This window comes from Armatimonadota bacterium, assembly GCA_023511795.1.
Taxonomy (GTDB): domain Bacteria; phylum Armatimonadota; class UBA5829; order DTJY01; family DTJY01; genus JAIMAU01.
The window spans coordinates 115343-173013 of sequence record JAIMAU010000005.1 but is presented as its reverse complement, the minus strand read 5'-3'; the positions used below and the strand labels follow the sequence as shown (position 1 = coordinate 173013).

Below are 57671 nucleotides of genomic sequence, written 5' to 3'. Positions count from 1 at the left end.
ATCTGAGTGGCAGTGTTGCTTATTATGGTGAACTGGTTTCCTAAGCGGTCAACGAGAATATGGCCTGCCCATTCATTGGGAACCCAGTTCTTTGTTGTATCTTGAAGATAGCCAGTGCCTACTGCTGTGGCTGTCCCGTAATCACTCTTGTAGTCTCGAATATCATCGCGGTTGGCGTCGTTGGCTGGATTCCAGCCAGGAATTACCTTTTTGCCAGTTGATAAAGAAACCGTGACGTCATTTGCATAATGGCACCAGAAGTCTTCTGCATTCTTACCATTATTCCGTGCCCAAGTTTCTTGCTTTTGGCGCTCGAATGCAGCCCATTCATTGACATATGTATCTCGCCAGATTTGATACTTCAAGCATAGTTTTCCCGGGCGCTCAGTTTTTACCTTACTAAATCGTTCTGGACTAAGCGCCGAGTCAAAGTGTTGAGCATCCAGCACAGCAACCGCATCTGTTGGCTGGAGGTATTCAATTGCATTTGTGTTAATCCAAGGATAATCTGATGTTTTGACAGGTGCAGTCACGCATTCTACAGCGCAAGCGATGAGAATGATAACAAACGCTAATTTTAATACGTGTACCTTACTGTGCCCCAAAGTTCATAAAACCCCTTTCTTTTCGTTGGCCTGTTGGCCAAATTGTTAATTTTTAATGTCTCTTGTTCTTCGAATAGAAAAGAATTTTTGCTTCTGATTTGTAATCGTCTTTAGAGCATTGCTTCTACCTCCTCCACTATATGTTTAGCAGTTTGTTCCCATGTAAAAAGCTTACTGACCCTTTCTCTGCCTCGCTCGCCCATCGTGGCGAGGAGCTCACGTGAGCCAAGTAGTTTCAGGATTGCCTCCGCAAGGGCCTGCTGATCTCCAGGCGGCACAACAAATCCTGTTCGTCCGTTTTCTATAATCTCGGGCATCGCATCGCAGGTCGTGCCAATACATGGGAGCTTGGAAGCCATGGCTTCCAAGAAGACAAAACCGAATGGTTCACAAATGCTAGGCATTACAAACAGAGAAGCTTTATGGTAAAGACCTATTAATTGCTTTCTATCAGTAATTTGGCCCAAACATTTTACCCCAGGTTGCTCGTTGATTTGTGGGCCGACTATGATGAGTTGGGCATCTGGACGCTCTTCTCGCACAAGTGCGAAGGCATCAAGCAACGTCGGGCCACCTTTTCGCGCAAAGTCATAACCGACAAACAAGATTGTTCTGCAGTCATAGCCATTAGTGCGCTCTTGGATAGACGAGAAGTTAATGCCTGCTCTCACAGTTCTTGTTTTCGATTCAGACACCCCATAATCGATAATGATGGACCTGCGAGTGTAGTCGCTTAGAGTGAGAACCCTACCAGCTTGCTGATAGAGTTTTGTCTCAAGTTCATACCAACGATTAGCAGATTTTATGTCCTTGAACTCTGCCCACGGGGGATACTCCCTCGAAGCAAGTGCTGTAGTGAAATCATTGTAAGTTGCGTAAGGGATATCAGCGCGGCCTGGCGAGAAAAGCCCGCCGATTTGCAGTATTGCATCTGGCCGTTTTGGAAGGTTCGAAATTCCCTGCGCCGCTAGCCGGCTGCGGGCTTTGAAAACTTGATAGCTTTTGAATGCCTGGTTCAAAGCCCGCGAATAGCGGCGCTTCCACACGGCCAGTCGTGGATGGAACGTTTTCAGCTTGAGTGTTAAGTCAGTAAGCTTAGGAAACGGTACATCCACAATATCCAAATCCACGCGACGCGATAGCTCGCGTATGAGATGCGGATTTGCTCCCGAATATGCAATGTTTAATAAGCAAAGTCTAAGCCGCATGTTGAAACAACCCCGGGCGCGAAGTTTTTGGCAAATCATTCCAAACACTTTCAATGCGTTCTGCCGATGCCTTCCAGCTGTACTGTTCAGCGACAAACTTTCTTGCTTCTTGCATTTTTTCGTTTGGAGTTGGCGATTTCAACAAATGAATTACTCGTTCGGCGAATTCCCTAGGGTTATCTTCTATTGCCACCCAAGGCTCGATGCCTTTTAGTCCTTCAGCACCCACGGTTGTAGAGACCACAGGTGTGCATGTGGCAAGCGCCTCTAAGATTTTTAACCTGCTACCTCCTCCGATTCGAAGAGGAACAACGCATACGGAGGCGCGGCATAGATTGGGCCGCACATCTTTGACGGTGCCGGTTACTTCGATACTTTTATCAAGCCTGGCTACTTTAAGAATGCTCTTTGGTGGCTTTCGACCTACAATTGAGAATGTTACCTTGGGTACTTTAGCTTTCACGATGGGCCAGATTTCTTTCAAGAAATAAAGTACGGCATCTTGGTTTGGCCGCCAGTCCATTGCTCCAATATAAGCGATGTTTAAAGGGTCTCGCTCGGAGAATCTTGGGTGGAAATATTCGGTATCTACCCCATTAGGCACCACTACCGAGTCGAGTCCATACCAATCCGCTATTAATCGCCGGTCATCATTGGAAACAACCAAAACCCTGGCAAAATCTCGGTATGTCTCCGCTTCGTATTTAAAAATCTTTCGATATTGGTCAAACATAAAAAACCGTTTTAATGGATTAACCGATGTTTCAGCATATCTCAGCCAGATTTGAGCTTCGACGTTTTGTGTGCCGATGCAATCAGGACTGCCTGCTGCTTGTAGAGCTGTTCGTGCTAATGGCGTTGACTCGCAGTGGATTATGTCGTACTTTTCGCGGCTTAGTTGGTCGCGAATTGCTTTTGCCAAAAGATCGGATGTGTATTTCCTTACTGTTAATGGGTCGCTATGAAACGGTGCGGATAGGAGATTGAAATAAAAAGAAGCCATTGTATTGCTATTAGGTTCTGGGACTGTTATCAATTTCCGACAAATCGACTGTATAAACGCTTGTGGAGGAGTTTCCTCTGGCTCGAAAGTTACTAACGTAATCCAGTGCTTCTCCGAAAGCCGTCGAAGCAAGTTGTATGTCCGCAGTTTTCCGCCGTTATCGAGTGGAAACGGCATTCGTGTTGTTATCACCATGATTTTCATTTTTAGTAAATCAATCACGCAGCAAGCAGTTCTTCTATTGGTGAATCCCCAGTGCAAGAAAGATAAACTTCCTCTAGCAGAGGCACGTTTCTCTTAAAGGAAAATTTTTCCTCGATGAGTTGCCTTCCATGTGCGCCCATTGCTATTGCGACTTCAGCATGTGTAAGAATGTCTATAATGGCGTTAGCTATTTCCATAGGTTGCTTGGAGCGAACAAGCAGACCATTGTATCCTGGAATCACTACCTCGCCGACTCCTCCAACGTTGGATGCGACGACTGGCCTGCCAATCGCGCATGCTTCCAAGAGTGCAATGGGCAGGCCTTCGGTAAGTGAGGGAAGAACAAAAACATCGCATTCCCTTAGGTAGTCAAGCGGTCTGTTAGTATGACCTATGAACCTGACTGACGATACAATACCCAGGGCTTGTGCTTGCCTCAACAAGTTAGGCATTTCTGGGCCGTCGCCTACTAATACGAGCTGGGCATTTTTTAAGTGCTCCACGACATAACGCCAAGCATTCAGAAGAAAGCGATGTCCTTTCTCGATGCTTAGTCTTCCAACGCTACAAACTATATAACTTTTCGATTTCCCACCACCGTTTGAAGCTACTGGTAATATCTCTTCGGGGTCGATGGAATTGTATACTCGGTTGAGCTTTCTATCGGATAATCCATATCGACGCAGTCGAGTCCTGAGTGCATCTGAGACACAAACGATTTTGTGCATTGTTCTTAGGACAATCCGGTCAAGGAACTCGTATAAACGCACCTTATTGGTATTGCCAGCATATCCATGCACGGTTGCCCCTAGCGGAATGTTGAGGCCTCTAGTGGCAAGGAAAGCGTAAACGTTTGCCCTATAGTCTTGTGGGCAAAGCATGTCTATCTTGTGTTCTTCTATTATTTGCTTCAGCGCATAAACGCCTTTGTTGTCAAAAGCTCGTTCAGTCGGAATCAAGCAAGTTTTAAGCCCAAAGCTGCCGGCAACTTCAAGTAGGGGATTTTTCCAGCCCAACGTATCGCTGAATGTACAGATTATTGGACAAAACAGCTTGGGGTTAAGCCGTCGAGCAAATCCAATAATCTGGCGCTCTGGGCCTCCATAAGATTTCGTACTTCGAATCATCAGAAGCCGCACGGCGCTCATGTTGATATTCCTTCAAGCGGGCGCTTTGATGGCTGCCAAACTGATATGCGCTCACCACGAGCATATTTCCAACATGCTACAAGAGCGGAGAAATGCGTGTGTATTAAGAAATATGGGATGCGAACAATTGCTAGTTTGGCGGCGAGTCCCTCAGATATGGCGCCAAGAAACGCCAGCGCGTAAAAAATGAGTTGAATCCCTAATGCAACCTTGTACAAATCAGATATTCCATAAATGAACGCATTCGCGCTCAGCAAAGATACCAGAAATATCGCGCCACTCCAGCGCAGAATTTTATGACTCAAAAGCTCGAGAGAAAAAAGTCCAGAGCGAATTGGGTTCAGCAGGGGAAGCATGTATGGCAGGCAAGCGACTCCAAGCAGAACGGTACGGAATTTTCTTTGAAATTCCTCACGCTGGGTGCGAACTGCGCCTATATTGGCATGAGCAAGGGGGTCGCTTATCGTTCTGTACCCCCGCTTGACTGTCTCAAGAACAGATAGTAAGTCTGTTGCAGCATGAGGTATGAATATTGGGCAGAGTTCCCTGCGAATTGCATAAAATGAACCGCAAACACACGTGCAAGAACCAATCCTGCTTTCTAGCCGTCTCAGCCACATCAAATACTTCATGTATGTACCTTCGCTCGCACCGCTTCCTTGTGCAAGGACGTGATTCTCAGCAGAGACACATCCAACGGTTGGATCTGCAAAGTTTGATACAAGCTCTTCCAAACAATTTGGCTCAGCTATTGCGCCAATATCCGTAAATACTAGTATCTCACCTTTTGCAAACCGAACTGCATGGTTCAAGGCTATGGATTTACCTACCCATTCATTTATCACCAGGCATCGCACGCCAGCTTCTTCAAACTCAGCAGCAATCTCTGCAGTGCGATCCGTTGACCCATCAGATACTAAGATGATCTCTAACCGGTCTTTAGGATAATGCAATGATAGGGTATTTGCAAGTTTCAATCTAACGCCTGCTTGCTCATTATGAGCAGCTATTATGAGGCTTAATTTTGGATGTATTCGCTTGCGATATACAGGTTTTCTGCGGAAACAGCCTATAATTATTAGCGAAAATGGGTAGCCGACGTAGGTGTAGAAAAGCAATGCAAAACTGATCCAGAAAATCGCTTCCATATTTTCCTACCTCTTTTGTATGGAACATTAAAAATACTACCCGTCGGGCCCCCAGTTTTCGTTTTGATATGCTTTATTGTTGTACCCTGCCAAACTTTAAATAAAGGCTATAATATGCATTTTTCATTGCCCCAAGACTGAAGTTGTTTAAAACTTTTTTTCTGCCCTCAACCCCCATGCTTTTAGCCAAGGTTGGGTTTCGGAGAATAACTTCAATTTTCTCTGCAAGGCGATGATAATCGCCTTGCGGAACGAGAAACCCCGTAATGCCCTCATCAATTAGCTCTGCCATTCCTCCTACGTTGCTTGCAACGACTGGCAATCCTGCCGCCATAGCTTCAATAACGCTTACCGGGAGGCCTTCAACTTTGCTTGCCAGCACGAATAAATCGAGAGATTTAAGTACGTTTGGAATATCTTCTCTGAATCCAAGAAAATGCACATTTCTGCTTACGCCTAAATATTCACATAGCCTCATTAGTGCTTGTGCAGATTTATCTACACCATCGCCAACCATCATAAAATGGGTCTTGGGAACTTTTTTTATCACCATTGCTGCTGCTCTAATTGCCACCTCATGGTCTTTTGCCGGTCGGAGGTTTGCTACCATGCCCATTAGGTGGGAGTCATCCGCAATGCAAAGTTCTTGTCGGAACTTATGCTTGGAATCCCCCATAAATTGTGAGACATCTACTCCGTTGTATATGCATATAATCTTGTTTGCCGGCACACCTGCGCTATTAAGCTTAAGTGCGACTGCTTTTGACACGGCTACAACTTGAGAAACGCATCGGCTTAAAAGTGCGTTGATAAGTTTCCGTTTCCATGTTTCCAACTCATACGCTACTGAATGAATGGTGAGAATTATTGGCTTGCGTGACATTAAACTAGCCAATGTAGACGGTAGGTTTGCATCAAACATATGGCTGTGGACAATGTCTGGGCGGAAGGTTTTGATTATTTTTGCGATCTCGAATATCTGCCATTTTCTGTCTTGTGTGGCCAACGTAAAAGCCTTAATATCTGATTCTTTGAGCTTTTGGAATAAGTAGGGGTCGCTGCCTGAACTCGCCACGGCAACATCTGAGCCGTTTTCTTTAAGTGATTTAGCAAGCGAAAGTACTATTTGCTCTGCTCCGCCTGCGCCGGAGGTGGGAACGACTTGAAGTATTCTCATACTGGTTCACCTCCGGTTTTTAGTTGCCTTGAGTTTATTATGTTTGCCATGCTTACGGTAAGCGCAGCGAGATAATATGGATGAGAGTAAAGTAATGCAGATAGGAATGTAGCACTAGCCAGATACCCAGTCATGCCCAGCATAAATCCTGCGGCCATTCGGCGTTCCCAATTGGTGGCTGGTGCAGCTGTGCGAGATAAGTATATTTTTAGGCAATCAAGGTACGTCAGGCTTACCAGCAAGCCGAAGAATATACATCCTACGATTCCCAATTCTGCGATGCATTCAAAATATATACTGTGGGGTGCACGCCAAATTCCGGGTGCGCCTGGAGGACGATATATCCTTCCGTATGCTGTCTCGAAATTCCCTGGTCCAACGCCAAAGAAGGGACGATCATGAAACATTGCCCGTGCTGCTTTCCAAGCGTAAAGGCGGTTTTGAGCCGATTCGTCCTGTTGGTAGTGGGAAATTGAGATAATACGTTCTTTATAGGAATCAGGTGATACGTACCATGCTATAACTAAAAGCGCTGAAAGTGTTAAAAACGCGATTGTCCGCCGCTTGGCAAGCAAGCTCATTCCTAAGAGGACGCATAAGAGTCCTACAAATCCACCCCGGGAGAATGTGGAGATGATTCCTGCTATGAGAGCAACAAAGGTAGTTCCAGCTAATGTCTTTTCAAGTATTTTCTCAGATGATTGAAACAAAGAGCCTGCTATTGGGAGTATAACAAGCATTGCCATCGCTAGGTCGTTGCGGTCGCCCAGGAAGCCTTCTCCCGGCCCCGTTGCGAAGTCACCCGTCCGTTGGTACATAAATACAGACCGGCCTGCAAGATAGAAGCCTAGCAAGACCATAACCCAAGTGAACTGCTTTAAGCGGTAAGTAGTGGTTATCAAATTTGTCATAATTAAAAAGACTATCCAAATCTTCGCTGCGTCGATAGTTACTTGAAGCGCTTGGGATTTCCAAATCGCTGTGATTATTGATACCAGCATGGTTGATATAAAGCCCGCCAGCATCCAGCTTTGTTTGCTCCATACTATCTCTTGCGAGCGATCTTTTGACTTTGCGATAACCAGTCCAATCATTGTTAGTACCGCTACAATAAGTGCGGGCCGCCAGCTGGCAATGCTTGGCATTACGTCACCAGGACGCATATATTCAACGAGCAGATAAAGTATCAATCCTGCGAAAGGAAAAGTTAGGGTAATCCATGCGCATGCAATTGCTGCTGATATTCGCATTAATGCTCCTGGGCGGGCAAATACAAGGAGAAGCCCCGCTAATGCCGAAACTAAACCGAGAATCACCAGGCTGCGAGGAGTTTTCAAAGGTTGTGCTTTTAGTTCAGATATTGCTGGTGAACCGACAATGCTTTTCATCCTGCTACCTTTTAAGTAATGTCCTTAGTGCTAAAACCTACGGTACTTTTTCTTATATATATCAAGCCTGTTTGTCTTCGTCTTTTGGTATGATTGCCGCAGTATCTTTTGTGCCTTGACTGCTGCTAATAGCAAGTCTTGATTTTCCTTGGCTAGGAGACGAGTAATAATAATCATGAAAGCAAATACTGTCTGTTAAATGTGGGGAAACTGCGTTTAGAACCACTCCAATGATATTAGCATTTGCCTTATTCAGTAAGTGTTTAAGCTGTAGCTCATTGCCCCTTGGGGGTTGATTCGCACGAATTACAACTATTACTCCATCGACTAGTGAGGAAATGGTAATTGCGTCTGCGAAGACCATTGCGCTTGGAGAATCGAACAGTACAAAATCGCTCATAGCTTTAAGCTCGTCCATGATTTCGACAAATCTTCGTGACCTGAGTAATTTCCAAGGGTTATCTGGATTTGTTCCCGATGGAACAAGTTTCAAATTTGGAATGTGGGTTTGGTGCAAAGCTTCTGAAATTGGCATACCATTAGACAATGCGTCACTCAGGCCAGGTTTGTTGGCGACCGTAAATACACGATGAAGCTGGGGCCGGCGGAAGTCTGCATCGACAAGTATCACTTGCTTGCCTGCTTGCGCAAGAGTAATCGCGAGATTGCAAATTGTTACAGTCCCGCCTTGATGAGGTTTTGCGGTGGCAATCATTATGCTTTTGATTCCATCTTGTTCTGCCGAGAGGAGTAAATCTGTTCCTAGGAACCGATAAGACTCCGCGTAAGGTGAAACCGGGTTTAAATCCGTAAGCCTTGGCGCATCAATCGCCGAAACTGCGGGTTCAAGTGTTGGAATGACTCCTACAACTGGCAAGTCAACTAGCGAGCGTGCGTCTTCTACGGTACGGATGGATACGTCCAGCTTTTCGGTTAATAGAGAGTAACCTGCGCCAATGGCGATGCCGAACAAAATCGAGGCAATAATAAGTTGAATTTTATCAGGTCCCTTTCGAATTGGTCCGCTTGCTTTTTCAGCACGGTCAATTATTTGGATTGCACCGGTTTCAGTTGTAAGACTTTCGTCAATTCTTGCTTGATTCCAACGGGCAAGAATCGAGCTGTAAGCTTCCTGTGCTGTCTTGCTTTCCAGTGCTCGTCTACTAAGTTCAACATCAGTGCTAGGGTATTTTGAGAGTTGTTTTTCTCGCTCGCGAATAGCACGGTCTAAAGCAGCGATCCTAGCTTGTCCTGCTGCCTGCTTAGCCTCGAGATCTCTTTTCTGTGATTGAAGTGCTTCATATTCAGGATTTGTAGTGACTACAATTCTTTGCGTCATTTGGTTCGAAGTGCGATTTAGTTCGTCGCGGGCACGTGCCAAAGTTGTCTCAAGCTGAATAATCTTTGGATGTTTAGGAGTATAACGGCTTCTAAGAAGTGCAAGGTCTTTCTCCATTTGGGAAATTCGTGCTTTTAAATCTGCGGTTGCACTACCCTCGGAAGTCATTTCAACTGTGGTCTTAGAACTACTCATCTGGGCAATTTGTCTGGACACGGCCGCTAGGTTCCCAGTAACTTCCGATAGCTGTGCCATAGCAGAGTCTCGTTGTGATTTAAGATCTGCTAAGACTTTCAAATCAGCTTCAATTTGAGTGTTTAGATTTGCAATGCGAGCGTGCCCTCGAAAACTTCGCAGTCGTTCGTCTGCGAGATTGAGCTTGCGGCGTGCTTCCTGCACTTGTTCTTCAAGGAACTTACGGTTTTCTGTGGCTTCTTTATGGCTGACTTTGTCGTAGAAATCACAGAAACTTTCTGCCAGCGCATTGGCGACTATGACAGCCTTTTCAGGCTCATCCATTAGGACTTTTAGTTTAAGCAAATTTGTCTGTCGACCGTCTTGGTTGTCAATAACTCGATTTACTGTAAGTTTGCTTTGAAGCTCAGATGGAGAAATTTTTAGATTCAGCTTTTTGCAGGCAATGGCACATATTGTGCGGCTTTGAGCCATTGCTGCCAAGGTTGATACACGTTCATCGCGTTGCTCGTCACTTAAAGGGGCAATAGCGGTTCCAATTGTAGTAGGGTGCATCAATACTCTTTCAGATGGCATCATAGTGGCGGTTGCTTCATAGTAAATAGGTAAAAGGGAGTATCCGAATAGGGCTACTCCAACCGTGATAGCGGTAGATAAAATGATAGCCCATTTGTGCTTCATTAGGATGCGGTAAACTGTCCAGATATCCATTGATTATTCCTCCACTGCTGGAAAGAAACCATAATGAGGGGAACGGTCGCTTGGCAAGCGCACATTGGTGCTGACTGCTCTAGTCGTATGTGGTATAATTGAAATTGCTGGCGACCGATGACCGTACTCATGGACATTCGTCGTTAGCAGGGCTGATGAGTGGGCGGACTCGTCAGCCCATTTTAAATGTTTAAATTAGTTTCTTTGCTCGTGTGTGTTTTTACCCATTAGGATATGCTATAAACTACTTTTTTAATTTGCAGATAATTCATTTTAACTATTGTTTCTGGAGCGCTGTCTATGTAGCCCATTTATTATTGCTTGATGTGCTTATGATCGCTTGGGGTAGCTCAAAGGGTTGTGGTGGGCTTTTGTCATCGTTTTTCTAAAACACTCGGTGGGAGAGGGGTTACGCTTACATGGAGGAAATACTTGCTGTTATAGGTGGAAGCCAGGCATACACTTTAATTAAATCTGGGCGCATCTTTGGTGAGAGGTTTGGTTCTGTTCGAACGCCGTTTGGAGATTCTCAACCAATTTATAAAATCTTTGCTGGAGACGCCTATTACCTGTTTCTATCAAGACATGGTGAAGAAGGCTACCGAATCTCGGCGTCGTTTGTAAATTATTGTGCAAACATATGGGCTTTGAAAGAGTTGGGAGCCACTAGGGTTATAGCGTGGTCGGGCCCTGGGGCAATAAATGTGAATTTAAGATTGGGGCAATTTGTGCTTCCTGATGATATTATAGATGAAACAAAGCGGCGCATCTATACGTTTTTTGAGGGAATGGGAGTAGGTTTTGTGCGGCAGAATCCTGTATTTTGTCCAAATTTGCAAAACATAGCTCTCAAAGCGATGGTTAAACTAGGGCTTGATGTTCGCCTTGGCGGTACGTATGTCTGCACAGAGGGACCTCGATTGGAGACTCCAGCTGAAATCAAGAAGTTCAAGGCTTTTGGCGCCGATATGGTGGGAATGACTCTTGTGCCTGAAGTCTTTTTAGCCAAAGAACTCGAAATGTGCTATGCGCCTATTTGCTACATAACGAACTACGCGGAAGGGGTTAGAGAAGCAAAGTTTTCGCCTGGTGAACTATTTGAAGGATTGATATCGGAGGAGGAGAAAAGCTTAGTTGAAAGTGCAGTTGACAGGTTTCCTGAGATCATTTCTGCAATAGCTGGCATACTTGCGGGGGAAGAACGCAGTTGCGGCTGTGCACACCTTATGGATCGCTATAAACAACGTGGTGATTTAGGCCCTGATTGGCATACGTGGGTTAAGCAGCCAAAATAACGCTCATGTGGTGTATTAGTGTATTTATAGAATTGGGGCTTGCAAACTCGTGATAAAACATCGTGATGCTATCTGGCTTTGTTTCCGCTTTGCTACTTGCATTTCAGGGCCGAATCTCCTATACTCTAGTTTGTTTCGGATAACCGTTGTAAGGAGGATGACGCACTGTTGAAGACCTACAAAATAGCAGTTATCCCTGGCGATGGCACAGGGCCCGAAGTCGTCCGCGAGGGATTAAAAGTTCTAAAGTCTGTATCGGAGGTTGCAGGGTTTCAATACGAAACGACGGAATATGACTGGGGCGGTGATAGGTATCTCAGAACTGGTGAGGTGCTTCCTGAGAATGCAATCGAGGAAATGAGGAAGTATGACGCAATTTACCTGGGTGCAATAGGCCATCCTGATGTTAAGCCTGGAATTCTAGAGAAAGGCATCTTACTGGCGCTAAGATTTGGCCTTGACCAATATATTAACCTTAGGCCGGTCAAACTTTATCCGGGGGTAGATACACCGCTGAAGGATAAGAAGCCAGAGGACATTGATTATGTTGTAGTTCGCGAAAACACAGAGGGTCTTTATGCTGGGGCAGGTGGCGTTTTGAAAAAGGGCACCCCAGACGAAGTCGCTGTTCAGGAATCAATTAATACAAGGAAGGGCGTTGAGCGGTGCATCCGGTATGCCTTTGAATACTGTCGGAAGCGCAATAAAGCGAAGCGGCTAACGTTAGTTGGAAAAACGAATGTATTGACGTATGCATTTGACCTGTGGGAGAGAACTTTCTACGAAGTAGGGGAAGAGTACCCCGATATAACCACGGATTATGCGCACGTGGATGCAACCACTATGTGGATGATCAAGAATCCGGAGTGGTTCGACGTAATTGTTACTGATAATATGTTCGGCGACATAATCACCGACCTTGGCGCAATGACGCAGGGCGGAATGGGAATTGCCGCCGGGGGAAATATTAACCCAGAAGGCGTTTCAATGTTCGAGCCGATTGGGGGCTCGGCTCCAAAATACACAGGAAAGAATGTAATCAATCCACTTGCGGCAATAGGTGCGCTCCAGATGATGTTGGAGAACCTTGGTGAACAGAAGGCTGCCGAGTTAGTAGACAAAGCCATTGCAAAAGTTACCGGTGAAAAACTCAAATCATTGGCAGCAGGAAAGATGGGTTACACGACAAGTGAAGTTGGTGATATGGTGGCGCAATTTGTTAAGGAGGTATAACCTCTCTTTTGCGAAAATAAACTAAAGCAAGTTTGGAATATTGGGGCTTGCTAAATAAAGCCCTTTCCACAATAGTAAAGCCGAAGTGTACACTTCGGCTTTATTTTTTTCTAATTAGTATTGCCGCTCATTTCTTTACTAGAACAGTGCTGTTGAGCCAAAAGTTTTATTGCAAAATGGAGGAATTATCTTATATGAGATAGTATTTTATTGCAACACGATATTTTAAAAGCAAATAGGAGTGAGATTATAATGGGCTTTCATATTGGTTGTCAGACAATTACATGGGGAGAAAATCAGCGTGAGCGGTTCTCACAGGTCTTTGACGATGTCATAGCGGCAGGATATGAAGGGGTAGAAATAGGATTTCGTCACGTGCGGGGGAAAGCGGCAAATGAACTGAGGAAAATGCTTGATGATCGAGGGCTTGGTTTGGCTGCCATACACATTGGTGGCAGTCTTCTTGACCCAGCTCAGGCAGATTCGGAACGTCGCATTATAGATGAGGTACTCGATTACCTTCATGCTGTGGGATGCTCGTTAATTATTTATTCAGGTCTTCGATATGTATCTGACAGGCAATTCGACCGTGACTTTGATGTCCTAAATCAGACCGCTGAAAAGTGTCGGTCGCAAGGTGTTCGATTCCTTTATCATAATCACAACTGGGAGTTTGCGGATGACGGTCGTGTGATTCAAGCCCTTCTAAATAAAAGTAGTGATGCACTGGGATTCTGTCCAGACATTGGATGGGTGATGAAAGGTGGATGGAACATCCTCGAATTCCTTAATCGGACTAAGGGAAGGATTGGCGCAGTTCATTTCAAAGACTTTGCCACTAGAAGCTCAGGATGCGACACAGTAATATTGGGTACGGGCATTGCTCCTCTAGCAGAGGCCGCAGATTGGATTAAAAAGAATACACAAGATTTATGGATTATAGCTGAGCAAGACCGTGCGGATATCCCTTCTGGTGAGGCAGCTAAAAGCAATGCGGCATATTTAAAGGGCATTTTCGGTGAGGAGTGAGTTATGGAAATAAAAGTATGCATCGTAGGATGTGGGCAAATGGGAAATCAACATGCAGCTGGGTGGGTGAGCCGCGACGATGTAAGAGTTGTTTCCGTTTGCGACCCAATCGAGGAGAGGAGAAATTCGCTTGCTCAAAAGACTGGTGCTGTTGCCTATGAGGATAATGAAGACGCAATTCTTCATGAAGGCGTAAATATTGTTTCAATCTGCACGCCGGTATGCTTCCACTCGGAAATTGCATGCTTTGCTGCAAAATTCGGTAGACACATTCTTTGCGAGAAGCCACTTGCTTTGACGCTCGGACAGGCGGATGAAATGATCCGCATTGCAAAAAAGAACAATGTGTTTTTATCTACTTCTTTTCAATATCGTGGATTGGCAAAGAATATTCGATACAAAGAAATTTTTCAGCGGGGCGCATTTGGTGGGCCTATTTTTGCTCGATTTGAAGATATTCGCGAAGTCCGGCCTAAGATTGCGATGCATAGGTGCTCAATGAACGGCGGACCAGTGATAGATATGGCCGGTCATTTTTTTCGATTTGATGCGGTGGATTACGGGAGAGGAACCGGTTAGTGTTTTTGCACGCGGACATATCTTTGGTAAAGGCAAAGAGCGCTTGTTGGGGATTGATGACCTAGCAATAGATGCGGCTGACATTATTGTAGAGATGAGCGGTGGTCATGTGGTGAATGTCCGTGTAAACTGGGGAATGCCAGAAGGATTCCCTAGTTTGGGGAATGAGCTTTTGGTTGGTCCAAATCTTGCCGTGCGTCCGGTGGGCAGTAAGCTAGAAATAATTTCGGGCTCAGAAAGGAATACCTACGACCTGCCCCCCAACTCCCCAGGTTCAACTGTGCGCATAAATGACATGGTAGATGCAGTACGTAAGGGCAGAGAGCCTGAAGTCACCGGTGAGGACGGCCGGATTGCTCTTGCCGTGAGCATTGCGGCTCTTAATTCTATCAAAACCGGCGAGGTAGTTAAGCTATCTAGCCTTTAGGTTCTTGTCAATTTATTGTACTGCCTGTATTTTCTTTAATTTTTCTTTTCTATATCCTCAGCAGTCCGAACGCGAAGCAGCGGTTTGAAGACGCCGTCATCGAGTTCGAGAGATGAGATTCCGGTGACAACAACGAAATCGTCTTCAGCGATTAGGCTGCTAACATTAATTCCTGACGCTATTGCCTTTATTGGAGACGCGGTGGAGCCGTCATTTATTAGGAACTCTTGTTCGCCAACGGATTCAACCCTGCCGCAGATAGTCACTAGCAGCCCAATGTTATTGAGGGCGACTGCCCCTGTTACGCCGGGCGTTTCGGCGTTGAACCAATCGCCGCCAAGAGCATTGCCAATCATAAAGAGTGGTTTGGGAATGCGGTTTGGATCGGGCGCAGCTTCCACTATTGTCGCTGCGTCCACTATTGCCCGCTCGCCTGACGCATTTGTTCCTAGCGTGCCACCGACTGTCACAAGGGCTCCCGGATTCGGGCCAGAGCCGAGAACAAGAATGCCGGATGATCGGTCAGCTTCTTCGATATAGAAGCCGTTTGCAAATGTTGCGGTCACTATCTTGTTTGTTAGCGCTACAGGCGTAGCATTGGCCAATCCCTTGGCGAATGCAATTGTGGGAGACTCAGCAACAACTTGAATTCCATCAGATGACCCTATGTTACTCCAGTTGCCTGCCGAATCTCTCGCTTTGACAGAGATATAATATGTAGTGCCAATATTTAGGCCAGGACTGGGAATGGTGATGATGGCTTCATCGCTTGCACCAGCCGAAGTCCAATTAACGATGCTGGTATCGCCTGGCGAAGTACCAACAGCATACATATATTCAGCTATGCCGGAGTGAGCATCAGTGGCCCTCCAGGTTGCATGGAGCTTCGTCCTTGATCCACTATATTGTCCATCATCTTCAACGATGGGTGTGTTTGGAGGATTGGAGTCATATTTAAAGGTGAAAAGGGTTTTCCATTCATCAGCAGTATTTCCAGCAAAGTCCTTTGCGCGAATCCTGAGATAATAGGTGCCGGTATCAACGGCAGGTGGGTCGAAGGATGCTTCGCTGACTATGGTGTCGGATGTTCCAAGTTCGGAAGTGCCGAAATAGACGAAATAGACGGCTATGCCAGAATCGCTATCCTCTGCACCGGTCCATGTGAACGTTGGGTCAGCAATCGTTGATTGCCATATTCCATTTTGTGAGCCGTGTGTTTCCGAAGCTGATGTTGGATTAGATGGCGGATTATCGTCAAACATGAACGGTCCAAGGTCGAGTGTACCATTTGCCACCCCCTCGCCGTTGAAGCCTTTTATGTGCAAGTAGTAACTGCCAGGTGTTGGCGCTGTGAGAATTAGGTTGCCGGAATTCCATATTGCTTCAGAGCCGGTCCACGTATGGGTAGGACTAGTGTCCCAGGCATATCTATATTCGCTTACAGTCCCTTGACCAAACCCTCCAACAGCTGTAAAGCTAAATGTTGGCGTATTATACCATGTTCCAATTGTCCGGTTGCACACGACATTGGCAGATGTTGGCGGGTTGGAAAGAGTCCATCGTGTCGCTGGCCCTGAAGAAACGCTGTTTAACGTGCCGTTATATGCCTTCGCATATCGTGTGTATGGAGTATTTGGAGATAGGCTACCTTCTGTGATATTGACTGTTCCGCCAGTGCCATTTTGAACAGGTGCTGATGCTTTAACTGTCTGTGCTGAATCGACTATCAAGAATCCTGTTTCGTTATTCGAATTATCAGTCAATACCCATCTTATTGAATTGGTAGAAAGGGCGACTGGGGTGCCCATAGTTGGAGCATATGGAGCTGATGCATACATGGCGCAGTCATCAAACCATCCTTCTTGGTTTACACGGTAGTGGTATCCATATGCGACCATTGTCAAGCCATATGTTTGAGTGTCTAATGTCCGGTCCGTGGTGCAGACCAAGGTGTCGTCGATATAATATTTGACATCGCTGCTGCCAGTATACGGCAGGAATTCAATTGTGAACTTATGCCAGCCGACCGTTCGTGTTTTGCAGGCGGCTCCTGGCCAATACCAGCCTGTGCATCCCGTTCCGCACACCTTGTAGTATCCAGCGCTGTATGTGCTGAACGAGCCCGGCGAAGCAGAGTATGTCCCTAGGTAATAAATCGCTTTGATTCCGCCGGAGTTATCGTGGCATCGTATTTCAAGGCCCTGGCGGCTGTTATTGCTTGCCGAGGTATCATAAAACCAACTTTCGAATTTTGCTGCTTGGAAAGGCGGGTTGAAGGTGTGCCCTAGCAGACAGCCTTGATTAGGATCGCTGGAGCTTAGTGTTTTTATCGAACCGCTGCCGGGGAATGTACCGTGGTTAACACTTCCATCCCAAACAGGAGGGTATGGTCCAGGCATTGGGCTTTGGACGATAGCTGTCCAAAGATTCGGATCAATTGTTGCAAAACCGTCTTGGAAAATTGCAACCGTGCCGGGTTGAGTTGATGCGACAGCGGTGTTTGATGGACCAGAAACATTGTTGGCGTTGTCATATGCCTTAACGTAATAGGTATATGTTGTATTTTGCGTTAAGCCATTATCTTGGTATGTGGTGGCTGATGTTCTGCCAACCTCTGCATTGTTGCGGAAGATTATATATCCTGCTAGCCCAGCTCCGCCAGAGTCTGTTGAAGCATTCCATGATAGGTTGATTTGGGACGGAGATATACTGGTTGCTGTCAGCCCTGTTGGGGCGGAGGGCGGAGTGGTATCCGTTGAGACTAAGTAGAAGTCTTTAGTGGTTGTTTGACCAGCAGTCACAGTGGCTGTATCGCTTGCGGGGTTGAAGCCAGACTTCGAAACATTTAATGTGTATGTTGCAGGGTCAAGATCATTGAAGGTATATACGCCCGAACTGTTGGTGGTAGTTGATGGCCCTCCAGATATGGCAACAGTTGCACCTGAAATTGGCTGCCCATTTGCGGCGTTACGGACTGTGCCTGTTAGGTTACCTTTTGCTGGGGTTACAGTAATTGTCCATGTAATCTCCGGGCCAAACCAAGTTATACCTTCTCGAACTAGCTGGAATTTTTCAACGTATGTACCTGGGGTTGTCGGTGCTTTTAATATAAATGTGAAACGCCCGATATTACCCTGAGTTACCTCCCATTGATCTACATCGGTCGGACGATTGCAAGAAGGCCAGTTGCTTGGGTTGTAGAAGGGGCTACTTCGGTCTCGGGGACTCGATGTTCCCAAGTAGGTTTCGTTGTGATGCCATGCGCCTGTGCCGGTGTTTACGAACTCGACCCAGGCAATTGCAGTGCTGCCTGCAGTCATAGTAGATGGGTAAGACTGCGCGTGGAAGCTGGCACCCCAGGTTGGTACGCCTTGCACTACGCTAATGTAATAATTCCAGTCCCAGCCGTTGCCTGGATCAGTATGCGTGCCGCAACAACACCGAGTGACGTCGATATGGCCAAGAATTCCCGGTCCGACTGTTCGTTTTTCTTTAGGAATGCCCCAATCATTGCAAATATCGCGGGAAAGCAAGCCTGATGCGTCATAAAGACTTTTTGGATGGCTTGGTGATGCCGCATAGCCTTCGTGTTCGATTCCAATAGATCGCGAATTGTAGCAGCTTACGTGCCACGCTTTGTAGTCTTCGTCGACGCATTGCCAGACTGTGCCAGCTTCTGAAACCACATAGTGAGCGGAAACTTGGGCGTTGCAATTCCTAAACCATGAAAGACAACCTGCTGCAGTTCCTTCGATGGTATGCACAACGATGGTGTCTTTTGCGGTATAGTACGCGGAGTAATTGCAACTTGCGGCTGGGTACCATATGGCGGGTGGATAATCGCTCGAGCCAACAATTGGCGGGACATCGCCAGCTAATTCTGGTGCTGGTGCAGCTTCACCTATGTTCGTTATCCGAACCGCTTCTCTAGGTATGAGCGAATTTAGGTCAACTGCACCGATGTCTTGAGGAGGGAAGTAGAATCGCTCTCCAGACGAGTTAGTCCAATCCAACCCACTTTGAAGCTTCTGGAATATTTCCATCGCAAACAAGCGGCTGAATTCTTCTTCCAAGCCGGCGTACTCAATTACTGGTCCTAACCAGGCTTCCAAGCCTTTGCTTTTATCGATCCCTTGTTTTTTTGCATAGTGGGCTAATACTACCGCTGCTGCGTTAATATTTTCTTTGGGGTCTATTTTTAGCTTTTCCTTTGGAGTCTTGGTGAGTTCTTCTCCCTCAGCGAGTGATTTTCCGCCTGTTTTGTTTTCGCGGAGGGCCATTACTCCGTAACCTCCCTCGATAGTTGGAGCATCTCCGCGGTTTTCGAATGCACTGCCGAAGTATCCTAGGGTCAGCAACAAAGGCAAGGGGACATCATGGCGTGCAGCTGCTTCTTCGAATAGCGGCATCAGTGGCTGCTGCCAACGACCGCCTCTTTGTGTTGCCATTCTATCGAAATCAGGATGGCCCTTGGAGTCATCGTCAAATTTTGGAGAGCCAATGCACGCTAGGGGAACGGCTAATATAAGCAGGATAGTGAGTGCATGCAGTCCCAGGCGTTTCATAAATAAGCACCCCCCACAAGATTAATTACAGGAGTTCTGCCAATTTTGGGTTGCTATGGGGTAGATAGGTATCAAGCTGGCAAGGACTCTATTTATATTTTATCTATTATACTTTCGACTTATCAGCTTGTGAATAATTTTTTGCTTAAATCAGGTATTATTACTAGTTGCGGATGTCTTTTGCCTGTAGGTATTCTTGCATTGCTGGGTCGAGCGATTCAAACGGCGGCAAAGGTGGAGCTTTAAACTTCTTATCTTGAAAAGCAGAGATAATTTTAAGATATAAGTATGGGTCCGCCCATGTGAGCGCTGGCTCCACAACCGTGGACTCTGGCCATTCATTCCACGACGTAATCTCTATAAAGTCAGCGCCTGCCTCCAAAGCCGCTTGCCAGAAATCTTTGAGCGTCTGTCCATTTTGCCTTGGCATTACGTAGGATTCTTTAGCTATTTTTCGGTTATCATGACCTGGATGAACTGGGAGCATAACTTTCTTGCCAGCGTTGTGAATCATTTCAGCATATTTCTTGTAAACAGGTGCAATTTCTTTGTATTCGTGCATGCGCCAGGTTGAGAACATTGCATATCCCATGATGCAGTCGATTTGTGGAATTGCCAGCCAGTCGTTTGGTGTAAAAAGTTCGAAGCCATTCTCTCCCATGCGACCGCGCATTTTGTCTACTATCCAGTAAACTGGGCCAACTTCTTTCTCCACGTGCTCTATTAATTCTCTTCCTTGCGCCGCAGTGAGCTTCCCTTCCCAAAGCTGATATATTGCCCAGACTGGCTTGTTGTCAATATGAAACCAGGCAGGGCTGTTTTTGAATTGTTTAAGATATTGTGCTGTCCACTTCTTGATAGTTTCGAAATCATCGACGAATTGAGGCGTTTCATCAAAAAGGAAAATTTTGAAATTTTCTTCCTCTGCAATCGGTAAAATTGTTTTAACGAAAACGTCATGTGTCCATCCGGATGGTTTTTGCCAGGTTGCTGGTCCCCACCAATCCACCATGAATGCGTCGATTCCTGCGGCTTTGGCAAGACGAATGTGCCAGCGAACAATATCCTTGTTCATGCTATCATAAGGACCGACAAGCGGGTAAACAGCAGAGCATATCTCGCGGATTGCCGGCGGAAATAAAAGTATATTCGGATCGCTAGCTCTGGGGAGTATCTCACTTGGCTTGTTGCATGCCCAATGACCCCACTGACCACCTGCGCCCCATGGGGTTGTGTACCAGGTGTAGTAGTTCGCTACAACTATCGGTCGCCTAGGCTTCGCTTTGGTGGTCGCAGAGACTTGCGCATGGCTCAGAGTAAGGGCTAAGTAAAGAATCATTACTAGTATCACGAATAGATTCCTCATAGTTATTTCTCTCTTTTCGCTAAAGCAGAACTCTTTTCCTGCTTTTTCCTGAACGGCGTCCTTGAAATGAATTCGGTTTTCAGTCTTTCATATAAACTTTAATTTTACTTTCAAGAACTACACAGGTTCTCTAAAATCATCTTCGCAGCTTCTTTATTAGGAATTGGCGAGGTGCCAAATATATCGGGGTCAGTATGAATTGGTGGGCGGAGAATTGGGATGCCAACGCACGAAGGACAACCTTCTTCACATTCGCACCCATTAATTACTTCCAGGCAGGAATACATTAAATCTTCTATTGTTTTGTATCCTTTCTCGGCGAATCCAAGTCCTCCAGGATATCGGTCGTAGATGAAAATTGTCGGTGACCCGGTATTCGAGCTGTCCACTATACCGCCAATGTCTTGCTTGTCACACATGGCAAAAAGGGGTAGGACGTGCACAGCAAGATTTCGTATTCCAACAAGGCCCTCAATTGGTTTAAGTCCCCTGGTTTGAATTTCATCAAGCAACTCTTTTGGCGGTATTATCCAAAGCGCCATTGTCTCCAAGTGCTGGGGAGGCAGGTTTACTTTACCGTATCCAATGCTGTCGAGACTGTAGAACTTAATCTTTTTGAAGCCGGTCGTTGCCCAAGTAACAGTTGCTGGGCCATAATATACCAAGCATTTGGACCATTCCTTTTTAAGAGGAAAGGAATCAAGTGATTCACTTGCGGGTGCGGGAGATTTGTCTTCAGGCGTCTTTGGGCGGCTTGCCAGATTGTTTATTCTAATGCTGGAATCGAGAATTGCTTGAGTATAGTAGTCAACTTCAGCGCGACGCACATAGGCGACCTTGCCTTGCAAATCTAGCTCATCCACCAAATATGTTTCACCCTCATGCATATATACTGCTTCGGGGTAAACAATTTCTGGAGCGCTAATCGAGTCTACTTCGCCAATAACGCGAGGTTGTTCAGGGATTTTGGCTAGGCTCGAACCCATGCTGGACGTTGCGAATTCTATATCTTCCAATCTTTTGCCTTTAATTTCGACAGGTAGCTCTACAATGGTGAAGGTGTTTTCGGATATTGTGCGCAGATTTACGTCTTTTGCAGGAAATTCGGTACTGGAGTAATACCAAGCACCATCAATCTTCTTTAGATTTCCTTCTTCTTCGATAGCTTCAGCAATCGCATGCATTTGGGTGCCAAAATAGAGCGAATCATTTTGCTTGAGCGGTAGTTCAAAAGCGGCACATCTTAGATGATCGGCAAGAATATAAGGATTTTGCGGGTCAATTATGGCGCTTTCGGGCGATTGACCAAAGAAGTAATCTGTGTGCTTTACAAGATATTGGTCTATTGGATCGTTGTAAGCGATAAATATAGCAAGCGATTCTTCTGAACCGCGACCTGCTCGTCCTGCTTGTTGCCATGTGCTGGCAATCGTTCCTGGAAAGCCGACAATTATTGAAGCATCCAGGCTACCGATATCTATGCCAAGCTCCAGGGCATTTGTGCTCGTTACCCCCAATAGTTCGCCGGAAAATAATTGCTGTTCAATCTTGCGGCGTTCCTCGGGCAGGTAACCGCCTCGGTAGGGCCTAACCTTGTCTGCGAGTTCGGGCTTTTTTCGCTTCAAAGAATCTCGCACATATCTGTGCATTAATTCGGCGACAATGCGTGCTCTGCCAAATGCAATTGTTTGAATGCCGCTTTTAATAAGCTCTGTCATTAAAAGTTGTGCTTCAACGTTGGAACTTCGTCGTTCCATTGACCCCACGTCAATTACTGGTGGGTTCCAAAATACAAATAGCTTTTCTCCCCGGGGCGAGCCATCATTGTCAATAAGTACCATTGAGACGCCCGTAAGTTTCTGCGCAAGTTCTGTTGGATTAGCGATTGTCGCCGAACAGCATATGAATTGAGGTTTTGAGCCATAAAAATCACAAACTCGATTTAGCCGCCTGATAACATTGGCGACATTCGAACCAAATACACCGCGATATGCGTGTATTTCGTCGATGATTATGTAACGTAGGTCGGCAAAAAAACGATTCCATCTTGTGTGATATGGAAGGATTCCTTGGTGAAGCATGTCGGGGTTCGTGAGGATGATGCTTGCATCGTCTCGAAGTTTTCGACGAGTTGTAGGCGGCGTGTCACCATCGTATGTGCCAGTCTTCATAATTCGAGCAAGAGCCGGTTCGAGCTCTGTCCATCTTCTTAGTCCGCGAAGTTGGTCTTGCGCGAGAGCTTTGGTGGGAAAAATATAAAATGCCTTTGCGGTGGGTTCGTTAAGCAATGTCTCGAGCACGGGAATGTTATAACATAGTGTCTTTCCACTTGCAGTGCCTGTTACAACAACTATGCTTTTTCCATTACGGACATTCTCAATTGCCTTGACTTGGTGAGAGTAAAGTTTTGAGATGCCTATTTTCCTCAATGCGGAGGCAAGCTCGTCAGGCAGAGGATTGGAAAGCTCACAGTAGACAGCTTCTCGTTTTGGAACGCGGTGAATATGTACTATCTGGCCTTGATAGCTGTGGGATTTGCGAAAGTTATCAAGAAATGCAGTCAAATCCATAGTTTTTAAATCAACATTACCCTTGCTTAACTGCTCAAGGGTCTCGAGGTTTCCCAAATTAGAAGAATAATAGTCATTATAGCGAATAGTGCGGGTAGTAGTGAGAGTATGAAATCACGCCTAAAATCAGGTTTCCCAGATGCCAAATCTGCAACTGCATAAGTTACCTCATGGCGATTATTGATTCCAAATCTTGCAAAAGCTATTGGTACATAAAGCATTTCCCTACCGCCGCCATGCTGTAGCCATATGCTAAAAAGAATTGCACCACCTATACATAGGCCAACGGTGATGAGAAAGGCTTTTATCACCAGCGGTCCTTGGGCGCATTTAAAGTAAAAACAAGCACCACATATAATTCCAACAATCACTAGTGGAATGTATGCCCAACGTAGTATGCGGCGGCGAACTTCGCATTCACCAATAAGAGTAGAGAGTACCCAACTGGCGATATAGTATGTAAGAAAAAGAAATATTAGCCCATATCGTAGGATTGGAGAAAGCGCTTCTGTGGTTTCCACAGTTAGCTTCCTTTCTAACGTTTCTTGTATGGTTATTCAACATGAAACTGAAAATTCCTTCTAGCTCTAAGTTGTCGCTTCCACAAATGAAATGCTCTTGAGCTGGAGCATTCTTTAGCACCCGAGATACCTGGTAGAAAACTTGCTTTGGCTGGGTTTATTATCAATAATGAACTTAGCCATTTAACGCTAATCTTATTTTTCAAAAATGGGTTGAAACAAGTCCCAGCCTTAGTTCCTTGGTTACTAAGTATTTTGAAGTTGTGTTAAAATGTGATTAGAACAACATCTTTGCAAGTGTTTAAATTGACTTGCGTGGCACACTTGACAAAAAATTATAAATTTCAAGAAAAGCGCTGAAAGTTTTAAAAATGGCAGATACGCAAACAATTTTGTTTGGCTCTGATTCTACAGAAGGTATTGTTGCAGTCGAAGCAGGCAAAACAGAAGTTGAGCTATATATTCGGCGGCATGGCGTTGTCGAAAAGTATACCGAACCATTTTCACCATGGCTTATTGTATGCAACAAAGAGGATATTCCCAATGAGGGTGAATTTGAAGAATTATCTGGAGAAGGATACAAATTCCTTGTAAAATTTCCAAGCTGGCAGCAGTTCAATAATGCACGTAACTTGCTTCGCATGCAGGGTGTGGACCATCTTGCATATCCTTCAGCAGAGAAACAGTTCCTAATTTTAAGCGGCAAAACGCTGTTCAAGGGCATGACTTTCAACGATGTCCATCGAATGCAGGTGGATATAGAGACTGCTGGCCTTTCTTCTGAGCCTGAATCGAGCAGGATTCTCATTGTCGCTGTATCCGACAACCGTGGTTTTGAGGAAATCATAGAGGGCGAAGAACCCGAAATCTTGAGGGAACTTGTTCAGCTGATTTGCGAAATCGATCCAGATGTAATAGAGGGTCACAATATTTTTGGTTTTGATCTCCCATTTATATCGGCGAGGTGTAGGAGGTATGGAATATCACTTGCAATTGGCAGAGATGGGACAGAATTGACATTTGGCCCCGAGAGAAATTGTAGCATTGGTGGACATACTCGTCCTTTTATCCCGGCATTTATCAAGGGGCGCCACATTATAGATACAATGTTCTCCGTGCAGCGGTATGACATCTCGCGAGGTATCCTCGAGCGCCATGGTCTGAAAGATTGTGCCATCACATTGGGTCTTTCTGAGCCAAATAGGGTCTATCTTCCTGGCGATGGTATTGCTGATTTATGGACCACCGACCCAGAAACAGTAAAGCTTTACGCACGTCATGACGTTCGGGAAACTCAAAGATTAGCGGCACTTGTTTGTCCGCCTGAATTTTACCTAACACAAATGACTCCAGATACTTACCAAGCAGTTGCTACTACTGGTACAGGGGAGAAGATAAACTCGATTTTAATTAGGGAGTACCTCCGCTGTGGGTGCGCAATTCCTAAACCCAAGCCGCCTAAGGATATTCCCGGTGGGTATACCGAGCTTCGGAGGGCAGGGCTTATTCGCAATGTTGTTAAATGTGACGTCGAGAGTCTTTATCCTAGCATAATGCTGAGTCAAGGAATCAAACCAGCGTCCGATGTGCTTGACGTATTCCTTCCGGCGCTTGCAGAGCTTACCAAACGTCGCATTGAAGCAAAGTCGAAGGCAAAATCATCCTCAGAAAGTGAGAGAGCATATTGGGATGGTTTGCAAGCTTCATTCAAGGTACTGATAAATTCGTTTTATGGCTATCTAGGGGCACCTTTCAATTTCAACGACTATGATGCTGCAGAAAAAATCACCACTTCCGGCCAGGCGATTGTAAAACAAATAGCTGAGTTAATTGAGAAAGCCGGCGGAAGTGTCATTGAAATAGACACTGATGGCGTTTATTTTCAGGTGCCTTCATCAATTACCAACGAAGATATGGAGAAGGAGCTTGTTGAAGAAATAGGGCGCAAACTTCCACCAGGTATTAATCTCATACACGATGGGCGCTATGCGGCAATGTTATCTCTTAAGGTGAAAAATTACATCCTGGTGGACTATGAAGGAAAGAAAATCTTTCGAGGAGCGTCAGTTCGTTCTAGGGCTGACGAATTGTTCGGACGGGAGTTTATTTCTAAAGCCGTGGATCTCCTTTTGAACGATAACAAGCGTGCGGTGAGCCTTATCTATAAAGAATTAATTCATAGAATAGAAAATGGCTTGCTTTCAGTAGAGCAATTTGCACGACGAGAACGCGTGACTGAGAAGACTTTCAATAGTGCGCAGAGGAAACGAATGGCGGCTGTTGCGCAAGGAATTCAAATTGGCGATTTTGTAACAGTATATGAAAGGAACGATGGCACACTTGGCCTTATTGAAGAGTATCAAGGGGATGAGGACCGCCAACGCCTTCTTGAAAAACTTTACAAATTTGCTTGTCGCCTTCGTGAGGCGTTCGGGGATGATTTCGATTTGTTGTTTCCTAAGCCTAGTATAAGAAGCCGGATAAAAAAAGCAGAAGCGGCTGGGCAGGGAGTGTTGGACCTATTTTAGCTAATATGCCTCGCGCCAAATTGTTAGGTCATTGAAAATAAAAGCAGGCTAAAGCATTGTTAATTCAGCCTTCTGCTTGCTTTAGCCTGCTTTGTTGATAACGAATACTATGCTTTCGACCTCTTGGAAAGCCTATGCTTTAGGGCTTGGTTTTTTTGCGTTTTGCTTTAACCTTGCCACCTTTTCTTGTTGCTCAGGAGTGAGAATCTTTTTTATCTCAGCCTTTGAATCTTCCCGTATAGAGCGAATTTTAGCTTTCTTTTGTTCTGCAGAGAGATTCTGGTCTTGCATTATTGCTTTTATTTGCTCGCGATTTTTTTGCATTATCGCTCTAATCTGTTCTTTTTGATTTTCTGTTAATTTCAAAGCATCTGCTAGTCTGGTTGTTGCACGGCGAGCCTTGTTGCGGAAAAGCAAAGCTTTTTTCTTCAAAGCGTCTGATTTTATGGGGTTGAAAGCTCGCCTCATCAATTGCTTTGATCTTGCGTCCAAAAGAAGAAGATTGGCGTTTAATCTTTGCTCTTGTTCTGGTGTAAGCAGACTTTTAATCCGGGCACGGCTCTCTTCCAAGACTTGGCGAATTTTTCCCCTTTTTTGCTCTTTTGAGAGATTTTTGTCGCTAAGGATTGCCTTTATTTTGGAGCGACGATCTTCCTGGATGGATTTAAGGGCAGTTTTTTGAGCCTCAGTTAGATTTAAACGCTGAGCAAGCTTTTCGAATCCGCAGACCCGATCTATTTTTATTGCTTTATTATCATTTTTTTTAGGTGTGTTTTCCGCCGATGCTGCGAACGCAAGTATCAGCAAAATAAAAACGCTTATGAAGGTTATGAGTGATATCAGTATTCTTTTTCTAGGCATTCCTTTCTCCCTTCTTTCTGGAACTTGCATAATCGCGTTCTTCGCTGCATTCCAAATAGACGAAAGAGATTGTTGATTTGTTCAACCTGTGTGCAAATAAAAGTACAATAAAAACTTGAACGTGAATTTGGCGATGAAAGCTCAAGCCCATTTAAATAAGTTTCCAGGATTGAACAGGCAATTAGGGTCGAAAACAGCTTTAAGGCTACGCATTTCAGCAATTCCTTTGGCTCCATACATAAGCTCAAGAAAAGGCACCTTAAGTTTGCCAATCCCATGTTCAGCGGAGACTGAACCACCCCATTTGACCACTTGCTGTGCCCAGGAGAGATAAAGTATTCTGCCTCTTTCGTAATCTTCCTTATTATGCGGAAGAATGTTCACGTGAATATGGTTATTGCCGATGTGCCCGAACATTACTGATTCAAGCTCATGCTCTAAAACTCCAGCTCGATACATCGCTATTGCTTCTTCAAGGCGTTCATCAGGAACTGACATGTCAGTGCCAAGCTTGGTCAGCTCTGGGTATTCTTTCTTTCGTTTATCTATAAGGAGATTCACCGCCTCAGGCGTGGCGTGACGAAATGCCTTAAGGTGATCTAGTTCACGTTCGTTTGTCGCATACCAAGTGTCCTCATCGGTTCCGCCAAGTTCAATGATTGCATCCATCGCCTGCATTACAGCTTCGTCAATTATATCTTGATTGTCTGCATGAAATTCGAGATATATCGCTGAGTGATAGTGTGGTTTGAGAGCAGGTATTTTCTCAAAAGCAGATGATTCGGATTTTATACCTCTCAATAGATTTAGCGAATTAGCATCAAAAAACTCGATGGCTACCGGACGTATTGGGCTATTCCTAAGTACGTTGACTAGCTTTATGGCAGACTCCTCATTCGGCAAAAATATTGTGAGGCCATTAATAGCTTTGGGTTTGGGAATCAATCTCAGTTCAATCTCAGTGATTACACCCAAAGTGCCTTCCATTCCAATAAAGAGGTCAAGCATATCCATATTTTCATTAACATAGTAGCCTGCTGCTGACTTCACATTAGGCAGAGAGTATGTGGGTAGTTGTCCTTTGATTACTCGACCGCTCTCTTTTGTTAGTGAAAACGAGCGGCCCTGGGCTTTGCATTCTCCTCTTCGCAGGCAAATTATGTCGCCGTTACTCATGACAATTCGAATTGCCTCGACCCATTTACGGGTTGGTCCATAATGAAAAGAGAGGGCTCCGGATGCATTGCATGAAACCATCCCACCAATTGAACATGTTGTCTCGGTGGGGTCAGGTGGGAAGAAAAGGCTTTCTTTTTCAACTACCTTTCGGATTTCCTCGAGGATTGCGCCAGGCTGAACGGCTAGAGTTCCGCCATCTTTAGTGCGTTTGACTGAGCCGATTTCATTCATGCGGCTTAGATTTAAGATGTGGCCGCCTTGAGGCACAGCTCCTGCAACTATGCCCGTACGAGCACCTTGTATTGTGATGAACCCTCCCTGCGAGGAAATTGCACGAACAATTTCAACGACCTCGGCTTCGGTTTTGGGGAACGAGATAGAATTAGCGGTTCCTGCAAGTCTGGATTCGTCGTGGAGGAAATCTTCATATTGTTTATCCCATTGGAGAATACTCAACTTAACACTCCTGTTTGGAAGTATTGTACATGGAAAACAATTTTATTTTTTGCAGATTTATTGTAGCTATGTGCAGAAGCATGGTCAACCAATCGTTATATTCTCGTTTCAAAAGATAGCAATAATTTATGTCTCCTACAGTTTGAGCACATTAAATATTGCTTGCTCGATTGGCTTCAAGTCTGAGCTGTCGGGTGGAAGTTCGAGGGTAATGACAGGCAGTTCTCGTTCCCAACCATAGTAAGTTCCCATGGACCCTGGGCATGGGTAACCAATGTCATCCTTAACTTCAAGCCCACAGATTTCCGACATCTGATTAGCGATTTCAATTGCCGAGTCGCCATTATAATTAATGCAATTAAGTGAACTATGAAGCGTAATAATAATGCTTGGCTTGAAGCGGGATACAACGTCAATTATTGCTTTGGTTTCGGGTTCAGACGCAGGTTTTGTTCCTCCAGGGGCACCTTCTCCGCCGCTAAAGTCCCTAGTAGGAAAGTTGCGGTTGATGTCTATTCCTCTTGCATTTCTGCGAGTCCCTGCTTTATAGCCGTCAGGATTAACTAGCGGCATTACGACGATGCGATTGGTCAGAGAATATAGGTCACGTTTCTTGATTTTTCTGATTATTTGTCTGACCAATCGGACGCCGGACTTCTCGTCACCATGGACCCCTGCCATTAGCAGAATGGTATTTGGACCAGCGCCGAAAATAAGTACTTCTATTGGGCGACCTTCGACTGAGGTGTAAATTAGTGAATCGGTGCAATAGATGGAATTTGCGATTTCTTTACTACTTTTCCCCATACTATACTGCTGAGATTGTTTGGCAGAGCTCTAATTTAGTGTGCATTATACCACCAAGGCTTTGCGGTCAGCAAGATTTTGTAAAGTTTTAATAAAATGTAAGCAATGCGCATCAAGAGCAGGAATGCTAGTCAATTAAGAACGCCACTATCGCTTTGAAATTGGTTCAAAAGCAATCAGTGGTCGCAGGCTTGACGATGGATGTACTATAATGTGCTCGAACGTACTTGAAAAACTTCAATTTTGCTTATTTTTAAGGTTGGTGTTATTGAGATGACAAAGGTCCAAGTCGAGGGACGGAATGCTGTACTTGAACTTTTAAAGCAAGGAGGCCTTGTTAGGGAAATACTGGTAGATGAAAATGCCCGTATTGATAAGAGGCTGGGGCGCATATTTGAACTTGCCGAACAACAAGGAGTTCGAGTAATAAAGAAACCTCGGCGTGTTCTTGATGAGATGTCATTTACAAGTGAGCACATGGGCATAATTGCTTCTGCAAATGCTCCACAGCTTCCCACAAGGCTAATTGACGTCATAGAAGAATGTGATAGGAAGAAAGTAGACCCATTCCTTGTTTTAATACCGGAGATTCAGCATAGGCAAAATCTTGGTGCCATTATACGAACTGCAAATGCTGCTGGTGTCCATGCGATTGTGTTATCTAGGGGAACAGAATATGTTTTTTCTCCGGAAGTTACTAGAATTTCTATGGCAGCAAACTTCTTTACTCCAGTTATAAGAATGAGCACATACTCTGCTATAAAAATGCTCAAAACTCATGGGATTTCAATTATTGGGGCCGATGCATCAGGGGAAATTCCATACTTCGAGGTTAATATGAGAGGGGCAGTTACATTATGCCTTGGAAGCGAAGGTAAGGGGTTGTCCGAAGAATTTATGAGACGTTGCGATCATGTTGTAAATATCCCTATGGTTGGAATAGTGTCTTCATTGAACGTTAGTGTTTCTTTTGGAATCCTAGTTTATGAAAAAGTGCGACAAAAGCGTGCTTTGGGCTCTTAGTTAATGATGTTAATTGGTCTAGTCGAAGATTAACAAGATGTCTAGCAACTAGGTGGTCGCCGTGTAGAGGCATTTAGCGACCTTGACAAGCAAGAACCCTTAAAATACAATATCAACGCTATCTAATGCTGAGCTAATTTCTAATGTTTTCGCGGTTGGCCGAAAAGTCTTCTGCATTATAATATTGCCTCAGCAGTTAGTTTAAGGAATAATCCAGTAACATGGTAGGCGTACATGGGAGAACTTGTATCTGGCAGCAATCTTGAGCGTCTCCTAAGAGATGGTCATTTTGTTGTATGTGGGGAAATGAGTCCTCCGCAGGGCGCGGACAAAGAAACTATCCTGAGAAAGTGCGATTATTTTAGAAACGTTGTGGATGCCGTTAATCTTACGGATAATCAAACTGCCATCGTTCGGATGAGCTCGGTGATGTCTAGCGTATTTGCGCTTGCAGGTGGCTGTGAGCCTGTCATGCAAATAACATGTCGTGATAGGAATCGTCTTGCTCAGCAATCTGATATACTGGGTGCTTATGCGGCAGGCGTTAGGAATGTGTTGTGCCTTACGGGCGACCACATGAAATTCGGCAATCATCCTGATGCAAAAGGTGTGTTCGATTTAGATTCGGTTCAATTAATAAATGCAGTTGCTGAGATGAACGCTGGGCGGTTCATGTCTGGTGATGAAATGAAATCACCGCCTAGAATGTTTATAGGCGGAGCGGCGAACCCATTTGCTGAGCCGCTTGAAATGCGCATCATAAGGCTGGGCAAGAAAATTCGAGCTGGGGTACATTTTATTCAAACTCAGCCGGTTTTCGATATACCTAGATTCGAAAAATGGATGTCTGCTGTTAGGGATGAAGGTTATGATAAGCAAGTTTTTATTTTGGCTGGTGTGATGCCTGTTCGCTCGGCAAAAGCCCTGCTTTACATGAGGGATGAAGTGCCTGGCATGCGAATAGCTGATGAGTACATTAAACGTATGGAGTCTGCAAGCGACCCCAAGGAAGAGGGCATTGCAATGTGTGTTGAAATTATGAAATACCTAATGCAAGTGCCTGGTGTTCGGGGCATCCACATCATGCCGGTAATGTGGGAATCAGTAACCCCAAGGCTTGTAGAGGAGGCAGGATTGTTACCTCGACCAAAGCCAAATATAGAAACAAGTTCTTTAAATTGAAATGGGATAAATAATGAGCCGATTGTCCGAGAAAATAGCTAGCTTCTGTGAAAAGCACCCAGTGTTGCAAAAAAGCGCTTGGATAGCTGAAAACCTCATAAAGAAACCTATATTCAAATGTCAGGACTGCGGTCAATGTGTTCTTAGCTATAATGCGTTTACCTGCTGTATGAGGTGTCCAAAACAAATGCGCAACGGACCTTGCGGAGGTACACGTGATGATGGGCACTGCGAAGTATATCCAGAGCGCTTGTGCATTTGGTGGCTGATATATCAGCGCGCAAAGAAGCTACGCAGGGTGGACAAGTTGAGAAAATACCATATTCCTGTTGACCGACGTTTCGAGCATACTAGTGCATGGTTGAATATGTTCGCAGGAAAAATTGAGCCCTTGAGCCTTGGTTCCAAGCTTAAGCCTGGTGAGGAATATCCTCCAAAGCCTAGAACTTCGCAAAAGTCATAGAAATAAAATTCTGCAATTTTGCTAAAAAACATTCTTGTCTTGCTTGAGGATTTAATTGCTGATGATTTAAGTAGTTGCGAGGAGAATCACAGAATGTTGTCAGACGTCGAAATTGCCCAAAAAGCCAAAATAAAGCATATCAAAGACGTAGCTGCTGAGTTAGGCCTTACCGAAGAGGACCTGATATTTTATGGCAGGGATAAGGCAAAGGTTAAACTAGATGTGCTGGAAAGTCACGCATCCAAGCCGAACGGGAAACTAATCTTGGTGACGGCAATCACGCCTACACCGGCGGGAGAGGGCAAGACAACAACCGCCATTGGCCTTGCTGACGCAATCCGACGATTGGGGAAGTCTACATGCCTTGCGCTCAGAGAACCTTCACTTGGCCCTTGTTTTGGAATTAAGGGTGGCGCTACCGGCGGTGGCTACGCGCAGGTTGTGCCGATGGCTGATATCAACCTTCATTTCACTGGCGACTTACACGCGGTTACAACAGCTCACAACCTCCTCGCTGCAATGCTTGATAATCATATTTATCAAGGAAACGAATTAGACATCGACATTGGTTCAATTACTTGGAAGCGCGTAATGGACATGAATGAACGCGTTCTCAGGTTTATAATGATAGGACTTGGAGGCAAGGGGAATGGGGTGCCCCGAGAGTCTGGCTTTGATATAACTACGGCTTCCGAAGTCATGGCTTTGCTGTGTCTTTCGAATGGCCGGGCAGACCTCCAAGCTCGTCTTTCTCGAATAATTGTCGGCTTTAATAAAGATGGGAAGCCGGTAACTGCGGAAAATCTCCAGGCAAGCAATGCAATGGCTGTGGTGTTAAAGGATGCGATAATGCCAAATCTTGTGCAAACGCTTGAAGGTACACCGGCATTTGTTCATGGGGGACCGTTTGCAAATATAGCACATGGATGCAATTCTATCCTCGCTACTCGCATGGGGCTCAAACTGGCGGATTATCTTGTTACCGAAGCTGGTTTCGGAAGTGATTTAGGTGCAGAGAAATTCTACAACATAAAATGTCGGGTCGCTAATTTAAAGCCTGCGACTACCGTTATTGTTGCGTCAATTCGTGCCTTAAAGATGCACGGGGGTGTTGCACTCGATGACCTTAAAACTAGCAATCCTAATGCGGTTGCGAAGGGCGTTGAGAATTTGGACAAGCATTGTGAAAATGTGCTTAATGTTGGTATCCAGCCAATAATTGCAATTAACAAGTTCCCTACAGATACCGACGAAGAGATTAAAGTACTATCGGATTACTGTGAAAGCACAAATTTAAAATGGGCTTTGTCCGACGTTTGGGCAAAAGGAAGCGAAGGCGGAATTGAGCTGGCTGAGCATGTTCTTGCAGCTTGTGAGAATGAGCAAAACTTCCAATTTACATACCCCCTTGAATTGCCAATCAAAGATAAAGTAAACCTTATCGCGCAGAAGTTTTATGGAGCAGATGGGGCAGACTTTCTTCCTACAGCGGAGTCCCAAATTGAAAAGATTGAGTCGCTTGGGTTTGGCAACCTGCCGATTTGCATAGCCAAAACGCAGAACTCCTTGTCGGATAACCCAAAGGTTTGGGGTCGCCCCAGGAACTTCAAGATTACAGTTCGCGAGGCAAAGGTAAGCGCAGGGGCAGGGTTTGTCGTAATCTATGCCGGAAATATTATGACAATGCCTGGTTTGCCTAAGATTCCCGCAGCAGTTAAAATTGGGATAAAGCCCGACGGCGAGATATATGGGCTTTTTTAACGGACTTCAGGCAGTCTTCGAAGGCTTGCCTTTATCGATTAGCTATTTCTAAGGTTTTCCCAACACCAAGTAGTATTCCAGCACTACGGAGTATATATAATCAGCTTACTGATGTCAGGTAGCAAAATATACCTACCTTTAGTAGCTTCTTTTTGCCTAGGTTTCTGTGTTGAATAGACTTTTGCTTAAAAGTTTGAACTACGGCGGCGCATTTTAGCATCGACTTACGTAATTAAAGAATGTAAGTCAATTTTCTGATGAGGTGGAGGATAGCATAACTTTTTATACTTTAGGATGAGCAATGGCCTTTTAAGAAGCAAAATCTTATCAAAAGCATGTTGCTAACCGATTATAATTTTGTAGTTATTTGTACTCACAAGGTTGGCGTTTTAAGGAAATCTGCCCGGGTTATTTGACTACCTATAACGTAACTTTTCTAGTGAGGATTACTGTTATACGCGAATTCAGAAATCTGTAAAGTAACCAGCTTAGTATAAAATCGAGGAGATTATAAGGACGTCTGAACTGAAAGAGCAAACGGATGATAAATTTGACGAGCAGGTGCTTGCTATGGAATCGGGAGTGGAGATGCATCGGGATCGATATGAAGCAATGAGATCTCAATGTAGCTTTGGTGTGCAAGGAACTTGCTGTCAGCTTTGCAATATGGGACCATGTAAAATTAATCCTAAAGAAAATGGCCTGGATAAAGGAGTCTGTGGTGCCAATGCTGATACGATTGGTGCTTGGAACTTAGCACGCATGATTGTAGCCGGCGCTGCTACCCACTCCAAGTATTGTCATGACATGGCAAATCTTTTATTGAAATCAGCTAGCAACCAAGCAGGTGGTTTCAAAATTAAGGATGCTCAGAAGCTTTTTGAACTAGCTAGTGAATTTGGAATTTCAACCAATGGACGTGATGTCAACCAAGTAGCAGCAGATGTTGCGGAAGTTATTTTATCGGAAATAGGTCGTCAGGATGGATATCTTAGTCTGTCGAAACGTGTGCCTCAAAAGCAGCAGAAGATATGGGAGGAACTTAATGTTATTCCTAGCGGCGTAAATAGTGAAATTGTGCAGCTTATAAATGCTACAAGCGTCGGCGCTGGTGGCGATTTCAAGAACATAGTCTTCCATGGGATTAGGGCTGCCATTGCTGATGGTTGGAGCAGCTCAATGATTGCAGCCAAATTAAGTGATATCTTGTTTGGTCCGTCAAAGCCAACTCAATCTCAGGTGAACATTGGTGCACTTCGTCAGGACGCTGTGAATATTGTTTTTTGTGGAGATTTGCCTGCGCTTGCTGAGATGATTGCCGCGGCTGCAAATGACCCAGAACTTACCCAGTTGGCAACGGAAAAGGGCGCAAAAAATATAAGAATTGCTGGCATATGTTCCGCTGGAAATGAAATTCTAATGCAGCACGGCTTTCCTGTCGTAGGCAATTTCCTAGCACAGGAATCAGCCATTTTAACCGGCTTAGTAGACGCGATAGTTGTTGATACCCATTGTGCAAAGCCCGGCTTGGATGAGGTAGTACGAGGTTATCATACAAAGCTTATCACGACTTCCTCCAAGTGCCGGTTTCAAGGTGGGATGCATATTCCGTTTGACCTAGGCTCTCCATTAGAAACGGCAAGGCAGATTATTCGAGAGGCGGTTGAGAGCTACGCAAATCGAGATAAATCTCAAATTAAGCCTCCCGACTCGGCGGTTGGATGTAGATTCATTGCTGGATTTACTCCCGAGAACTTGTATCGAGTTTTTGGCGGTACCTATCGTGGGACTTATGGCCTATTGAACAATGCTATCATAGAAGGCCGTATCCGAGGGATTGCGGCAGTATTTGCGTGCAGTAATCCAAAAAGCGGCGAAAAGAATGACTGCACCGAAATAACAAAAGAGCTTATTAAAAATGACATACTGATAATTCAAGGCGGTTGTGCAGCAATTGAATGCGCGAGAGCTGGGTTATTAACTCCCGAAGGCGCTCAATATGCTGGATTAGGTTTGCGTGAGTTCTGCGAGGCGGTGGGAATTCCTCCGGTTCTGCATTTCGGGTCGTGTATGGATTGCAGTCGGGCATTGGTGTTTTTCTGCAACATGCTTTCGGAAGGTAATATTGGCGAGGACTTGAGCGATATTCCTGTTGCAATCGCGATACCTGAGTGCACAAGTGGAAGTTTAATCACGGTCAGCTTTTACATGGTTGCTTCTGGGATATTATCGGTTTTTGGGATGCCGTTTCCAACTTCGGACAGTCAAAACCTAAATAGCTATTTATGCAGTGGCATTGAAGAAGATTTTGGCGGCAGATTTGCTTCTGAGGTTGATCCAATTAAAACAGCTCACTTGATGATAAACCATATTAACAAGAAGAGGGAGAGTCTTAAGTTGCAGCCTATTTTGTATGAAGTTAAGGCTTAAAACTGGAACCAAAAGTTTAGGTAAATAAGAGGTGAAAAGTGTCCAAAATAATTGCAAGCATTGCTATAAATGGAGCACATAAAATTGTTTCAGAAGCCGAGAAACGTTGGGAGGAGTTGCGTGAGTCTAGAGGTGAGAGCGCAAAGGTTGAGTTTCCCGAAACGGCGTTCTACCTCCCAATGGCAAATGCACTGCTTGGTGTAGAGGTCAAAACGGTTGGCGAAATGAAGCCGGTGTTAAATCATGCAAGGCAACTGATATCTTGCGTACCTGCCGAGGAATGCTGGCTACCATACTTGGGAGCCATGCTGGATGCCGGTGTTGCCTCATTACTCGCTGAGGAAATTATTGTTGCACTACGCTACTTGGAAGGTGAAGAACCCCAGCCTGATTGCAACGGGTTCTTTTCGGATACAATGATTAGAACTCTGGGGTTGCAACTTGTAGACGGCAGAATGCCCGGCTTTGCCGCAATCATTGGTGCGGCTCCAGACGTAGATACCGCGGTTATGATTGTTCGCGAACTTCAGAAAAGAAGCATTTTGACTTTCGTGGGCTCCAATGTCAATGGTGTTAGCATTATTGACCAATTAAAAGAGGGCAACGTGGAGATGGGATGGGACACATATGTGGTTCCCTATGGCCGTGACACAATAACTGCTATCTATCCCCTACATTGGGCAATTCGCAGTGCATTAACATATGGTGGGATTAAGCCTGGAGAGGCTAAAAAGGCATTAGATTACTGTAAAAATCATGTATTTGCCTTTGGATTAGTGCTGGGTGAAGTGGATGAGATTAAGTGCGCGACTGGCGCCGGGGCAATTAGCATGGGTTTTCCAATAATAGCTGACACGGTTGTTCCTCAAATTTTGCAAAGCGGAATATGTACTTATGAGGCATTGGTAAGCGAACCGGACCACAGGAAGATTGTGCAAAAATGCGTCGAGGTACGTGGCGTAAAAGTTACAATTTCTGAGATCGACATACCAGTGTCATACTCGCCAGCTTTTGAAGGTGAGAGAGTAAGACGCGAAGACATGCATGTTGAATTTGGAAGCAAATACTCAACCGCCTTCGAATATCTTAGGGCAAGAGATCCTAGTGATATTGATGATGGCAAGATTGAGTTAGTTGGCGCAGATATTGATTCAGTTGAACCTGGTTCAGCTATGCCGCTTGGAATAGTAGTTGATGTTGGCGGGCGAAAGATGCAAAAAGACTTCGAGCCGATTATGGAACGACAGATTCATATGTTTCTAAATGAAGCAATGGGCATCTTCCACATGGGTCAGCGAAACATTATTTGGGTGCGAATTAGTAAAGAGGCATATGAGAAGGGATTTCGGCTCAAGCATTTCGGCACAATCTTGTACGCACAGATGCACAAAAACTATGGCAAGATCATTGATAAGGTAGCGGTAACCATCTATACCGATGAGCAAGAAATCCAGAGGATACTTCCTGAAGCGATAGCAGCATACAATGAGCGCGACGAGCGTGTTGCTGGCATGACAGATGAAAGTGTAGACACCTTCTACTCTTGTACGTTGTGTCAGTCATACGCACCGAATCATGTTTGCATCATAACTCCTGAGAGGTTGGGTCTCTGTGGCGCGTATAACTGGCTGGACGCAAAGGCTGCATACGAAATGAACCCCGCGGGTTGTAACCAGCCAATTAGTAAAAGCCATTGTATTGATCCTATTCTTGGGCAGTGGGAAGAAATAAATCAGTTTGTCTACGAACACAGCAAGCAGGCTGTTTCTGCTGTGAGCCTATATTCTGTAATGGTTGATCCGATGACTTCATGCGGCTGCTTTGAATGCATTTTGGCAATCGTGCCAGAGGCAAATGGTTTCATGATTGTGAATCGCGAATACTCAGGGATGACTCCCTCAGGCATGTCATTCTCAACCCTGGCGGGTTCGGTTGGCGGAGGTAATGTAACGCCTGGCTTTTTAGGAGTAGGACGTCTTTACGTTGCTAGTCGCAAATTTATCTCCGCTGATGGTGGTCTAAAGCGGCTTGTGTGGATGCCAAAAGAGCTCAAGGATTTTCTGCATGATAGGCTAATCGAGCGTGGTAAAGAGATTGGTATTCCAGATATGATTGATAAGATTGCAGATGAGACCGTAGCTACTACGGCCGAAGAGCTTTTGTCATTCACGCAAGAGGTGGGTCATCCAGCTTTGGAAATGCCTCCGCTGTTCTAGTTTATTCAATTTAGGAGAAATAAAAATGGCTTTGAAGGCTCTTGATATCTATAAATATTTACCAAAAACAAACTGTGGTAAGTGTGGCTATCCTACCTGCCTTGCATTCTCAATGCAAATGGCGGCAAAGAAAGCGGACCTTGCAGACTGCCCAGAAGTTACAGAAGAAGCACGCGCCGCTCTTGAAGGTGCTTCATCTCCCCCAATTCGCCTTGTAACTATCGGTGTAGGTGATGAAGCAGTCCAAATTGGCAATGAAACTGTTTTATTTCGGCATGACGAAACGTTTTATCATCCGACCGGAATTGCTGTAAGGATTTCTGACAGCGAGAAAGACGGAAAACTTGAAGCAGAGATTAATGCAGTAAAGGCTCTTTCTTTTGAACGGGTAGGGCAGAGAATTGCCGTAGACATGGTTGCTGTGGATAACACTTCGGGCAGCAAGGCGAACTTCGTGGAAGTAGTTGAGGCAGTTGGGGAAACCGGTCTTGCACTAGTTTTGATGTCTAAAGATATTGACACTCTGGCAGCGGCTCTGGACGTTTGTGGAGCAAGGCGCCCATTGCTATACAAGGCTAATGCTGGAAATTGGGAACTAATGGCGGAACTTGCGTTGAAATACGGGGTTCCTCTTGTTTTGGATGCGTCAAACCTTGCTGAAGCGGCTGATTTGACGCCAAAGTTGAACAAGGTTGGGGTGCAAGACATTGTGCTTGACGTTACGGCAAATGGATTAGCTGAGACATTGTCAGCTCTAACAAAAGTTCGCCGTCTTGCATTACGAAAAGGTTTCCGTCCGCTTGGTTACCCTTGTATGGCAATTCCCAGCAGTTTAGATCCCGACCTAGCAGCACTCGAGGCTGCTACCTATGTAACTAAGTATGCAGCTATCACGATTGTTGATTCAAAAGAGCCGTGGAGAATCTTACCAATACTAACCGTGCGGCAAAATATCTTCACAGACCCAAGGAAGCCTGTGCAGGTCGAGCCTAAGGTATATGAAGTTGGAGCGGTTAATGATAAGTCTCCACTATTGGTTACAACCAACTTCTCGCTAACATACTACACTGTCGAGAGCGACGTGGAGGCAAGTCGTGTCCCGGCGTACATAGCAGTAGTGGATACCGAGGGCACATCGGTGCTAACTGCTTGGGCATCCGAGAAGTTGACAGTCGACAAAGTAGCTAGACTCTTAAATTCTCAAGAAGTTCAAAATAAAGTTTCGCATAGAAAAGTAATAATCCCTGGCTATGTATCAGTTATGAGCGGCAAGCTTGAGGACGAATCAGGGTGGAAAGTATTGGTTGGCCCAAGGGAGTCTTCAGGCATTCCGAAATACCTCAAAACGATGTGGAAAGCAGATTAGGGTAATATCTCGGCTACTGAGTTTTCTGCCAGTTTCTCTTTACTCAAAGGCAACACCAATGGATAAGTCTGCATCGAAAAATAAGTTCGCAGTTACGTTTTTGCCGGACAAAAAGACGGTTTTGGTTGACTGCGGAAAGAGCATTTTAGAAGCCAGCATACTAGCAGGTATCCCAATAAATGCGAGTTGTGGCGGCAAAGGAGTATGTGGGCAATGCAAGGTCATTGTCAAGTCTGGGGAAGTAAATGCTGAGCCAACGTTAAATCTAACGAGCGAGGAATTCAAGCAAGGATATGTTCTTGCATGCAAGTGCCATGTGGTTGGAGATGTGGTTGTTGAGGTGCCAGCCGAGGCCCGATTTGATGATATGCTTTACCCAAGAGGTAGGGATGATTTCGAGTTCGATTCTAGTCGACCGCTAGTAGGAATGGGCAAACTTTACCCTCATGACCCACTGTTAAAAAAAGTTTATATTAAAATGCCACCGCCAACATTGCAAGATAGCCTCAGTGACATGGAGCGTTTGTTTAGGGAACTTAGAAGAGAATGCGGTTTGACGCAATTTCAGATTGATTTAGAGCAATTGAGGCAATTGCCAAAGCTATTACGGGAACAAGACTGGAAAGTAACGGCCATATTGAGCCAGTGCGGCAGTGCGTCTGACATAATTCAAATACAGAGTGGCGATACGTCTGGCACTAATTACGGTGTGGCAGTGGATGTTGGCACTACTACCATAGTAGCTTACCTCATAGACTTGAATACATGCAAGACTATTGCCGGCGATTCGAAATATAACTCTCAGATGCAGTATGGCGAGGATGTAATTTCTCGAATAATGTTCGCAAATACAGAAGAAAAGCGCAATCAATTGTCTGCTTGTGTTGTGGCTGACATAAATAACCTGATTCAGAGGTTGGCTGAAACTGCTGGCGTTGCCCCACATGATGTGAACTTTGTAATGTGCGCTGGTAATACGACAATGATTCACTTTTTGCTAGATCTCGACCCAAGCAATATTCGTACAGACCCGTATGTCCCGGTAGCAGTTGCACCTCCCGTGTTTTTAGCGGCTAAAGTAGGAATAAATATTAGTCCACGCGGATTGCTGGGTTGTGTGCCGTCAGTTGCCTCTTATGTTGGAGGTGATATTGTCGCCGCCGTTTTGGTGTCCGGAATGCTCCAGTCTGAGTTACCTTCAATGTTAATTGATTTAGGTACTAATGGAGAGATTGTTGTCGGCAACAAGGAATGGTTGGCTTGTTGCTCGGCGTCGGCAGGACCGGCTTTTGAAGGTGGCGGTATCTCTTGTGGAATGCGGGCAACTATTGGGGCGATTGATAGAGTTTCGATGGAAAATAGCGGAACAGTTTCTTATAACGTGATTGGTGGTGGAAAGCCCCTAGGAATTTGCGGTTCCGGAATGATAGACGCAATTGCCGAGATGCTTCGCTACGGTTACCTTGACCGTAGTGGTGCTTTTGTTGCCAATAAAAATGCAAGGCGAATACGTGAGGGCGAGGAAGGTTTGGAATTTGTTCTCGTAGATGGCGATGAGACTGCCACTGGTAGAGACATAGTCATAACCCAGGCTGATGTAGAAAACTTTATTCGCTCGAAGGGTGCTATTTATCATGCAGCAGAGTGCTTGCTTGAACGAGTTGGTATGTCTTTCCAAGATATTGAGTGTTTCTACATTTCAGGGGGTTTTGGGAACTACTTAAATGTGAGGGAGGCAGTAACGATAGGATTGCTACCCGACATCCAGGAGAATCGTTTCTGCTTCATCGGAAATGGCTCAGTTCAAGGAGCAAAAACCATTCTATTGTCAAAGCAGGCGTTCGAAGAAGCCAAGGCTGTTGCGTCTAGGATGACGTATATAGAGCTGAGTACTGATGCTAGGTTCATGAATGATTACACGGCGGCGCTTTTTCTGCCGCATACTGACATAGAAAAATTTCCATCGGTGGTTGCAGAGATTGGACAAAACAACCAAAATTTCAGCTTAGGTTAGAGGTAAATCTCGTGGTTATTGCTGTATCAGGAAAAGGTGGAGCTGGCAAGTCAACGCTGGCGGCACTTATTGTTAGGCATCTGTTAAGGAAAAATGAAAAGCCTATTCTTGCGGTCGATGCTGACCCAAACAGCAACTTCGGCGATAAGCTAGGACTCGTGGCTGATATAACAATAGGTAGTTTGAGGGAAGATGTACTCAAATCCAAGTATGCCGGTCCTGTGGGAATACCAAAGCAAAACCTAATCGAGTATGGTGTTCAAGACGCTGTTGCTGAGGGAAAAGGTTTTGACCTAGTGGTTATGGGGCGTGGAGAAGGCCCTGGGTGCTATTGCTCAGTGAACAACATGCTTCGAACCTTCCTTCAAGGATTGTCTTCAAGATATAAACATGTTGTAATTGATAATGAAGCTGGAATGGAGCACCTCAGCCGGCGTACGAATGACAAGGTTGATCTCATGCTCATTGTGAGCGACCCAACCCCCACGTGCATGCGGTCTGCAAAGCGAATTGCGGAGCTAGCTTGCGAACTAGAGGTAGTTCGTGGGCAAATGTGGCTGCTGCTCAATCGTGTTACCAATTATGGGGAAGTCGAACGTTCTGCGAGGGAATATGTGGGACTAGAATTATTTGGTTGTATTCCTGAAGATTTCCTAATTCAGAAATATGAGCTTGAGTGCAAGTCAATTCTGGACCTGCCGAATGATTCAAAGGCGGTGACAGCATTGGCTCGGGCATTCGAGCGCATCGAAATGTGAAACTTCACTGATAATTTTGAGATACCAAAAAGGAGAACGAAAAGTATGACTTTTGAGGAGCCTATAGAGAAGTGGTCATCTGGAGTTGCTACGGTTACCTTAGGTGCCACGGCTTCAGAGGGCGGAACTCGCTGCAGAAAAATAGACATTGGTGGCGCGACAACTCTTCCATTTTTAACGTTTGAAGGTATAACGCCAAATAAACCCGTAATTGCGATGGAAGTGCTCGATTGCGTGCCTTCCGATTGGCCCGAAACTTTGATCAAGCCGTTTGCTGACGTTGTAGGTAAACCAGGTGAGTGGGCAGCAAAGTGCGTAAGCCAATATGGTGCTGAAATGATATGCCTCAAGCTTGAAGGCATCCATCCCGATTCAGAAGACAAGAGTCCAGATGAAGCAGTAAAGGTTGTTGAGGAAGTATTGAGAGCGGTAGATGTGCCATTGGTGATTTGGGGTTGCGATGTTGATGAGAAAGACAACATTGTTCTCCCTGCGTGCAGTCAGGCGGCGGCAGGTGAGAGATGCTTGATTGGCACAGCTAAGGAAGACAACTACAAGACACTTGTCGCGTCATGTATGGCAGATGGACATGCACTAATCGCAGAGTCTCCGCTTGACATTAATATCGCCAAACAGCTTAATGTGTTGATTTCCGAAATGGGCTTTCCTCTTAATCGAGTTGTAATGTATCCGACTACTGGCGGGCTTGGCTATGGCATCGAATATGCTTACTCAATCCAAGAACGGGGACGGCTTGCGGCACTAATGGGTGATAAGATGATGTCACCGCCCGTAGTCTGCCAAATAGGGCAGGAGGCGTGGAATGCAAAAGAGGCAAAGGCAACCACTGAGGAAGTACCCCATTGGGGGCCAGCCGAAGATAGAGGCATAATGTGGGAAGCTATGACAGCTGTTATGCTGTTGCAAGCTGGTAGCGACCTGCTTATCATGCGCCATCCAAAAGCTGTAGCGATGGTCAACCAGATTATTGATATGCTTATGAGTAAACAACAAGCTGCAAAATAATTTACTGAAAGGAGATTTTTCACGTGATTATAATTGGCGAGCGCATCAATGGAATGTTTAAGGCTGTTAATGCGGCAATTCAAGAGAGAGATAAAGCTACAATCCAGGATCTTGCATTAAAGCAGGTGGCAGAAGGGGCAGACATGCTTGATATAAATGTGGGAACGGCCACGGAGGACCCAGTTGGAGCTATGCGGTGGCTTGTTCAGACGGTCCGTGAAGTAACTGAAGTTCCTCTTTCGATTGACAGTCCCAATCTAGTAACAGTAAAAGCTGGATTGGAAGCTTGCTCAGGACCAAAAATGATTAACTCGACTACAGGCCAGGATGAGGTGCTCAATAATTTCCTTAGCCTCGCCAAAGAGTACGATGCATCCATTGTGGCTTTGTGCATGGATGAAAAGGGTGTGCCGGTTGATGTCGACGGGCGTGTGGAAATTGCCATGCGCGTGATAGCGAAAGCTATGGAGTTTGACGTTCCTATTGATAAGCTTTATATAGATCCTATTGTTCTACCTGTAAAAGCCGACCAGACGGGTCCTGGGAAGGTGCTTGAGTCTATCAAGCAGTTCACAATGCTTTCGGAGCCAGCACCGCACATTGTTATTGGGTTGAGTAACCTTTCCCAAGGTGCTGTTGAGCGAAAGTTGATTAATCGAGTGTTTTTAGCAATGGCTATTGGAATGGGGCTCGACGCAGCAATTTTGGATCCCCTCGACACCGAGCTAATAGATACTCTAATTACCGCAGAGATGTTAATGAATCGAACAATATACAGCGATTCCTTCCTAAAGGCATACCGGCAGAGGTAAAGGATGTTGCCTCCTGGTCAAAAACCATATGACTTGGCATTGCAGATAGGACTGGATGCGTTAGTAGAAAGCCCGCCGTCAAAGGCAACGCTCGAGGCACTTGGCGCGCGTAGAAAAGATAACGTAATCTTCGTTCCAGCGCTGAATATGGTATTGCTTGTTGATCTACTGCGCCGAGATGTATTTGTAAAGGGCAGTGGGAAGGCAAAGCGCAAATGGGCTGTGCTGTGTGTTCATTACCTTGGCTCAAAGGATGTATCTGTCGACTCAAGGGAGATGACATTCAATAGGTTTTTAGATGCTCAAAGCTATGGGGTTGTTTACCAAAAGAGAATTATTGGGCGTTTTTTGGCAACTTCTGGGAGAACGGCTGAACAGTTTATCAAATTGAGCGAGAAGATAGGTGGGGAGCGCCTTCCTGAGCCAGGCGTTCGTTATAGGTTTTTCATTTTACCCCGTGTGCCGGTTATCCTGGTTAGATATGAAGGCGATGAGGAAATTGGGCCAGGTGCAAATGTTATTTACCAAGCAGATATCGAACATCTTTTGCCAGCTGAAGATAGGGTAGTAAGTGCAGAACTCTTATTAGACGCTCTTTCAGGTGTAGATATGACGGAGCTAAGCTAAAATAACCTTCACGGCGCAAAAGTGCCGCCAAAGCTCAATACAACACAATATTATGCTTCTTCGTGTCATTGCTATAGATACTACACAGATACTTGAATGAAAGCCCCTCGGTTTTTATAGGATTCCGAGATTAGTTCTTGCTCCTGTGCATGGTCGGCATGTGGGATTTGTACAGAGCAAAATATCTGGCTTTTCTGAGATCATCTCTTGCACACGCTTTACCACATCTTTCCCAAACATCAGCTTAATGCGGGATGGGCCTATACGGTAATCGCGTATTTCTCCATAGCGTCTAAGCATATATTCCACCGCATCAAAAGCATTGCTGCATGACGTTGAGGTATCAATTTGGTGTTCGTATATCGAACCGTCTGGCATAAGTACTTTGGCGTAGGGTAGGGTTTCAGTCCAACCTACCTTTGGGACACCAGCGTATTCCTCGCCTAGATGAACTGTTGTATTGCTTGTGTTTGAAACGCCAAGAAGTAGCACCTTACCACCCATTTTGGCAAGCCGATCTATTGGGCTGCCTATCCCAACAGCGCGATAAGATAAATGATCTTTGGTTAATTCAACTGCATCTGGTCCGATTACTGCAACAGAATGAGTTGGGTGAAGACTTCGAACAGCGTTTGGCCTTTTTCGTCCTAACTCGGGAATTATACCGGTCAAACACGGAGTCTCCGCTGGGTTGAAGTATGGTTGGGCAATGTTTCCGGTATAGTTGAACGTAGGAAGCATCAGATTTCCACCGGGACTTATAGCTTCAATTAGCGCATCAATAACAGTTTCCGGTCCTCCTTCAACAGGACCTAGGCTTCGAAATGAGCTGTGTAAAATCAGACTATCGCCTGGTAATAGTCCAGCTTCCCTGAGAGATTCGACGATTTCTTTCTTTGTTAGAGCCATGGAGTCTCTGCACCCTAATTTGTTGAAAATACAGCATTCATAATTTTAATACTCAAGGTGTTTTCTGGCAAGCCAAAATCTTGCAAATATATATCCGAAATAAAGTGCCATGGCATGCTGAGAAGTTGCCAATATGGTATATCACTTAACTTTTTATAATCGCTTAATAATAATATAACAAAGGTTAACAATGATTGCGCTGTGAATTAGGTGACTTGAATTAATGTTTGAATCATAGTACCCGGTTTTTCCTTGAAACTTTTGCTTTTTAAAGCCTTTCTTACGTCTTGTTTAAAAATAATTGAAATGTTCAAGAAAAGTTAAGGCAAAATTAACAGCTATTTAACCACTATTTAGCCTGCTCTTAAACTGCTTTCATTAGACTATGCCCTGGTAATGTATCTACGTGAAGTGAATTATTGACTGAATAGCCCATTTTGTTCTAGAAGAACTTAGGAATTTGGTCAACAAAGAGTAATTTCTGGTTCTTAGAAATAATTAAGCAATCTTAACGTTATGTTAAGGGTTTTCTTGAGAGCGATGTTTGGGTTGCAGAAATGAGGATTAAGGAGGTCGCCTCATGAGCTATGTTCTCACAACATGCGGGTTTTGCAGTTGCGGTTGTGCGATGTATGTGCAACAAGAAAATGGAAAAGTTACTGGACTTTTCCCTAGCGAGAATCACCCTGTTAGCAACGGCAGACTTTGCATAAAAGGGTGGAATGCAACTCCCGCAATCCTAGGGGCTGATCGCCTAATAAAACCCTTGGTTCGCAACGGTGACCGTCTTGAGGCTACTTCATGGGACGATGCAATTAATTACGCCGCTTCAGCGTTAAAGAAAATTATCTCCGAGTCAGGGCCTCAAAGCATTGGGATTATAGGCTCAGCGAAGACCACAAATGAGGAATGCTATTCGCTGGTTAAGTTTGCTCGGAGTGTAATACGAACCCCTAATATTGATGGTGCATGTCGTTTTTATGATGCCTCCTTAATACCAGCGCTCCTTGAGACGACTGGAACGCCTGGTTCACAGGTAGAGTTAAGTGCCATTCCAAAGGCTGGCTCCATTCTAATCGTCGGGTCAAACGTTATGGAACAACTTGCACATGTTGGTTCGCGAATTGAGGACGCAGCCGACAACGGGTGTAAGGTAGTGGCAATAGACCCACGGGAAACCAGACTTGCCCCACACACTAGTTTATGGCTCCATCCAAAACCAGGAGCTGACCTTGCTTGGATTAGAGCATTTCTAAAGATTATCATTGCCGAAAGGCTTTATACGAAGAATGCTCCAGAGATTCCAGGCTTTGAAGAGCTTCGTGCTTCTCTTGAAGGCATAGAAATAAGCCAGCTTAAATATTCGTGCTGGCTTGAGCCGGCAGAGGTACACAAGGCCGTTGAACTAGTTGCAAGCAATCCTCCCACTATCGTGATGTTTGGACTTGGCGCTTTGCAGCAACCTCACTCTACGGAAATTGTGAAAGGACTTGCGAACATAGCCATACTCTTGGGAGGGTCAGTTATGACTCTCCGAGGTCAAAACAACGCCCAAGGGGCATGTGATGTTGGCTTGACGAATGATCTGCTTCCGGGCTATCTGAAGCTAGCTGATCCTGTTGCAAGAAAAGTATGGGAACTAGTGTGGAACTGCCAGCTTCCTGCAGAACCTGGGATGACGGCCGTGGAGATGCTAAAAGCATGCGAGTCGGGTACACTGAAGGCATTATTGGTCTTTGGCGAAAACGTTGCACTCTCGGCGCCAAACACACAGGCAACACTCTCAGCGTTAAATAAGGTGGGGTTTCTTGCTGTTTCTGACCTTTATTTAACAGAAACGGCGAACATTGCTGATGTGGTATTCCCTGCATGCTCCTTCTTGGAGAAAGATGGCACGTTTACAAACATTGAGCGCCGCCTTCAACGTGTTCGTAAGGTTTTTGAGCGAATAGGAGAATCAAAGTCTGACCTCGAGATAATCGCCATGTTGGGTGCTGCGCTTGGTGCAAAAATGTCAGCGGACCCAGAGAAAGTAATGGCTGAAATTTCTTCATCTGCTCCTATCTACAAGGGGCAATCATTCCGCCAGCTAGATGAAGAATGGGGACGGCCGTGGGTTCCTGCGGAAAACGAAGCAAAGTTGGCGCCGATAGAAACTGTTACTAAGGATTCGGAGGGAGAATATCCATTCTATTTAATTGCCAGTCGAATTAACTTCCATCAGCAGACCGGTACAATGACAGCAAGGAGTAGTGTTCTGGCGCGTGAATACCCTGAGACATTTGCCGAAATGAACGAAGCTGATGCAGAACGGCTTGGAATCAGACCCGGAAGTTCAATTAAAATCATTTCCGAAACGTGCAGCCTAACAAGGGTACTGTCGGTAAGTGAATCAGTACCCAAAGGTTGCGTGCATGTACCTCACTTTTTTGGAGGCGATTCGCCGAATGCGTTGGCTTCTTATGAAACCGATCCTGTTTCGGGCGTTCCGATATACAAAGCTTATGCCGTGAAGATTGAGGCGGTGAGATGAAAAAGGATTACTCGATTTTAAAAAAATCTGACGTACCAGCTTTTTTTGCAAGCTTGGCTAATGAAATGCAGCTTATTGGTCCCAAGCAGTTATTTGCAGGTGATGTAACTTTCGACGTCATCCAATCACATAAGGACATTTATTGGGACTATGGCCATGTAGTTTATCCTCCAAAGCGCTTTTTACTGCCACACTTTGAGGACATGTTCCGCTATACTTGCGACGAGCAGATTAAAATTGAGCCTACATGTAATCCACAGCCCCAGGCAATCGTAGCAATCAGGTCGTGCGATGTAGCGGCAATTAGGTTTCAAGAGAACTTCTTTTCCTATCCTATAGTAGACCCATACTATAAGGAACGTCTGAACAACACAGTCCTCTTCAATCTTGTGTGTAATACGCCGCCCAAAGAGGAATGCTTCTGTATATGTTGTGATTCCGGTCCATGGCTCGAATCAGGTTTTGATGTCCAATTGACTGACCTTGGTGATCGTTTTCTTTATGAGGTAGGATCCGACAAAGGAGAAAAGGCAACCGAACCAAGGGCATATATGCTTTTGCCGGCGACGCCTGCTGATATCGAAGCACGGCGCCAAATTGAACTTCAAGCCGACTCCCGCTTCCAAACAGTGTCTTATTTGGCAAAAGCAATAAACTTTATCTCCGCTGATGAGGTCCCGGCGAAAATCTGGGAGGATTTGGGTTCAACTTGTTTTAGATGTGGTGCTTGTACGAACCTTTGTCCAGTGTGTACTTGCTTTACAGTGGATGACCGCGAAGAACCCGACGGGACCTTTACTAGATGTCGGTCCTGGGATTCCTGCCAGTACGCTGGTTTTACTAGAGAAGCAAGTGGACACAATCCCAGGCCAACATTTGGAAGTCGAGTGGCTCGAAGGTTTTACCATAAGACGTCATACCAATACATAATTCGCGATGGACGGCATGGTTGTGTTGGTTGCGGCCGTTGCATAACCGCATGCCTGACTAAGCTTGGATTACCGGATGTAGTGAAGCGCATCAGGCGAGAAATGCATGAATTCTTGCCGCCCAAAGAAAAGGCTGCCGAGGTGTAAAAATGGTTCTAACTCCAGCAAAGCCTAGGAGAATGTGGGGCGTAACAGATCAACCAAGTGCTAATCTATATGTGCCAATGATTGCCATAGTACAAGAAATCATTGATGAGACGCCCGACACAAAAACCTTCCGCCTAGCTTTTGAAGATAAAGAATATGCCAAATCTTTTGAGTGGGAGCCAGGCCAATTTGTCGAAGTAACCGTTTTTGGTGCAGGCGAAGCCCCAATTGGATTTGCTTCCGACCCTAACGAGAGGTCATTTTTCGAACTTACAGTGGTCGAGCGCGGAAAGGTAACTAGGGCAATGCATGCTCTTAAAAAAGGCGAGAAAGTGGGAATTCGTGGGCCATTTGGCAATTGTTGGCCACTTGAGGATATGAAAGGAAAGGATGTCCTGATTGTTAGTGGTGGCTGTGGTCTTGCGCCACTTCGACCTGCAATTTTGCAAATACTAGCTAATAGGAAAGAATACGGCAATTTCCTATTGCTATACGGCGCTCGTACTCCCGCAGATAGAAATTACAAATATGACCTGGATGCTTGGGCGAAAAGGGATGACATGCAAGTCCTTGAGACAGTGGATGTAGGAGATGAAAACTGGAAGGGCAATGTGGGCGTCGTTACAACCCTTTTTGATAAAATGAAAGTTGATGGCGAGAATACTGTTGCCTTGACCTGCGGCCCACCTATAATGATTAAGTTTGTGACTTTAGAGCTTCTAAAAATGGGATTCTCGGAAGACAGAATTGTTACCAGTCAAGAGCGCTATATGAAGTGCGGAGTTGGGAAGTGCGGCCACTGTTGTATAAATCATGTTTATCTCTGCACAGAGGGTCCTGTTTTTACTTATGCTCAGATGAAAGAACTATTTGAGCTCAAATTGTAGGCAAAAATGATCGAAGAGCTGGCGTCGGGATTATCTGGCAGAACTGTTGTAGTAGGCGTTGGACAGTTAGGTCATGGGGATGACGGCGTAGGCATATTAGTTGCAAGAATGCTTGCTGAAAGCGGCATCGTGCAAGTTATAGAAAGTGGCAATGCGCCGGAACTCGATACGTGGCGCATCCGTGAGATGGCGCCTGATAATGTACTATTTATTGATGCAGTTGATTTCAGTGGTTCCCCTGGTGATATTGCGCTTTTGCATTCTACTGAGCTGAGCGCTTCAGGATTAGATACCCATAGGGCGCCGTTGAAACTCACAATGGAATATTTAGAAAGCGAGCTGGGTTGTAAATGCCGTCTGCTAGCAATCCAACCTTTTTGTGTTCGATATGGAGCACCGATGAGCGAAGATGTAAAGCGCTCCGCAATTAATATTTTCAATATGCTTTCGCAGTGCATATTGGCATGCAAGTGCTGACGGGAGAGAACGATGGTAAAAGAGCAAGAATTTCTAATGGAACTATGGACACATTTTCCTGACATGCTTCAAGATCTTCAAGAGCATGTTCGGAATCAATATGTAGCAACGATTCCTCGCGAAGTATTGCCAGCAGTAGTGAAACATGCTGTCAAGCAACTTGGTGCTAGGTTTGTTATTACTGTTGCGACTGATATGCGGCAAAAGACTGGAGACTATCGGATATCCTACATTCTTGCTTTTGATAAACAAAAGAAATTTCTTGTGCTCCAGTCGGCTGTTCCTCCCGATGATATGAAGATAACTTCCGTAACCCCTGATATTCCTGCGGCAGGCTGGGCAGAACGCGAAGCATTTGATGTGATGGGCATAGTGCCTGTTGGGCATCCCGACCCGCGAAGGCTTATTCTACCAGACGACTTCCCACAGGGAGTTCATCCCTTAAGGCGAGAATTTGCTTATAATGAGATTTTCCCTCAAGAGCAAAATATGCCGCCTAGGAAGCCGGCGCCCGAAGGAACAACCGTTGTGCCCCTTGGCCCGTTCTACCCAACATTGGAAGAGCCAGCCTACTTCAGGCTATTTCTTGATGGCGAGCGTGTAGTTGGGTCTGATTATCGTGGTTTCTACAACCATCGGGCGGTAGAGAAGCTAGGTGATAGTGAGCTCAATTACAATCAAATTCCATTTGTCGCACAGCAAATATGTGGTATCTGCGGGCAAGTCCATTCATGTGCATATGCCCAGGCGGTTGAGGATGCATGCGGGATTGAAACTCCTATAAGGGCGAAATATATTCGCTCGCTTCTTCTAGAACTAGAGCGCATACATAGTCACTTGCTTTGGGTTGGGCTTGCTGGTCATATTATTGGCTTCGATACGATATTAATGCAGGCTTGGCGAATCCGTGAGCCTGTTATGTGGCTGATGGAACGCGTAACTGGTAACCGCAAGCATTACTCATCGAATTTGATTGGTGGCGTGCGCTTTGACATTGATGAGACAGCTGCTGAGGACATCAGACGAGTTATGGATAAAGTTGAGCAAGAATTAAAAGCTGTTGTTGACGCAATTTCAATCGATACAACCTTGATGGCTCGTCTCAAAGGCGTTGGAATACTCACCGAAGAAGATGCTCGCGCCATTGGGGTAGTAGGCCCAGTAGCTAGGGGATCAAACGTTCCTATAGACTGTAGAGTTGATCATCCTTATGCTGCATATGAATACTTAGATGTGCAGATACAAGTTCAGGACGGATGCGATTCGTGGGCAAGGACCATGGTAAGGGTCCTTGAGCTTTTCGAATCAATCCGCCTGGTGCGCAAGATTTTAGACGATATGCCAGGCGGTCCTGTGATGGCAAAAGTTGACCATGAGCTTCCGTCTGGACGAATAGGGCTTTGCTCGGTTGAGGCTGCAAGAGGCGAATCTCATCACTATGTTCTTACAGGTGATGAAAACAGACCCTATAGGTGGCGAGTGAGAGCGCCTACATATCCGAATCTTCAGGCAGTTGGTGTGATGATCATGGGCTTAGAGTTGGCAGATGTGCCAATAAGCATTGGAAGCTATGACCCTTGTTTCTCATGCACCGAGCGCGTAGAAACCCTTGATGTAAATACAAAAGAAATTCGCATTTACACCAGGGAAGAGCTTGAGGAAATGTGCAAGCGAAAGACCTGGGAAAAGGAGTAACGGCAAATGTTCAAAGCCAAGCTAAAGGAAGCAGTGATATGCTTTGGGGCAGGCCGGGTCACGCTTAAATATCCTTTTGAGCCGGTAAAAGTACCGCCAAAGTTCCGCGGGAAAATCGAATTTGATGCGCGAAAATGCATCGGATGCGGCGGATGTGCAAATGTTTGTCCCCCAAGATGCATTGTTATCGAGGATGTAGGAGAGATTGCAAAGATTACATTCTATCTCGACAGGTGTATTCAATGTGCAAGATGTTATGAAGTTTGTCCTGAAAAAGCAATTTGGCCAACTGACGAATTTGAAACGGCTACACCTGACAAAAGCGACTTGAGGTCTGATATGACAATATGGATGTCAACCTGTCAACGGTGTGGGCGGTGCTTTGAGACCGAGAACGCAATTGATAAGTTTCCAAGCAAGCGGTGGCGAGGAAGAGGTCCTGGTGAGGAAAACAAGCATGGCATATTTCCTGTCAAACCACCGATTGAGTTCGTCCAGCGGATGTCGCTTGTGCGTGAAAGCGAGGAAAAAATATGATTGCAGGACTTTGCAAGAAGATGTTTCCAAAATCGCTTTGGTTGTTCCACACCAACTGCGGTGCATGCAATGGCTGCGATATCGAGGTCATTGATGTCCTAACGCCATACTACGACGTCGAACGTTTTGGCATGAAGTTGGTTGGAAGCCCGCGTCACGCAGATGCTTTAGTGATTTCAGGTTCGGTTAGCAGGCAAGTAGCACCTGCACTTCGTCGTCTCTATGACGCAACACCAGATCCAAAGGTCATAATAGCCGTTGGCTCATGCGCTGTTGGAGGAAACATTTGGTTTGATACATATAACGTTCTCGGTGGGGCAGACAAGGTTGTGCCAGTGCACATGTACATCCCAGGATGTCCTCCAAGGCCAGAAGCAATAGTTTATGGCGCGGCGCTGGCTTTGGGTCTAGTGCCCAAGAAAGTGAGTGCACAGCATGAGAGCCATCTTCCGCCAGGATTCAACCTAGATGAGTATCTTGAAGCTTGGAAGGATACACCTGTCGTAACCCGCAAGTAGAGGAAGTGAGGACTGGAGATGCAACCCTTGGCAGTTGCGGTAGTCGCAATTCCGTTTTTAGGCGCGGTAGCATGTCTTGCTGTAAGGGACCGGGCATCCAAACCAACTGCAATATTAGCAACCGCGCTCACGGCTATTACTGCGGTTTTAGTGGCAGTATATATGCCGAATGAAACATATCAATTTGGTAGCATGCCCTGGCTTGGAGAGTCGGCAAAGGGGCTTTTTGGTTACCAGTTTGACCCGCTGGCATTCATTATGTTGCTAGCCTCGACGATAATTGGGGCAATTATAGCAATTTATTCTGCGGGATATTTGTCACCAGAAAATGCAGATCATCCCTTAGGGGGTGGGTATGCAAGGTATTATTTTTGGCTACTGGTATTCGTTGGCTCAATGGTGGGGATTGCCGTTTCACCTACGCTCCTTCAATTACTAATTTTTTGGGAAATGACGACTCTTACCTCATGGGCTCTGATATCATTTTATGACAATACTGAAAGCTTAAAAGCAGGAATGAAGGCGCTGGTAATGACATCAATCGGCGGCCTCTTTTTTATTACAGGGTTGGTTTGGATTTTCAGCGCAACAGGGTCGATGAAATTCTCTGCCCTAGGAGAAATGCCTATAGGTGTGCGTGCCGGAGTGTTTGCATTCTTCTTGATAGCTGCATGGGCAAAAAGCGCACAATTGCCATTTCACACGTGGCTACCTGATGCAATGGCAGCTCCAACGCCGATAAGCGCATATTTGCACGCTGCCGCCATGGTTAAGGCGGGAGTTTTTCTAATCGCAAGACTTCTTTCAGCAGGCTGGGGGCTGCCATTAGGTATGGGGCTTCTTGTTTCGATAGCTGCACTTGTAACAATGTTTGCGGCTTTGTATATGTATTTCTTCCAAGACGACCTAAAGCGACTCCTCGCATATTCGACAATAGCCCAATTAGGTTATATTTTGCTCGGTCTGGGCCTTGGTTCGTTAGGTGCAATTATTGCATTCCAAGGGGCAGCACTCCATATCCTAATGCACTCCGTAGCGAAGACGACCTTGTTTTTAACGGTAGGCGCAATAGCCTATGCTACTGGAACTCGAAGCTTGGCGAGGCTATCAGGACTATCTCAAGCGATGCCGTTGGTTGCGGTTGCATTTTTTGTGGGCGCACTAGCTTTAACAGGATTTCCACCGCTTGCATGCTTTTGGAGTAAATTTTATGTTCTTGCGGGTGCTTTGCAAGTACAAGGAGTCTTTGGGCCAATTGTATTGATTTTAGTTCTAGCGGAAAGCTTAGTAACATTCGCTTGGTTTTTATGGGTTGGGCAAAAGATCTTTTTTGGAAAGCCTATGCGGCTAGGTGTTAGGCTGAAATCAGAAACCGACCATGAGCCTGAAAATGTTCAAGTGGTTTCGGCGAGTAACGTTAATTTGCCATACACTATGTCTTTGATTCTCATTTTGCTAATTCTTGCTTGTATTGCTGCACCGATTGTAGGCATCCCATTGGTTCAGGGCATTATGCCGAAATAGCACCGGAGGTCAGAGTTCATGATGGATTTGGTGTCAAGAAATCTTTTGTTTATAGCCAGTGGCTCGCTTTTTATTGGATTCCTTGTTTTAATTGCGTATCGGGGTAATTGGCGTAAGTCGGGCTACATGGCAGTATTTTTTATGAGCGTGGCGACGCTGGCACTTTGGGTTTTGGCATTGCGTTGCCTTGCATCTGGGCAGAAGGATATCCAGCCTATTTTGAGCCTCAATCTTATTGGTGCTTCGCTGACCTTCCACATTGATAGTCTTAGCGCGGTGTTTCTGCTGGTGGTTCCATTTGTTGGTTTGCTAACCTTGCTATACGCTGTGGAATTTATGGCAAAAGTTTACAGCGAGCGAAGCCCTGCTAGATACTATCCTTTTGCGCTATTATTGGCTCTGGCGATAGTTGGAGTAGTGACAATCTCTGATCTCTTTTTCTTCTTTATCTTCTGGGAGATAATGACCCTGGCTTCCTGGGCGCTGGTGTGGTTTGAACGGGAGAATGAAGAAAAGGTCAAAGCTGCCTGGACATACTTTGTAGTTACGCATGTTGCGGCAGCGTGTATTTTGGTTGCAATGTTGGTCATCTACAGAGAGTCTGGATCGTTTGCTTTCGAAGACATAAGTAGAGCAATTGGGATAATGGCTAAAAATAACCGAGCCTTGGTACATATCCTTATGGCACTTTTCATGCTTGGGTTTGCAACAAAAGCAGGCATGTTCCCGCTAGGCGGTTGGTTGCCTCAGGCTTATCCTGCTGCGCCAAGTCCTGCATCGGCGGCGTTTGCTGGCAGTATGACCAAAATAGGAATTTACGGCATAGTTAGAGCTTTTCTAGAATTCTTTAACAACTCTGGATTGTTAACGATCTGGGGTGGAGTGATTGCTATATTTGGGGCAATCTCTATATTTGTTGGAACGCTTACTGCATTGAGGGAGGATGATTCAAAGAGAGTTCTTTCTTTCCACATAATTGGTCAAATTGGCTATATGTTGCTTGGAATAGGCACAGGCTTCTATTTCATTCAAACAAAATCCATTTTGGCTGTTCTTGCGCTAATAGCTGGGTTGTACCACGTTGTAAACCATGCATGCTATAAGTCGCTTCTGTTTTTAAACGTGGGTGCAGCAGAATATGCTACAGGCATGCGAGATTTAAACAGAATGGGTGGTTTGGGCACAATTATGCCTATAACAATGGGGGCCGCCGTCGTTGCTTCGCTTTCGATAGCTGGAATTCCTCCTTTCAGTGGTTTTGCAAGTAAATGGTTAATTTACCAGTCTGCGTTCCAAGGTGGAATTCGTATGCCATTATTCCTTGCCCTTGGGCTTATTGCTATGTTCATCTCAATTGCAACTTTAGCCTCGTTTATGAAGTTGCTGGGCGCAATTTTCCTGGGCCAGCCTGCAGAATGCACACGCCGCGCCCGAGGAGAGGTGCCAGTTGCCATGCGAGTCCCTCAAGTTGCTTTAGCTGTGGTTTGCGTTATCTTGGGTATAGCTCCAATACTACCGCTGATTGTTTTGTACCGAGCTGCGCAGGACATCTTTGGGGATAATTACGTACCGGTGTTCTCCACCCTTTTTGGTACGAACATTTCTGGAATTGCATTGAATTTTGGCAACGGGGTTGCGGGGTTATGGAACCCCATTTACGCACTAATTGCCTTGATATTTTGTTCCCTGGCATCATTGGTTATTCTACGTTTGGGAAGTGCCCAATCTCGCTCGACAGTAAATTGGTATGGTGGAGAGGAACACGAGCCTGAAGAAGTTAGGTTTCGGGCGCATGGTTTTTGCTTACCATTTAAAACAGCATTTGCAAAAGTATATCCAAGCATCAGCATACCCAAAATCTCAGCGCTGCAGGGTTTCAGAAAAGTGCTTGACCTTGATAGCTGGCTCTACAGTCCGATTCTGAAAGTAGGGGCACGCTTTACTGAACGTGTCAGCCGGACACACAGCGGAGTGCCCCATGTCTACATGATCTGGCAGCTAATAGGGGCAGTCATAGCTTTCGCAATACTGTTCATATTAATAAGAAGCTAACCCACTGGAGGTAAAGAATGACGGTTGTCGGTGGAGTTTTAGTTAATGTTATTTTAATTCTTTTGTTGGCGCCTTTGTTCGAAGGGGTAATGAGGAAACTAAAGGCGGTAGTTCACTCAAGGAAAGGACCTCCAATTACTCAGCCATACATTGATATTTTTAAGCTATTGGGCAAGGAAGATTTAAGACCTAACGATGGATTGCTATTCCGCATCGCCCCTGTGGTGGCGCTAGGTGCTTTTC

The 57671-nt window shown here is 45.3% G+C and carries 44 protein-coding genes (2 of these 44 running past the window's edge); 28 read left to right on the top strand and 16 right to left on the bottom strand.

All coding sequences use genetic code 11. From position 1 onward, the window contains the following. From K6T99_07010 to K6T99_06975, 8 genes are all read right to left on the bottom strand, one after another. Positions 1–605, bottom strand: partial view of a fibronectin type III domain-containing protein gene (locus tag K6T99_07010; GenBank protein MCL6519568.1) — the 5' end (the start) only. The gene continues 3214 nt to the left of window position 1, outside the view; the window shows 605 of its 3819 coding nt (coding positions 1–605); the start codon lies at positions 603–605; its stop codon lies beyond the left edge, outside the window. Between the two features lie 110 nt (positions 606–715). Continuing rightward, complete coding sequence (locus K6T99_07005) at positions 716–1813, bottom strand: glycosyltransferase family 4 protein (protein ID MCL6519567.1); 1098 nt, start codon at positions 1811–1813, stop codon at positions 716–718. After that, positions 1803–3038 carry a glycosyltransferase family 4 protein gene (locus tag K6T99_07000; protein ID MCL6519566.1) on the bottom strand — a complete coding sequence of 412 codons (1236 nt, stop codon included), beginning with the start codon at positions 3036–3038 and terminating at the stop codon, positions 1803–1805. The genes K6T99_07005 and K6T99_07000 overlap by 11 nt, the downstream gene beginning before the upstream one ends. After that, entirely contained in the window at positions 3035–4168 is a 1134-nt protein-coding gene (locus K6T99_06995) for a glycosyltransferase family 4 protein (protein MCL6519565.1), read from the bottom strand. The genes K6T99_07000 and K6T99_06995 overlap by 4 nt, the downstream gene beginning before the upstream one ends. Continuing rightward, complete coding sequence (locus K6T99_06990) at positions 4165–5316, bottom strand: glycosyltransferase (GenBank protein ID MCL6519564.1); 1152 nt, start codon at positions 5314–5316, stop codon at positions 4165–4167. Before K6T99_06990 ends, K6T99_06995 begins: the two co-directional genes overlap by 4 nt. A 73-nt stretch (positions 5317–5389) precedes the next feature. Next, positions 5390–6493 carry a glycosyltransferase gene (locus K6T99_06985; GenBank protein ID MCL6519563.1) on the bottom strand — a complete coding sequence of 368 codons (1104 nt, stop codon included), beginning with the start codon at positions 6491–6493 and terminating at the stop codon, positions 5390–5392. Next, entirely contained in the window at positions 6490–7881 is a 1392-nt protein-coding gene (locus tag K6T99_06980; protein MCL6519562.1) for a putative O-glycosylation ligase, exosortase A system-associated, read from the bottom strand. Before K6T99_06980 ends, K6T99_06985 begins: the two co-directional genes overlap by 4 nt. A gap of 61 nt (positions 7882–7942) precedes the next feature. After that, a complete protein-coding gene (locus K6T99_06975) occupies positions 7943–10126 on the bottom strand; it encodes a polysaccharide biosynthesis tyrosine autokinase (protein MCL6519561.1) in 2184 nt (727 codons plus the stop codon). 419 nt (positions 10127–10545) lie between these two features. Between K6T99_06975 and K6T99_06970 the strand changes: the two genes are divergently transcribed. From K6T99_06970 to K6T99_06950, 5 genes are all read left to right on the top strand, one after another. Next, positions 10546–11421 (top strand): MTAP family purine nucleoside phosphorylase, encoded by an 876-nt coding sequence (locus K6T99_06970; protein ID MCL6519560.1) that lies wholly within the window; start codon positions 10546–10548, stop codon positions 11419–11421. A gap of 165 nt (positions 11422–11586) precedes the next feature. After that, positions 11587–12654, top strand: coding sequence for a 3-isopropylmalate dehydrogenase (locus tag K6T99_06965; protein ID MCL6519559.1), 1068 nt, complete (start codon positions 11587–11589; stop codon positions 12652–12654). A gap of 252 nt (positions 12655–12906) precedes the next feature. Then, a complete protein-coding gene (locus tag K6T99_06960) occupies positions 12907–13683 on the top strand; it encodes a sugar phosphate isomerase/epimerase (protein ID MCL6519558.1) in 777 nt (258 codons plus the stop codon). Between the two features lie 3 nt (positions 13684–13686). Beyond that, positions 13687–14262, top strand: a complete 576-nt coding sequence (locus K6T99_06955) for a Gfo/Idh/MocA family oxidoreductase (protein MCL6519557.1) — start codon at positions 13687–13689, stop codon at positions 14260–14262. A gap of 46 nt (positions 14263–14308) precedes the next feature. Next, the gene (locus K6T99_06950; GenBank protein ID MCL6519556.1) at positions 14309–14689 is read left to right on the top strand and encodes a hypothetical protein; all 381 of its coding nucleotides are present in this window, start codon (positions 14309–14311) and stop codon (positions 14687–14689) included. A gap of 35 nt (positions 14690–14724) precedes the next feature. On the opposite strand, the gene K6T99_06945 is transcribed toward K6T99_06950, so the two are convergent. From K6T99_06945 to K6T99_06930, 4 genes are all read right to left on the bottom strand, one after another. Next, on the bottom strand, positions 14725–19254 hold the full coding sequence (locus tag K6T99_06945) for an N-acetylmuramoyl-L-alanine amidase (GenBank protein ID MCL6519555.1): 4530 nt from the start codon (positions 19252–19254) through the stop codon (positions 14725–14727). Positions 19255–19417: 163 nt separating this feature from the next. Then, the gene (locus tag K6T99_06940; GenBank protein ID MCL6519554.1) at positions 19418–20620 is read right to left on the bottom strand and encodes a glycoside hydrolase family 99-like domain-containing protein; all 1203 of its coding nucleotides are present in this window, start codon (positions 20618–20620) and stop codon (positions 19418–19420) included. Between the two features lie 110 nt (positions 20621–20730). Beyond that, entirely contained in the window at positions 20731–23190 is a 2460-nt protein-coding gene (locus K6T99_06935) for a DEAD/DEAH box helicase (GenBank protein ID MCL6519553.1), read from the bottom strand. A 26-nt stretch (positions 23191–23216) separates the two neighbouring features. Then, positions 23217–23711 (bottom strand): hypothetical protein, encoded by a 495-nt coding sequence (locus tag K6T99_06930; protein MCL6519552.1) that lies wholly within the window; start codon positions 23709–23711, stop codon positions 23217–23219. A 371-nt stretch (positions 23712–24082) separates the two neighbouring features. Between K6T99_06930 and K6T99_06925 the strand changes: the two genes are divergently transcribed. Then, on the top strand, positions 24083–26239 hold the full coding sequence (locus K6T99_06925) for a DNA polymerase (protein MCL6519551.1): 2157 nt from the start codon (positions 24083–24085) through the stop codon (positions 26237–26239). Positions 26240–26371: 132 nt separating this feature from the next. Here the strand turns inward: K6T99_06925 and K6T99_06920 are convergent, their stop codons facing one another. From K6T99_06920 to K6T99_06910, 3 genes are all read right to left on the bottom strand, one after another. Next, positions 26372–27130, bottom strand: coding sequence for a hypothetical protein (locus K6T99_06920; protein MCL6519550.1), 759 nt, complete (start codon positions 27128–27130; stop codon positions 26372–26374). 111 nt (positions 27131–27241) lie between these two features. After that, entirely contained in the window at positions 27242–28735 is a 1494-nt protein-coding gene (locus K6T99_06915; protein ID MCL6519549.1) for an FAD-binding oxidoreductase, read from the bottom strand. Between the two features lie 135 nt (positions 28736–28870). Continuing rightward, positions 28871–29542 carry a succinylglutamate desuccinylase/aspartoacylase family protein gene (locus K6T99_06910; GenBank protein MCL6519548.1) on the bottom strand — a complete coding sequence of 224 codons (672 nt, stop codon included), beginning with the start codon at positions 29540–29542 and terminating at the stop codon, positions 28871–28873. Between the two features lie 273 nt (positions 29543–29815). Between K6T99_06910 and rlmB the strand changes: the two genes are divergently transcribed. The 12 genes from rlmB (at position 29816) to K6T99_06850 (ending at position 45220) form a co-directional block, all read left to right on the top strand. Beyond that, positions 29816–30565 (top strand): 23S rRNA (guanosine(2251)-2'-O)-methyltransferase RlmB, encoded by a 750-nt coding sequence (rlmB, locus tag K6T99_06905; GenBank protein ID MCL6519547.1) that lies wholly within the window; start codon positions 29816–29818, stop codon positions 30563–30565. Positions 30566–30799: 234 nt separating this feature from the next. Next, on the top strand, positions 30800–31747 hold the full coding sequence (locus K6T99_06900; protein MCL6519546.1) for a methylenetetrahydrofolate reductase: 948 nt from the start codon (positions 30800–30802) through the stop codon (positions 31745–31747). Positions 31748–31760: 13 nt separating this feature from the next. Further along, positions 31761–32210, top strand: coding sequence for a methylenetetrahydrofolate reductase C-terminal domain-containing protein (locus K6T99_06895; GenBank protein ID MCL6519545.1), 450 nt, complete (start codon positions 31761–31763; stop codon positions 32208–32210). 93 nt (positions 32211–32303) lie between these two features. Then, on the top strand, positions 32304–33971 hold the full coding sequence (locus K6T99_06890) for a formate--tetrahydrofolate ligase (protein MCL6519544.1): 1668 nt from the start codon (positions 32304–32306) through the stop codon (positions 33969–33971). Positions 33972–34541: 570 nt separating this feature from the next. After that, positions 34542–36401 carry an anaerobic carbon-monoxide dehydrogenase catalytic subunit gene (cooS, locus tag K6T99_06885; GenBank protein MCL6519543.1) on the top strand — a complete coding sequence of 620 codons (1860 nt, stop codon included), beginning with the start codon at positions 34542–34544 and terminating at the stop codon, positions 36399–36401. Between the two features lie 38 nt (positions 36402–36439). Then, the gene (gene cdhC / locus K6T99_06880; protein ID MCL6519542.1) at positions 36440–38617 is read left to right on the top strand and encodes a CO dehydrogenase/CO-methylating acetyl-CoA synthase complex subunit beta; all 2178 of its coding nucleotides are present in this window, start codon (positions 36440–36442) and stop codon (positions 38615–38617) included. A gap of 25 nt (positions 38618–38642) precedes the next feature. Then, complete coding sequence (locus tag K6T99_06875; protein ID MCL6519541.1) at positions 38643–39983, top strand: acetyl-CoA decarbonylase/synthase complex subunit gamma; 1341 nt, start codon at positions 38643–38645, stop codon at positions 39981–39983. Next, positions 39892–41997: an ASKHA domain-containing protein gene (locus tag K6T99_06870; protein MCL6519540.1), complete on the top strand. Its 2106-nt coding sequence runs from the start codon at positions 39892–39894 to the stop codon at positions 41995–41997. The genes K6T99_06875 and K6T99_06870 overlap by 92 nt, the downstream gene beginning before the upstream one ends. A gap of 11 nt (positions 41998–42008) precedes the next feature. Further along, on the top strand, positions 42009–42755 hold the full coding sequence (locus K6T99_06865) for an AAA family ATPase (protein ID MCL6519539.1): 747 nt from the start codon (positions 42009–42011) through the stop codon (positions 42753–42755). Positions 42756–42800: 45 nt separating this feature from the next. Next, positions 42801–43781: an acetyl-CoA decarbonylase/synthase complex subunit delta gene (locus tag K6T99_06860; protein ID MCL6519538.1), complete on the top strand. Its 981-nt coding sequence runs from the start codon at positions 42801–42803 to the stop codon at positions 43779–43781. Positions 43782–43804: 23 nt separating this feature from the next. Continuing rightward, positions 43805–44593 (top strand): dihydropteroate synthase, encoded by a 789-nt coding sequence (locus tag K6T99_06855; protein ID MCL6519537.1) that lies wholly within the window; start codon positions 43805–43807, stop codon positions 44591–44593. 3 nt (positions 44594–44596) lie between these two features. After that, positions 44597–45220 carry a DUF3786 domain-containing protein gene (locus K6T99_06850; protein ID MCL6519536.1) on the top strand — a complete coding sequence of 208 codons (624 nt, stop codon included), beginning with the start codon at positions 44597–44599 and terminating at the stop codon, positions 45218–45220. 114 nt (positions 45221–45334) lie between these two features. Here K6T99_06850 and K6T99_06845 read toward each other — a convergent pair whose 3' ends face one another. Beyond that, the gene (locus tag K6T99_06845; GenBank protein ID MCL6519535.1) at positions 45335–46129 is read right to left on the bottom strand and encodes an AAC(3) family N-acetyltransferase; all 795 of its coding nucleotides are present in this window, start codon (positions 46127–46129) and stop codon (positions 45335–45337) included. A 580-nt stretch (positions 46130–46709) separates the two neighbouring features. Between K6T99_06845 and K6T99_06840 the strand changes: the two genes are divergently transcribed. The 10 genes from K6T99_06840 to K6T99_06795 all read left to right on the top strand — a co-directional run. Next, on the top strand, positions 46710–48662 hold the full coding sequence (locus K6T99_06840) for a molybdopterin-dependent oxidoreductase (protein ID MCL6519534.1): 1953 nt from the start codon (positions 46710–46712) through the stop codon (positions 48660–48662). After that, complete coding sequence (locus K6T99_06835) at positions 48659–49738, top strand: 4Fe-4S dicluster domain-containing protein (GenBank protein MCL6519533.1); 1080 nt, start codon at positions 48659–48661, stop codon at positions 49736–49738. The genes K6T99_06840 and K6T99_06835 overlap by 4 nt, the downstream gene beginning before the upstream one ends. A gap of 77 nt (positions 49739–49815) precedes the next feature. After that, on the top strand, positions 49816–50625 hold the full coding sequence (locus tag K6T99_06830; protein ID MCL6519532.1) for an FAD/NAD(P)-binding protein: 810 nt from the start codon (positions 49816–49818) through the stop codon (positions 50623–50625). Between the two features lie 6 nt (positions 50626–50631). Further along, on the top strand, positions 50632–51102 hold the full coding sequence (locus K6T99_06825; protein MCL6519531.1) for a hydrogenase maturation protease: 471 nt from the start codon (positions 50632–50634) through the stop codon (positions 51100–51102). Between the two features lie 12 nt (positions 51103–51114). Beyond that, a complete protein-coding gene (locus K6T99_06820; protein MCL6519530.1) occupies positions 51115–52797 on the top strand; it encodes an NADH-quinone oxidoreductase subunit C in 1683 nt (560 codons plus the stop codon). A gap of 6 nt (positions 52798–52803) precedes the next feature. After that, a complete protein-coding gene (locus tag K6T99_06815) occupies positions 52804–53334 on the top strand; it encodes a 4Fe-4S dicluster domain-containing protein (GenBank protein ID MCL6519529.1) in 531 nt (176 codons plus the stop codon). After that, a complete protein-coding gene (locus tag K6T99_06810) occupies positions 53331–53852 on the top strand; it encodes an NADH-quinone oxidoreductase subunit B family protein (protein ID MCL6519528.1) in 522 nt (173 codons plus the stop codon). Before K6T99_06815 ends, K6T99_06810 begins: the two co-directional genes overlap by 4 nt. Before the next feature lie 27 nt (positions 53853–53879). Then, the gene (locus K6T99_06805; GenBank protein MCL6519527.1) at positions 53880–55376 is read left to right on the top strand and encodes a hypothetical protein; all 1497 of its coding nucleotides are present in this window, start codon (positions 53880–53882) and stop codon (positions 55374–55376) included. 18 nt (positions 55377–55394) lie between these two features. Then, positions 55395–57428 (top strand): hypothetical protein, encoded by a 2034-nt coding sequence (locus K6T99_06800; GenBank protein ID MCL6519526.1) that lies wholly within the window; start codon positions 55395–55397, stop codon positions 57426–57428. A 17-nt stretch (positions 57429–57445) separates the two neighbouring features. Then, positions 57446–57671, top strand: partial view of an NADH-quinone oxidoreductase subunit H gene (locus K6T99_06795; protein MCL6519525.1) — the 5' end (the start) only. 677 nt of this gene lie beyond the right edge of the window; only the first 226 of its 903 coding nucleotides appear in the window; the start codon lies at positions 57446–57448; its stop codon lies beyond the right edge, outside the window.

What these genes read in the sequence shown, in the direction of transcription:
- K6T99_07005 (MCL6519567.1), bottom strand. Translation starts at nt 1,813, where the DNA reads ATGCGGCTTAGACTTTGCTTATTAAACATTGCATATTCGGGAGCAAAT.
- K6T99_06995 (MCL6519565.1), bottom strand. Translation starts at nt 4,168, where the DNA reads ATGAGCGCCGTGCGGCTTCTGATGATTCGAAGTACGAAATCTTATGGA.
- K6T99_06990 (MCL6519564.1), bottom strand. Translation starts at nt 5,316, where the DNA reads ATGGAAGCGATTTTCTGGATCAGTTTTGCATTGCTTTTCTACACCTAC.
- K6T99_06985 (MCL6519563.1), bottom strand. Translation starts at nt 6,493, where the DNA reads ATGAGAATACTTCAAGTCGTTCCCACCTCCGGCGCAGGCGGAGCAGAG.
- K6T99_06980 (MCL6519562.1), bottom strand. Translation starts at nt 7,881, where the DNA reads ATGAAAAGCATTGTCGGTTCACCAGCAATATCTGAACTAAAAGCACAA.
- K6T99_06975 (MCL6519561.1), bottom strand. Translation starts at nt 10,126, where the DNA reads ATGGATATCTGGACAGTTTACCGCATCCTAATGAAGCACAAATGGGCT.
- K6T99_06970 (MCL6519560.1), top strand. Translation starts at nt 10,546, where the DNA reads ATGGAGGAAATACTTGCTGTTATAGGTGGAAGCCAGGCATACACTTTA.
- K6T99_06960 (MCL6519558.1), top strand. Translation starts at nt 12,907, where the DNA reads ATGGGCTTTCATATTGGTTGTCAGACAATTACATGGGGAGAAAATCAG.
- K6T99_06955 (MCL6519557.1), top strand. Translation starts at nt 13,687, where the DNA reads ATGGAAATAAAAGTATGCATCGTAGGATGTGGGCAAATGGGAAATCAA.
- K6T99_06945 (MCL6519555.1), bottom strand. Translation starts at nt 19,254, where the DNA reads ATGAAACGCCTGGGACTGCATGCACTCACTATCCTGCTTATATTAGCC.
- K6T99_06940 (MCL6519554.1), bottom strand. Translation starts at nt 20,620, where the DNA reads ATGAGGAATCTATTCGTGATACTAGTAATGATTCTTTACTTAGCCCTT.
- K6T99_06935 (MCL6519553.1), bottom strand. Translation starts at nt 23,190, where the DNA reads ATGGATTTGACTGCATTTCTTGATAACTTTCGCAAATCCCACAGCTAT.
- K6T99_06925 (MCL6519551.1), top strand. Translation starts at nt 24,083, where the DNA reads ATGGCAGATACGCAAACAATTTTGTTTGGCTCTGATTCTACAGAAGGT.
- K6T99_06920 (MCL6519550.1), bottom strand. Translation starts at nt 27,130, where the DNA reads ATGCAAGTTCCAGAAAGAAGGGAGAAAGGAATGCCTAGAAAAAGAATA.
- K6T99_06910 (MCL6519548.1), bottom strand. Translation starts at nt 29,542, where the DNA reads ATGGGGAAAAGTAGTAAAGAAATCGCAAATTCCATCTATTGCACCGAT.
- rlmB (MCL6519547.1), top strand. Translation starts at nt 29,816, where the DNA reads ATGACAAAGGTCCAAGTCGAGGGACGGAATGCTGTACTTGAACTTTTA.
- K6T99_06900 (MCL6519546.1), top strand. Translation starts at nt 30,800, where the DNA reads ATGGGAGAACTTGTATCTGGCAGCAATCTTGAGCGTCTCCTAAGAGAT.
- K6T99_06895 (MCL6519545.1), top strand. Translation starts at nt 31,761, where the DNA reads ATGAGCCGATTGTCCGAGAAAATAGCTAGCTTCTGTGAAAAGCACCCA.
- K6T99_06890 (MCL6519544.1), top strand. Translation starts at nt 32,304, where the DNA reads ATGTTGTCAGACGTCGAAATTGCCCAAAAAGCCAAAATAAAGCATATC.
- cooS (MCL6519543.1), top strand. Translation starts at nt 34,542, where the DNA reads ATGGAATCGGGAGTGGAGATGCATCGGGATCGATATGAAGCAATGAGA.
- K6T99_06875 (MCL6519541.1), top strand. Translation starts at nt 38,643, where the DNA reads ATGGCTTTGAAGGCTCTTGATATCTATAAATATTTACCAAAAACAAAC.
- K6T99_06860 (MCL6519538.1), top strand. Translation starts at nt 42,801, where the DNA reads ATGACTTTTGAGGAGCCTATAGAGAAGTGGTCATCTGGAGTTGCTACG.
- K6T99_06850 (MCL6519536.1), top strand. Translation starts at nt 44,597, where the DNA reads ATGTTGCCTCCTGGTCAAAAACCATATGACTTGGCATTGCAGATAGGA.
- K6T99_06845 (MCL6519535.1), bottom strand. Translation starts at nt 46,129, where the DNA reads ATGGCTCTAACAAAGAAAGAAATCGTCGAATCTCTCAGGGAAGCTGGA.
- K6T99_06840 (MCL6519534.1), top strand. Translation starts at nt 46,710, where the DNA reads ATGAGCTATGTTCTCACAACATGCGGGTTTTGCAGTTGCGGTTGTGCG.
- K6T99_06835 (MCL6519533.1), top strand. Translation starts at nt 48,659, where the DNA reads ATGAAAAAGGATTACTCGATTTTAAAAAAATCTGACGTACCAGCTTTT.
- K6T99_06830 (MCL6519532.1), top strand. Translation starts at nt 49,816, where the DNA reads ATGATTGCCATAGTACAAGAAATCATTGATGAGACGCCCGACACAAAA.
- K6T99_06825 (MCL6519531.1), top strand. Translation starts at nt 50,632, where the DNA reads ATGATCGAAGAGCTGGCGTCGGGATTATCTGGCAGAACTGTTGTAGTA.
- K6T99_06820 (MCL6519530.1), top strand. Translation starts at nt 51,115, where the DNA reads ATGGTAAAAGAGCAAGAATTTCTAATGGAACTATGGACACATTTTCCT.
- K6T99_06815 (MCL6519529.1), top strand. Translation starts at nt 52,804, where the DNA reads ATGTTCAAAGCCAAGCTAAAGGAAGCAGTGATATGCTTTGGGGCAGGC.
- K6T99_06810 (MCL6519528.1), top strand. Translation starts at nt 53,331, where the DNA reads ATGATTGCAGGACTTTGCAAGAAGATGTTTCCAAAATCGCTTTGGTTG.
- K6T99_06800 (MCL6519526.1), top strand. Translation starts at nt 55,395, where the DNA reads ATGATGGATTTGGTGTCAAGAAATCTTTTGTTTATAGCCAGTGGCTCG.